At 44.5% G+C, this 57,671-nt stretch carries 50 protein-coding genes and 2 tRNA genes (1 of these 52 only partly in view); 38 read left to right on the forward strand and 14 right to left on the reverse strand.

All coding sequences use genetic code 11. The annotated features are described in order from the left end of the window. On the forward strand, positions 1 to 189 hold the final stretch of the coding sequence (locus JC606_RS01045) for an efflux RND transporter permease subunit (protein ID WP_198777621.1). 2,904 nt of this gene lie to the left of the window's left edge; only the last 189 of its 3,093 coding nucleotides appear in the window; its start codon lies off the left edge, out of view; the stop codon is at positions 187 to 189. 84 nt (positions 190 to 273) lie between these two features. Here the strand turns inward: JC606_RS01045 and JC606_RS01050 are convergent, their stop codons facing one another. Beyond that, complete coding sequence (locus tag JC606_RS01050) at positions 274 to 1,563, reverse strand: peptidoglycan DD-metalloendopeptidase family protein (protein ID WP_198777622.1); 1,290 nt, start codon at positions 1,561 to 1,563, stop codon at positions 274 to 276. A gap of 129 nt (positions 1,564 to 1,692) precedes the next feature. Between JC606_RS01050 and tyrS the strand changes: the two genes are divergently transcribed. Together tyrS and JC606_RS01060 are read left to right on the forward strand one after the other, a co-directional pair. Continuing rightward, positions 1,693 to 2,880 (forward strand): tyrosine--tRNA ligase, encoded by a 1,188-nt coding sequence (tyrS, locus tag JC606_RS01055; protein ID WP_004738241.1) that lies wholly within the window; start codon positions 1,693 to 1,695, stop codon positions 2,878 to 2,880. 423 nt (positions 2,881 to 3,303) lie between these two features. Then, the gene (locus tag JC606_RS01060; protein ID WP_061032502.1) at positions 3,304 to 4,149 is read left to right on the forward strand and encodes a magnesium transporter; all 846 of its coding nucleotides are present in this window, start codon (positions 3,304 to 3,306) and stop codon (positions 4,147 to 4,149) included. 108 nt (positions 4,150 to 4,257) lie between these two features. Here the strand turns inward: JC606_RS01060 and dacB are convergent, their stop codons facing one another. Together dacB and JC606_RS01070 are read right to left on the reverse strand one after the other, a co-directional pair. Continuing rightward, the gene (gene dacB / locus JC606_RS01065) at positions 4,258 to 5,691 is read right to left on the reverse strand and encodes a serine-type D-Ala-D-Ala carboxypeptidase (protein WP_198777623.1); all 1,434 of its coding nucleotides are present in this window, start codon (positions 5,689 to 5,691) and stop codon (positions 4,258 to 4,260) included. 108 nt (positions 5,692 to 5,799) lie between these two features. Then, positions 5,800 to 6,810: a porin gene (locus tag JC606_RS01070; protein WP_017106933.1), complete on the reverse strand. Its 1,011-nt coding sequence runs from the start codon at positions 6,808 to 6,810 to the stop codon at positions 5,800 to 5,802. A gap of 515 nt (positions 6,811 to 7,325) precedes the next feature. Here JC606_RS01070 and greA point away from each other — a divergent pair. After that, positions 7,326 to 7,799, forward strand: coding sequence for a transcription elongation factor GreA (greA, locus tag JC606_RS01075; RefSeq protein ID WP_008222155.1), 474 nt, complete (start codon positions 7,326 to 7,328; stop codon positions 7,797 to 7,799). A gap of 126 nt (positions 7,800 to 7,925) precedes the next feature. On the opposite strand, the gene yhbY is transcribed toward greA, so the two are convergent. After that, a complete protein-coding gene (gene yhbY / locus JC606_RS01080; protein ID WP_004738252.1) occupies positions 7,926 to 8,222 on the reverse strand; it encodes a ribosome assembly RNA-binding protein YhbY in 297 nt (98 codons plus the stop codon). 115 nt (positions 8,223 to 8,337) lie between these two features. Between yhbY and rlmE the strand changes: the two genes are divergently transcribed. From rlmE to JC606_RS01165, 17 genes are all read left to right on the forward strand, one after another. Then, complete coding sequence (gene rlmE, locus JC606_RS01085) at positions 8,338 to 8,967, forward strand: 23S rRNA (uridine(2552)-2'-O)-methyltransferase RlmE (protein WP_137407263.1); 630 nt, start codon at positions 8,338 to 8,340, stop codon at positions 8,965 to 8,967. 107 nt (positions 8,968 to 9,074) lie between these two features. Then, positions 9,075 to 11,042 carry an ATP-dependent zinc metalloprotease FtsH gene (ftsH, locus tag JC606_RS01090; protein ID WP_137407264.1) on the forward strand — a complete coding sequence of 656 codons (1,968 nt, stop codon included), beginning with the start codon at positions 9,075 to 9,077 and terminating at the stop codon, positions 11,040 to 11,042. A gap of 88 nt (positions 11,043 to 11,130) precedes the next feature. Next, a complete protein-coding gene (folP, locus tag JC606_RS01095; protein ID WP_137407265.1) occupies positions 11,131 to 11,961 on the forward strand; it encodes a dihydropteroate synthase in 831 nt (276 codons plus the stop codon). Positions 11,962 to 11,982: 21 nt separating this feature from the next. Continuing rightward, positions 11,983 to 13,323: a phosphoglucosamine mutase gene (glmM, locus tag JC606_RS01100; RefSeq protein ID WP_004738259.1), complete on the forward strand. Its 1,341-nt coding sequence runs from the start codon at positions 11,983 to 11,985 to the stop codon at positions 13,321 to 13,323. Positions 13,324 to 13,602: 279 nt separating this feature from the next. Then, positions 13,603 to 13,935 (forward strand): preprotein translocase subunit SecG, encoded by a 333-nt coding sequence (secG, locus tag JC606_RS01105; RefSeq protein WP_061032508.1) that lies wholly within the window; start codon positions 13,603 to 13,605, stop codon positions 13,933 to 13,935. A 16-nt stretch (positions 13,936 to 13,951) separates the two neighbouring features. Beyond that, positions 13,952 to 14,036 (forward strand) — tRNA-Leu (locus JC606_RS01110). Positions 14,037 to 14,089: 53 nt separating this feature from the next. Beyond that, positions 14,090 to 14,166, forward strand: a tRNA-Met gene (locus JC606_RS01115). A gap of 234 nt (positions 14,167 to 14,400) precedes the next feature. Then, positions 14,401 to 14,856: a ribosome maturation factor RimP gene (gene rimP, locus JC606_RS01120; RefSeq protein ID WP_004738265.1), complete on the forward strand. Its 456-nt coding sequence runs from the start codon at positions 14,401 to 14,403 to the stop codon at positions 14,854 to 14,856. Between the two features lie 35 nt (positions 14,857 to 14,891). Next, positions 14,892 to 16,379: a transcription termination factor NusA gene (gene nusA, locus JC606_RS01125; RefSeq protein ID WP_008218818.1), complete on the forward strand. Its 1,488-nt coding sequence runs from the start codon at positions 14,892 to 14,894 to the stop codon at positions 16,377 to 16,379. A 22-nt stretch (positions 16,380 to 16,401) separates the two neighbouring features. Further along, on the forward strand, positions 16,402 to 19,092 hold the full coding sequence (gene infB, locus JC606_RS01130) for a translation initiation factor IF-2 (RefSeq protein WP_008218816.1): 2,691 nt from the start codon (positions 16,402 to 16,404) through the stop codon (positions 19,090 to 19,092). A gap of 133 nt (positions 19,093 to 19,225) precedes the next feature. After that, positions 19,226 to 19,639 carry a 30S ribosome-binding factor RbfA gene (gene rbfA, locus JC606_RS01135; RefSeq protein ID WP_004738271.1) on the forward strand — a complete coding sequence of 138 codons (414 nt, stop codon included), beginning with the start codon at positions 19,226 to 19,228 and terminating at the stop codon, positions 19,637 to 19,639. Then, positions 19,639 to 20,592: a tRNA pseudouridine(55) synthase TruB gene (gene truB / locus JC606_RS01140; RefSeq protein ID WP_137407267.1), complete on the forward strand. Its 954-nt coding sequence runs from the start codon at positions 19,639 to 19,641 to the stop codon at positions 20,590 to 20,592. The genes rbfA and truB overlap by 1 nt, the downstream gene beginning before the upstream one ends. Before the next feature lie 218 nt (positions 20,593 to 20,810). Beyond that, positions 20,811 to 21,080, forward strand: a complete 270-nt coding sequence (gene rpsO, locus JC606_RS01145; protein ID WP_004740633.1) for a 30S ribosomal protein S15 — start codon at positions 20,811 to 20,813, stop codon at positions 21,078 to 21,080. A gap of 356 nt (positions 21,081 to 21,436) precedes the next feature. Continuing rightward, the gene (gene pnp, locus JC606_RS01150; protein WP_008218809.1) at positions 21,437 to 23,557 is read left to right on the forward strand and encodes a polyribonucleotide nucleotidyltransferase; all 2,121 of its coding nucleotides are present in this window, start codon (positions 21,437 to 21,439) and stop codon (positions 23,555 to 23,557) included. 124 nt (positions 23,558 to 23,681) lie between these two features. Further along, on the forward strand, positions 23,682 to 24,605 hold the full coding sequence (gene nlpI / locus JC606_RS01155) for a lipoprotein NlpI (RefSeq protein WP_198777624.1): 924 nt from the start codon (positions 23,682 to 23,684) through the stop codon (positions 24,603 to 24,605). Positions 24,606 to 24,758: 153 nt separating this feature from the next. After that, positions 24,759 to 25,166, forward strand: coding sequence for a MarR family winged helix-turn-helix transcriptional regulator (locus tag JC606_RS01160; RefSeq protein WP_137407268.1), 408 nt, complete (start codon positions 24,759 to 24,761; stop codon positions 25,164 to 25,166). Positions 25,167 to 25,254: 88 nt separating this feature from the next. Then, positions 25,255 to 26,592 (forward strand): MATE family efflux transporter, encoded by a 1,338-nt coding sequence (locus tag JC606_RS01165; RefSeq protein WP_137407269.1) that lies wholly within the window; start codon positions 25,255 to 25,257, stop codon positions 26,590 to 26,592. A gap of 85 nt (positions 26,593 to 26,677) precedes the next feature. Here JC606_RS01165 and JC606_RS01170 read toward each other — a convergent pair whose 3' ends face one another. The 3 genes from JC606_RS01170 to JC606_RS01180 form a co-directional block, all read right to left on the reverse strand. Continuing rightward, positions 26,678 to 27,556: a U32 family peptidase gene (locus JC606_RS01170; protein WP_198777625.1), complete on the reverse strand. Its 879-nt coding sequence runs from the start codon at positions 27,554 to 27,556 to the stop codon at positions 26,678 to 26,680. A gap of 18 nt (positions 27,557 to 27,574) precedes the next feature. Further along, positions 27,575 to 28,588, reverse strand: a complete 1,014-nt coding sequence (ubiU, locus tag JC606_RS01175) for a ubiquinone anaerobic biosynthesis protein UbiU (RefSeq protein ID WP_105025489.1) — start codon at positions 28,586 to 28,588, stop codon at positions 27,575 to 27,577. Positions 28,589 to 28,765: 177 nt separating this feature from the next. Next, the gene (locus JC606_RS01180) at positions 28,766 to 30,805 is read right to left on the reverse strand and encodes a bifunctional diguanylate cyclase/phosphodiesterase (RefSeq protein ID WP_198777626.1); all 2,040 of its coding nucleotides are present in this window, start codon (positions 30,803 to 30,805) and stop codon (positions 28,766 to 28,768) included. A 257-nt stretch (positions 30,806 to 31,062) separates the two neighbouring features. Between JC606_RS01180 and ubiT the strand changes: the two genes are divergently transcribed. The 12 genes from ubiT (at position 31,063) to deoD (ending at position 42,128) form a co-directional block, all read left to right on the forward strand. Continuing rightward, positions 31,063 to 31,590 carry a ubiquinone anaerobic biosynthesis accessory factor UbiT gene (gene ubiT / locus JC606_RS01185; protein ID WP_170222434.1) on the forward strand — a complete coding sequence of 176 codons (528 nt, stop codon included), beginning with the start codon at positions 31,063 to 31,065 and terminating at the stop codon, positions 31,588 to 31,590. Further along, entirely contained in the window at positions 31,574 to 32,077 is a 504-nt protein-coding gene (locus tag JC606_RS01190) for a GNAT family N-acetyltransferase (protein WP_137407273.1), read from the forward strand. Before ubiT ends, JC606_RS01190 begins: the two co-directional genes overlap by 17 nt. Before the next feature lie 158 nt (positions 32,078 to 32,235). Continuing rightward, positions 32,236 to 32,634 carry a DNA polymerase III subunit psi gene (locus JC606_RS01195; protein ID WP_137407274.1) on the forward strand — a complete coding sequence of 133 codons (399 nt, stop codon included), beginning with the start codon at positions 32,236 to 32,238 and terminating at the stop codon, positions 32,632 to 32,634. Then, positions 32,627 to 33,082 carry a ribosomal protein S18-alanine N-acetyltransferase gene (rimI, locus tag JC606_RS01200; protein WP_137407275.1) on the forward strand — a complete coding sequence of 152 codons (456 nt, stop codon included), beginning with the start codon at positions 32,627 to 32,629 and terminating at the stop codon, positions 33,080 to 33,082. The genes JC606_RS01195 and rimI overlap by 8 nt, the downstream gene beginning before the upstream one ends. 159 nt (positions 33,083 to 33,241) lie before the next feature. Next, on the forward strand, positions 33,242 to 34,822 hold the full coding sequence (gene prfC / locus JC606_RS01205; RefSeq protein ID WP_004740621.1) for a peptide chain release factor 3: 1,581 nt from the start codon (positions 33,242 to 33,244) through the stop codon (positions 34,820 to 34,822). Between the two features lie 98 nt (positions 34,823 to 34,920). Next, positions 34,921 to 35,076: a DUF5363 family protein gene (locus tag JC606_RS01210; protein ID WP_157938832.1), complete on the forward strand. Its 156-nt coding sequence runs from the start codon at positions 34,921 to 34,923 to the stop codon at positions 35,074 to 35,076. After that, entirely contained in the window at positions 35,057 to 35,869 is an 813-nt protein-coding gene (locus JC606_RS01215) for a TatD family hydrolase (protein ID WP_198777627.1), read from the forward strand. Before JC606_RS01210 ends, JC606_RS01215 begins: the two co-directional genes overlap by 20 nt. A gap of 204 nt (positions 35,870 to 36,073) precedes the next feature. Beyond that, positions 36,074 to 37,336 carry a NupC/NupG family nucleoside CNT transporter gene (locus tag JC606_RS01220; RefSeq protein ID WP_008218780.1) on the forward strand — a complete coding sequence of 421 codons (1,263 nt, stop codon included), beginning with the start codon at positions 36,074 to 36,076 and terminating at the stop codon, positions 37,334 to 37,336. 507 nt (positions 37,337 to 37,843) lie between these two features. Next, a complete protein-coding gene (gene deoC / locus JC606_RS01225; RefSeq protein WP_008218778.1) occupies positions 37,844 to 38,620 on the forward strand; it encodes a deoxyribose-phosphate aldolase in 777 nt (258 codons plus the stop codon). A gap of 94 nt (positions 38,621 to 38,714) precedes the next feature. Beyond that, on the forward strand, positions 38,715 to 40,043 hold the full coding sequence (gene deoA / locus JC606_RS01230; protein WP_128159528.1) for a thymidine phosphorylase: 1,329 nt from the start codon (positions 38,715 to 38,717) through the stop codon (positions 40,041 to 40,043). A 77-nt stretch (positions 40,044 to 40,120) separates the two neighbouring features. Then, complete coding sequence (locus tag JC606_RS01235; protein ID WP_137407278.1) at positions 40,121 to 41,341, forward strand: phosphopentomutase; 1,221 nt, start codon at positions 40,121 to 40,123, stop codon at positions 41,339 to 41,341. Positions 41,342 to 41,408: 67 nt separating this feature from the next. Continuing rightward, positions 41,409 to 42,128 carry a purine-nucleoside phosphorylase gene (gene deoD, locus JC606_RS01240; RefSeq protein WP_198777628.1) on the forward strand — a complete coding sequence of 240 codons (720 nt, stop codon included), beginning with the start codon at positions 41,409 to 41,411 and terminating at the stop codon, positions 42,126 to 42,128. 97 nt (positions 42,129 to 42,225) lie between these two features. Here the strand turns inward: deoD and JC606_RS01245 are convergent, their stop codons facing one another. Then, a complete protein-coding gene (locus JC606_RS01245) occupies positions 42,226 to 42,837 on the reverse strand; it encodes a YtjB family periplasmic protein (protein ID WP_137407279.1) in 612 nt (203 codons plus the stop codon). Between the two features lie 109 nt (positions 42,838 to 42,946). Between JC606_RS01245 and serB the strand changes: the two genes are divergently transcribed. Next, on the forward strand, positions 42,947 to 43,927 hold the full coding sequence (gene serB, locus JC606_RS01250; RefSeq protein WP_198777629.1) for a phosphoserine phosphatase: 981 nt from the start codon (positions 42,947 to 42,949) through the stop codon (positions 43,925 to 43,927). A gap of 110 nt (positions 43,928 to 44,037) precedes the next feature. Here serB and JC606_RS01255 read toward each other — a convergent pair whose 3' ends face one another. Further along, a complete protein-coding gene (locus JC606_RS01255) occupies positions 44,038 to 46,386 on the reverse strand; it encodes a PilZ domain-containing protein (protein ID WP_198777630.1) in 2,349 nt (782 codons plus the stop codon). A 161-nt stretch (positions 46,387 to 46,547) separates the two neighbouring features. Between JC606_RS01255 and radA the strand changes: the two genes are divergently transcribed. Both radA and fusA read left to right on the forward strand, forming a co-directional pair. Then, on the forward strand, positions 46,548 to 47,927 hold the full coding sequence (radA, locus tag JC606_RS01260) for a DNA repair protein RadA (RefSeq protein WP_061032527.1): 1,380 nt from the start codon (positions 46,548 to 46,550) through the stop codon (positions 47,925 to 47,927). Between the two features lie 234 nt (positions 47,928 to 48,161). Next, entirely contained in the window at positions 48,162 to 50,252 is a 2,091-nt protein-coding gene (gene fusA / locus JC606_RS01265; RefSeq protein WP_008218763.1) for an elongation factor G, read from the forward strand. Between the two features lie 158 nt (positions 50,253 to 50,410). Here fusA and JC606_RS01270 read toward each other — a convergent pair whose 3' ends face one another. Together JC606_RS01270 and JC606_RS01275 are read right to left on the reverse strand one after the other, a co-directional pair. After that, positions 50,411 to 50,623, reverse strand: coding sequence for a VF530 family DNA-binding protein (locus JC606_RS01270; protein WP_004740608.1), 213 nt, complete (start codon positions 50,621 to 50,623; stop codon positions 50,411 to 50,413). Positions 50,624 to 50,662: 39 nt separating this feature from the next. Then, the gene (locus tag JC606_RS01275; RefSeq protein WP_198777631.1) at positions 50,663 to 51,619 is read right to left on the reverse strand and encodes a LysR substrate-binding domain-containing protein; all 957 of its coding nucleotides are present in this window, start codon (positions 51,617 to 51,619) and stop codon (positions 50,663 to 50,665) included. Between the two features lie 117 nt (positions 51,620 to 51,736). Here JC606_RS01275 and JC606_RS01280 point away from each other — a divergent pair, with 117 nt between their 5' ends. After that, on the forward strand, positions 51,737 to 51,943 hold the full coding sequence (locus JC606_RS01280; RefSeq protein WP_198777632.1) for a DUF1127 domain-containing protein: 207 nt from the start codon (positions 51,737 to 51,739) through the stop codon (positions 51,941 to 51,943). A 103-nt stretch (positions 51,944 to 52,046) separates the two neighbouring features. Here the strand turns inward: JC606_RS01280 and JC606_RS01285 are convergent, their stop codons facing one another. After that, positions 52,047 to 53,735 carry an AMP-binding protein gene (locus JC606_RS01285; RefSeq protein ID WP_198777633.1) on the reverse strand — a complete coding sequence of 563 codons (1,689 nt, stop codon included), beginning with the start codon at positions 53,733 to 53,735 and terminating at the stop codon, positions 52,047 to 52,049. Between the two features lie 432 nt (positions 53,736 to 54,167). Further along, positions 54,168 to 55,316, reverse strand: a complete 1,149-nt coding sequence (gene chrA, locus JC606_RS01290) for a chromate efflux transporter (RefSeq protein ID WP_198777634.1) — start codon at positions 55,314 to 55,316, stop codon at positions 54,168 to 54,170. A gap of 101 nt (positions 55,317 to 55,417) precedes the next feature. Between chrA and JC606_RS01295 the strand changes: the two genes are divergently transcribed. Next, the gene (locus JC606_RS01295; RefSeq protein ID WP_198777635.1) at positions 55,418 to 56,347 is read left to right on the forward strand and encodes a LysR family transcriptional regulator; all 930 of its coding nucleotides are present in this window, start codon (positions 55,418 to 55,420) and stop codon (positions 56,345 to 56,347) included. Here JC606_RS01295 and JC606_RS01300 read toward each other — a convergent pair. Next, positions 56,331 to 57,443 carry a phosphatase PAP2 family protein gene (locus JC606_RS01300; protein ID WP_233090021.1) on the reverse strand — a complete coding sequence of 371 codons (1,113 nt, stop codon included), beginning with the start codon at positions 57,441 to 57,443 and terminating at the stop codon, positions 56,331 to 56,333. The genes JC606_RS01295 and JC606_RS01300 overlap by 17 nt on opposite strands. Positions 57,444 to 57,671: the final 228 nt, after the last annotated feature.

Consider the following 57,671-nt stretch of genomic DNA (forward strand, 5'->3'; position numbering starts at 1 on the left):
CCGATGGTGTTAGAGATGAACATCGACCTGATTAATCAAAAGATAGAGTTTGGCGCGCCAAGTACACAATGGTGGTCACAGCTTGCGACCGCTATTGCTGGTGGTTTGGCGTTTGCCACGGTGCTGACTTTAGTATTAACCCCTTGTTTGTTAATGCTTGGACGGAACAACAAACCTGAAAAACAGTAGCTAGTTGTGGTATGTGAGCATAAAAAAGAGCGCCTTGATGGGCGCTCTTTGCATTTTTCTATTTTGCTGTGAAGCTACAAACGCCTAGTTAGTCGCTAGTAACTGACCGTATCGCTCAAGGTTCTTCAATCGAATCTCAGAGTTTGCAATAAAGGTTGCTTTTGCCTTACCCGTTAGCGACTTAGATTGAGGTAACTTCACGGTACGCGCATTCTTGTGAACGCCATTAACTAAGAACTCGTAGTGCAAGTGTGGGCCTGTTACACGGCCTGTGCCGCCCAGAGTACCAATAGTTTGACCTTGCTTAACACGTTGCCCTGTTTTCACCATGCGTTTCTTCATGTGCAGGTACTTAGTGATGTAAGTGTTGCTGTGTCGGATGAACACGTAGTTACCGTTGAACTGGTTGTAACCAGACTTCTGTACGATACCATCACCGGCGGCCCAGATAGGTGTGCCAACTGGGGCTGCATAGTCGGTACCTCGGTGAGCACGAACTTTACCTGTTACTGGGTGTTTTCGGCGAGGGTTGAAGTTTGATGTTACACGACGAAAATCAATAGGCGAGCGCAGGAAGGCTTTCTTCATCGCTCGGCCGTTTTCGTCGTAGTAGTTACCGCTTTTATCGTCTAATACCGCAGTAAATGAATCGCCTTGGTTGGTAAAAATGGCTGCCATGATCTTGCCACGGCCAATCACTTCACCTTCAACCACCTTCTCTTGATATAAGATTTTAAAGCTGTCGTTCTTACGAATATCCAATGCAAAGTCGATATCCCAACCAAAGATACCCGCAAGCTCCATGATTTGGTTGGCGGTTAAGCCTGCACTGACGCCTGCATTCCAGAAGTTAGAGGTAATATTGGCTTCGGCATAGTTGTATTGGTAAGCCACTTCTTTTTTATCAAAACTTGAAGTGAATGAATCGCCAGATTTGGTGATTTTGAAGCTTTCAAACGCGCTTAGTTGTCGTTTGAGCTGAATAAGGTCGTTGTTTTCATCAAATCCGAATTGCAATACGTCACTAGGTCTTAGGTTCGAGAGCTGCTTTTTAATATCGTTATTGGTATTGAGAAGGTTGAGCAGTAAGCGGTATGAAAGGCCAATACGCTCGAATAAAACAGAAGTGCTTTCGCCAGAGCGAACCGTGTATTTTTCCCAGTTAAGGACAGCCGTTGGTGGCGCGTCATTCGAGCTTACTAGCGCAGAAGCGTCGATGCTCAAAGGGTAGTGTTTTCCTACAACAAGCGCGCCCGTATCGTCACGTAAGCTGTTGACGTCGGGAAGTAAGAAGAGCGCTATGAAAATTATGGCACTAAAAAATGCGATAAAAGCCCGGTGCAATATAGGAAGGCGTGCAAAAATAGACAACATGTTCCGGTTCGTTCTGTAAATATTATGAAAATCGGCGACGGAATAGTGTAACTGGTTTCAAAATACATCGCTATTCAAGTAAGATGTCTAACTATTATATTTTTGCCAAATCTGTGGGAGTGAACAAGAATGGCGAGTATTGAAGCTGCACTAGCCGAGATCAAACGTGGCGTAGAAGAACTAATTCCAGAAGACGAGCTGATTGCTAAATTAAAAGAAGGTCGTCCTTTACGCATTAAACTGGGTGCCGATCCAACGGCTCCAGATATTCACCTAGGCCATACGGTTATCTTTAACAAGCTTCGTGCTTTCCAAGAGCTTGGTCATGAAGTGACATTCCTGATTGGTGATTTCACTGCAATGGTTGGTGACCCATCAGGTAAAAACTCAACGCGTCCACCACTAAGCCGTGAAGACGTACTGAAGAATGCTGAAACTTACAAAGAGCAAGTATTCAAAATTCTAGATCCTGCGAAAACACAAATTCGTTTCAACTCTGAGTGGCTATCTGACCTTGGCGCAGAAGGTATGATTCGTCTTGCTTCTAACCAAACTGTTGCTCGTATGCTTGAGCGTGATGACTTTAAAAAGCGTTACGCTGGTGGTCAACCAATCGCTATCCACGAATTCATGTACCCACTTCTACAAGGTCACGACTCTGTTGCACTAGAGAGCGATGTTGAGCTTGGCGGTACTGACCAGAAGTTTAACCTGCTAATGGGCCGTGAACTGCAAAAAGCAGCAGGTCAAAAACCACAAGCGGTACTGATGATGCCGCTACTTGTTGGTCTAGACGGCGTTAAGAAGATGTCTAAGTCTGCACACAACTACATCGGTATTAGCGAAGCACCAAGCGAAATGTTTGGTAAGATCATGTCTATCTCTGACGATCTAATGTGGAGCTACTACGAGCTACTTTCTTTCCGTCCACTTGAAGAAGTGGCAGAGCTGAAAGCTGGTGTTGAAGCGGGTAAAAACCCACGTGACGTGAAAGTACTTTTGGCTAAAGAGATCATTGCTCGTTTCCACAGTGAAGCGGATGCTGATGCTGCAGAGCAAGAGTTCGTTAACCGCTTTGCTAAAAACCAAGTGCCAGATGATATGCCTGAGTTCGAATTCGAAGCGGGCCTACCAATTGCTAACGTTCTAAAAGAAGCGGGCCTAGTAAACTCGACTTCTGATGCGATGCGTATGATCAAGCAGGGTGCTGCTAAGATCGAAGGCGAGAAAGTTGAAGACAACAAACTGGTACCAGAAGCTGGTACAGCTGTTTACCAAGTAGGTAAGCGTAAGTTTGCTCGTATTACTATCAAGTAATAACGTACATCAATGATTGAATAAAAGGCATCTACGGATGCCTTTTTTATTGACAGAAAGTTGACGAAGAATTTTTTACAGGATTGCTACACTATGCGCGCTGTCGAACTGACAGTAATTTTGGAGATTTTTATGAACAATACCGACCATCCTCCTAGTTTGAATGGAGAAGAATAACCTGTCTCGGTATTGATCTATTGTCCTGCCGTTCAGGTAGGGTATCTTTGTTTTCCCTTCATTCTTTTCCACACTCTAGATTCTAACAAGTAGACACATCAGTGCTTTAAGCTCTTGGTGCGCTCAGTTATATGCTTTATGTATCGAGTTATACGCTCTTGGTGTACACCGCTTTATGTTTGTGAAGTACTCACTGTAGGCTACTTGTTTTGATGGTCGTTACCTTTGCCAATCGGGAGATTCGCCATGACGGTAATGAACAACACTTTTTTATCTATTGAAGCTCTGTACTCAGAGCAAGACATCCAAGCTGTATCGAATGCATTTCAGCAATATGGGCGTGAACAGCAGGTCAGGCTTTTGAACTGTATGCCGCTTGAAGATGCAGTACTTGTATTAGGGCAATGCTCTCTAAGTACGATTCAAGCTCTACTTAGTGAGTTAGAGGAGCAAGGCTTTGAAAAGCGTTCGCGACATCTAGCTCACCAACTAGGGCTAATCTATTCAGAGGTTGAGCCTCAACAGGGTTACCTTTCTACAGGTGTATTAAGCCATGTTAGACAGCGTATCGGTTGGATTATTGCGCTGGCACTGCTGGGCATCGTTTCTGGGCTTATCATTGCTCAGTATGAAGATATCCTAAGCCAGTTGGTACTGCTGGCTATCTATATGCCAGTTATCGCTGCAGCGGGAGGTAACACGGGAACACAAGCCGCTACTTTGGTGATTAGAGCCTTAGCCACTGGTGAATTGAAAAAACGTCAGTGGGCCAATGTTCTATGGAAAGAGTTTAGAGTGGCTATTTGTTTAGCACTGGCGATTGCCGCGGTAATGATTGGACGTATCTTACTGTTCAGTGAGAACCAATCCACTGGTGGCTATGACATTAATATGATTGCCTTTGCAATCGCTGTTGCTCTGTTTATTCAGGTGACAATATCGACGGTTCTTGGCGGCGGGTTGCCTATCGTGGCTCGTTTGTTCAAGTTGGACCCTGCAGTGCTAGTGAGCCCAGTATTGGCCTCAATAGTAGACATCTCGGGGATGTGGATCTATTTCACTGTCGTGAATGCGTTTTTAGGCATCGCCTAGCGCTTATTAAATAGTAACAGCACTTCGAAAATAAAAAATGGCGCTGAAGATCTTAGATCTTCAGCGCCATTTTTATTGCGTCATAAACCGCTTACAACAAACGGTTTGCTATTTGGACTGGCTCTGTGTTTGGCTGTATTCAATCACATCTTTATAAAAAGCACGTTCAAACTGCGTAATCGGTGCTTCCACTGGTTTGTCTGGATCTTGCTCTTCAGGGAAGTAATCACGAACAAATTGCACAAACAGAGAGTTTGGCTTCCCAGACTCATCCAAACCATATCCCGCCATATTGTAGGTTCCGTACAAAGAACCACTCTTCGCTATGATATTGCTTTGAATCGGCGCTTTCCTCATGCTTTGTCGGTACTTAAGCGTTCCATTTATACCTGATATTGGCATGGCATTGATTAGGTTGAGCTGTGAGTCGTTTTCCCAGATATAACGAAGCACTTTAGCCATGGTCTGCGATCTCATTCGGTTGTTTCTAGATAACCCAGAACCATCAACGAGCTGCGCTTTGCTGAGGTCGATATTCGCTTTGGTCAGCAGTATCTGTTTTATTGCTTCAGTGCCGTTATTGAAACTCCCCGATTGCACATAAAACTTTGCTCCCAAGGTTTTGGTTAGGTTGTCTGCGATCAGGTTATCGGATTTCTTGAGCATAGTATCGAGCAGGTCTGGAAGTTTCGCTGAGTGATGGCTAGCCACTAACGTCGTGTTGTTTGTGCTTTCCTTAGTTCCAATGATCACATCACCCTTTACTTGTATTTTCAGCTCGTTAAGTAGTGAGTTCACCACTTGAGAGGTGTAAAGCTCAGGATTTTGAATGGCGAACTTTAGTGGTAATGGCTTCTTACGTTCCACTAAGCAACCAGAGAGCGTGTACGAGTTATCTGGCGTGGTGATGAGCTCTAAGTCGCACTGGGTGGCTTTTTGTCCAGAGCGCGTAACAGTGGCTGCATTGGTTGTCACGTCTATTGGATAATGGGCTGGAATATAGACGCGAGTGCTGCCGTTATCCTTTGTGTAAATAGAGGCTTGTACACAGTTGCTGTCTAAGGTCATTGCACTAGAAGGCGCGCTGTAACAAACGCCTAGAATGTCCCAAGGCCAACCAACCGCCCGTTGATAGCCGGTATAAGCCGTGTTATCTAGGTATAAGTTGCCTTTGATGGTTCTGGATTGAGACTTAGCGTACTGAGCTAACAGGCTTTTTAGCTGTTCACGTTGCAAGGTTGGGTCGCCGCTAAATGAAATGATTGAATCATTGCCAGAACGAACAATGCTGGTGGTGTAATGAAAGTTGTCGCCCAGCTCTAATTTAGCCGCTAAAGCCGTCACCAGTTTTAACGTACTAGCAGGAGGATAAAACTCATCGCTATTGGAATTAAGCTCGCTCGAATCATCGCTTAACGATTGGAGGAGCAAACTCGTACTACTACCATCGGGCAGTGTATCTAGAGGGGCGTATGCGAAAGCGTCAATAGAGAAAGCGCTAATGGAAAAACTACATAGCAGTAGTGTGGATAGAAGGCGCATAGAAGATTGTCTTGGATGGCTGATGTTTTCAGTATACAGATATAAAAAACGCCCGCTAGAGAGCGGGCGTTTTGATTCTTAATTAACTAATCAATTAGATAATCAGAGTTAGAAGTCGTAACGTAGACCTAGAGCTAGCTCGTCTTCAGAATCTAATTTACCAACTTCTTTCTTGTCTAGTAGGTTGAAGTTGTATGATACGTAGCCACGGAAGTTCGGCTTGAAGTAGTAAGTTGCATCAACCGCTAGGTTGTCAGCAGTATCATTTTTGTTACCAGATGTTTCTTTTTCAAGTTTGTTGTAAGTTGTGCTGAATACAGTTTGGTCTAGTGTATAAGCAGCCGCTAACTCGTAACCTGTTTTGTCAGTCTTGTTAGAACCATCTTTGTCTGTGCCCATTACAACAGTCGCAGCAAAGTATAACTCATTTAACTCGTATGAACCCGCAACCATGTACTCGTCTTCAGATGCATTTTTGCCTTTGTTTTGGTCAGCATAGCCAGCACCTAGTTTGAAGCCAGATGTACCGAAAGCATACACACCAGATAGAGAGTAGCCATCAAACTCTGTTTCAGAGATAGTGCCGTCTTTGTTTTCAATGCGGTCAGAAAAACGGTAGCTCGCTTTTACGCCTAGATCTTGGAATTGGCCTTTGTAAGATAGCATGTTGTCTGCGCGGTCAGCTGTTTCTACTTTGTAAGCAGCACTGTTACCGTGGTAAGCCATGATATCCGTGAAGTCTGTGATTACACCTAGTGCACCGTCGTTCTTACCGTAAGTCACTTCGCCGAATGTACCGCCAAGACCAGCGTATGTGTAACGGTTGTCAATGTCTGAACCGTTATCACCTGTATCTTCATTTGCATCTGCATCTGCAGTAGTGAACTCACCTTCGTAGAAACCAACACCGTATAGGCCGTCTTGGATATCAACTTTACCTAGGAAGTTTAGACGTACACGAGATAAATCGTCAGCTTTTCCATCTTTCATAGATAGACGAGCTTCAGCGCGGCCACCCATATCTAGAGACGTACCGTCTTGGTTGTATAGTTCTGCCGCGTTAGCGCCAGTAGCAAGAGCTGCAGCAGATACAGCAAGCGCGATCATAGTCTTGTTCATGTTATTAATTCCTAATTACTGTCCATAGAAGTTTTTATTAAGGATTTGACCCCTTTTGTGTATTGCCCGTATTAATCAGGCTTCATAACCATGATTAGAACAGAAGTCTGAAAAATGCCAGTGCAATCCATGGGTTACTTTTTACCTCTAAAGTTCCATTGCCAGTTAGTAAAATGATATAAAACTAAAAAATGAACACTGTTTTATTATATTTGTTGTTATTTAAATTTTTGTTTTATAGTGATTTTTACAAAAGTGTGATCTGTGTTTATTTTGTTTGTTTTTTGTTTTTTTAGATGTTTGTTTTTCAGGTTATTGATGGGGAGGTTATTATTCATTTTTGTGATGGCAGTAATTTAGACCTAGATACAGCTTTTAAAACGCAAAGTGGAATAAAGATGATTTAGCCATAAAGTTTGTTTACACTAAGCCAAATTGTTTTGTTTCTACTACCCAATAAAATACGTTGGGTGGATTTATGTTGGCCAAAGAAAGCTTTGGCATAGAGGTAAAAAATGGAAAAGGTTCCAATGACAGTACGTGGCGCTCAGCAGCTACGTGACGAATTAGATCGCCTACTTAAGCTACGCCCTGTTATCTCAGCAGCTATTGGTGAAGCACGTGAACTAGGTGACTTAAAAGAGAATGCTGAATACCACGCCGCTCGTGAAGAGCAAGGTATCTGTGAAGCTCAAATCCGTGATATCGAATACAAGCTATCTCTAGCTCAGATCATCGATGTAACCCAAATGGAAAACACGGGTAAGATTATCTTTGGTACAACAGTAACTCTGATTGATGTTGATACAGACGAAGAGTACCGTTACCAAATCGTTTCTGAAGACGAAGCCGATATCAAAACTGGCCGTATCTCAGTGAAGTCACCAATTGCTCGTGGTCTTATCGGTAAGATGGAAGGCGACGAAGTGATGATTTCGACTCCTGGTGGTGATAAAGATTACGAAATTGACAAAGTAGAATATATCTAATTGAATTTTCTTTGTTTCTGATAAGTAAAAAGGTCGCTAAATGCGACCTTTTTCGTTTCTCACGCTACACTAAAAGATAAGCGCACTGGCTATCCCTTTGTGAAGCTAGCTTATTATATGGCTAACTTATTTACGTGGAATCTCGATTTTACGTGCTTCTGATTGACGGAACAGTACTAGAACTTTACCGATAGTCTGTACTTTCTCAGCTTTAGTTTCACGTACAATTGCATCGATAATCAGCTGCTTAGTTTCACGGTCTTCTGATGCAACTTTAATTTTGATCAGTTCGTGGTGGTCTAGAGCTAATTCGATTTCCGCTAGAACAGCTTCAGTAAGTCCATTTGCGCCCATTAGCACTACAGGTTTTAAACTGTGAGCTAGGCCCTTTAGATGCTGCTTTTGTTTGGTACTTAGGTTCATTACGCGGCCAATTTTCTTTACTATTAGGGTTGAAAAAAACCTATTTTAACGCCATCTAATGCTGAAGACTATAATTTATTCGGCAATTAGTACTTTCCTCCACTTTAGGTATCCAATGAGCAAACAGAAACACTCGGCCAGTTCAGGCCGTTGGTTGAAGGAACACTTCGACGACAAGTACGCAAACGAAGCAAGAAAGAAAGGCTATCGCTCACGTGCTTATTTCAAAATGGAAGAGATTCAAACGAAAGATAAATTGCTGTCTCCAGGGATGACCGTTGTGGATTTAGGTGCAGCGCCTGGTGGTTGGTCTCAATATGCTGCTAAGATTGTTGGAGACAACGGACAAATCATTGCGTGTGACTTGTTACCAATGGATCCGATTGCTGGCGTTAGCTTCTTACAAGGCGATTTTCGCGAAGACGCTGTTCTTGAAGCCTTATTGGAACGTATACAACCAAACATGGTTGATGTCGTGATGTCAGATATGGCACCTAATATAGCGGGCAACAACTCTGTAGATCAGCCTAGAGCTATGTATTTAGTTGAATTAGCTTTGGATATGTGTCGACAAGTTCTAGCTACCGATGGTAGTTTTATTGTAAAAGTATTCCAAGGCGAAGGGTTTGATCAATACGTTAAAGACGTCCGTGAGATGTTTAAAACGGTGAAAGTCAGAAAACCCGACTCTTCTCGAGCTCGTTCTCGTGAAGTGTTTATCGTAGCCACTGGTTACAAAGGTTAACGATTCTCTTCCAAGAGTGAGAGTTAACAATATGGCTACAGGTTACAAACTGTAGTACCCTACCTTTAATTACAATTAGTTATCGAGAGGCTGACACCTTGAGTGACATGGCAAAAAATTTAATTCTGTGGCTTGTTATCGCAGTAGTGTTGATGTCGGTATTCCAGAGCTTCGGCCCTGGGGAAAGTAACGGCAGAGCAGTAGATTACACCACGTTTGTACAGGAAGTTGGCCAAGGCCAGATTCAAGACGCACAGTTCAATAACAGCGAAATCACTTTCACACGTCGTGGCGGTGGTGCTAAGTATGTAACTTACATGCCTGTTTATGATCAAAAGCTACTTGATGACTTAATTAATCAAAACGTAAAAGTTCAGGGCACCCCACCTGAAGAGCAGAGCCTACTTGGCACTATCTTCATCTCATGGTTCCCAATGATCTTACTGATTGGTGTGTGGATTTTCTTCATGCGTCAAATGCAAGGCGGTGGCGGCGGTAAAGGCGCGATGTCTTTCGGTAAGAGCAAAGCTCGTATGATGAGCGAAGAACAGATCAAAACGTTGTTTGCGGATGTTGCTGGTTGTGACGAAGCAAAAGAAGACGTGAAAGAATTGGTTGATTACCTTCGTGACCCAAGTCGTTTCCAAAAGCTGGGTGGTAAGATCCCTACAGGTATCCTGTTGGTTGGTCCTCCTGGTACAGGTAAAACGTTGCTTGCAAAAGCGATTGCTGGTGAAGCGAAAGTACCATTCTTTACTATTTCAGGTTCTGACTTCGTTGAAATGTTTGTGGGTGTTGGTGCATCTCGTGTACGTGACATGTTTGAACAAGCTAAGAAAGCAGCACCTTGTATCATCTTTATCGATGAGATCGATGCAGTAGGTCGTCAACGTGGCGCTGGTGTTGGTGGTGGTCACGATGAGCGTGAGCAAACACTGAACCAAATGCTGGTTGAGATGGATGGTTTCGAAGGTAACGAAGGTATTATCGTTATCGCAGCGACTAACCGTCCAGACGTACTAGACCCAGCACTACTTCGTCCTGGTCGTTTTGACCGTCAGGTTGTGGTTGGTCTACCAGACGTACGTGGCCGTGAGCAGATCCTTAAAGTACACATGCGTAAGGTTCCACTAGCAGGCGATGTTGAACCATCTCTTATTGCTCGTGGTACACCAGGCTTCTCAGGTGCAGACCTTGCGAACCTTGTGAACGAAGCAGCTCTATTTGCTGCTCGTGGTAACAAGCGCAATGTTTCTATGGTTGAGTTTGAACTTGCTAAAGACAAAATCATGATGGGTGCAGAGCGCCGTTCAATGGTAATGTCGGAAGAAGTGAAAGAGTCAACGGCTTACCACGAAGCGGGTCACGCGATTGTTGGTCGCCTAGTGCCAGAGCATGATCCAGTGTACAAAGTGTCAATCATTCCACGTGGTCGAGCGCTAGGTGTGACGATGTACCTACCAGAGCAAGATCGTGTGAGCATGTCTCGCCAACACCTAGAGTCTATGATTTCTAGCTTGTACGGTGGTCGTCTTGCTGAAGAACTTATTTACGGTAAAGACAAAGTGTCAACTGGTGCGTCTAACGATATCGAACGTGCAACTGATATTGCTCGTAAGATGGTTACGCAGTGGGGCTTCTCTGAGAAATTGGGTCCTCTTCTTTACGCAGAAGAAGAAGGCGAAGTTTTCCTAGGTCGCGGCATGAGCCAAGCTAAGCACGTTTCTGATGACACGACTAAGCTTATCGATGAAGAGATTCGTATCCTTATCGACCGTAACTACGATAGAGCTAAGAAGATTCTTGAAGATAACATGGATATCATGCATTCGATGAAAGACGCTCTAATGAAGTTCGAAACGATCGATGCAGGTCAAATTGATGACTTGATGGAGCGCAAGCAAGAGATTCGTGATCCAGCTGGTTGGGGTGATCAGGTAAAAGCTGAACCTACAAAGGAAGAAGCAAAACCTGAAGCTAAGGCAGAAGAAGCTAAAGCGGAACCTAAAGCTGAAGAGTCAAAAGTTGAAGAAGTTAAATCTGAATCAGATGATGCTCAAAACAAAGATTCTTAATCGCTAAACTATCAATTAAAACCCTGAGTACGCTCAGGGTTTTTCTGTTTATAGCCTATGGTGTTTTTCCCTTTAAGATCGGCCTTCCATGATATTAAAAGCAAATAATAAAATTCTCGTGTTAGATCGCCCACATGTGATGGGTATCCTCAATGTCACCCCAGATTCTTTCTCTGATGGTGGGAAATTTAACTCACTCGATAATGCCCTGCAGCAAGCTGAACGCATGATTCAAGCGGGCGTCAGCATTATCGATATTGGTGGTGAGTCAACTCGACCTGGCGCTCCTGATGTTTCATTAGAAGAAGAACTTGCGCGTGTCATCCCTGCTATTAAAGCCATTCGTGCCAAGTTTGATGTGTGGATCTCGATAGATACCAGTAAAGCGGAAGTGATGCGCCAAGCTGTTGAAGCGGGTGCTGATTTGATCAATGATGTGCGCGCTTTGCAAGAACCTGGAGCATTACAAGTCGCTGCTGATGCCAATGTTCCGATTTGTCTGATGCACATGAAAGGCCAGCCAAGAACCATGCAAGCTAACCCAAGTTATGATGATGTTCTTCAGGATGTAGAAGCATTCTTGCAAGAAAGGGTAGAAGCTTGTGAGGCGGTGGGTATTTCAAAAGAGCAGTTGATTCTTGATCCAGGCTTCGGTTTTGGTAAAACCATCGAACACAATTACCACCTATTAGTGCATCTTGAAAAGTTTCATTCGTTAGGCTTACCTGTTTTAGCGGGGATGTCGAGAAAGTCGATGATCTTTAAATTGCTAGATAAGGTTCCAGCCGACTGCATGGTCGCAAGCGTCACTTGCGCGACGATTGCGGCGATGAAAGGCGCACAAATTATTCGCGTTCATGATGTCGAGGAGACACTGGAAGCGATGAAAATAATCGAAGTGATGAATAACAATCACTAAATATAATTAAGGAAATTCACTATGTCTGATAAAAGACGTTATTTCGGCACAGATGGTGTGCGTGGCAAAGTAGGCCAGTACCCGATCACACCTGATTTTGTTCTGAAGCTTGGCTGGGCTGCTGGTCGTGTACTTGCAAAGCAAGGTACAAAGAAAGTTATTATCGGTAAAGATACGCGTATCTCTGGTTACATGTTGGAGTCTGCGTTAGAGGCAGGTCTTGCTGCTGCTGGTTTACAAGCGACGTTCACTGGTCCTATGCCAACACCTGCTGTTGCTTACCTAACACAAACATTCCGTGCTGAAGCGGGCATCGTAATCTCGGCTTCACACAACCCTTACTACGATAACGGTATTAAATTCTTCTCTTCTGAGGGCACTAAACTTCCAGATGATATCGAGTTGGCGATTGAAGCTGAACTTGATAAAGACATTGAGTGTGTTGACTCTTCTGAGCTTGGTAAAGCGGTTCGTCTAAACGATGCGGCAGGTCGTTACATTGAATTCTGTAAGAGCACGTTCCCGAATCAAATGACGCTTGCTGGCATGAAGATTGTTGTCGACTGTGCTCATGGCGCGACTTACCACATTGCTCCTGCAGTATTTAAAGAGCTAGGTGCTGAGGTTGTAGCTATTGGCGTTGAACCAAACGGTACCAACATTAACCACGAAGTGGGTGCGACTGATGTTCGTGCTCTACAAGCGAAAGTGCTAGAAGAAAAAGCCGCACTAGGCCTTGGCTTTGATGGTGACGGTGACCGTATCATCATGGTTGATGAGCTAGGTAATAAGGTAGATGGTGACCAAATTGCTTACATCATTGCTCGCGATGCGTTGCGTCGTGGTGAGTTGAAAGGTGGCGTTGTTGGTACACTGATGACCAACCTAGGTATGGAAAACGGCCTTAAGCAATTAGGTATTCCATTTGTGCGCGCTGCAGTTGGTGACCGTTACGTAATGGAACAACTGTTAGCAAAAGGCTGGAAGATCGGTGCTGAAAACTCAGGTCACGTTATCCTGCTAGATAAAGTGACTACTGGTGATGCTATCGTTGCAGCACTGCAAGTGCTTGCTTCAGTGGTTGGCAGTGAAATGACATTGAACGAGCTTTCTCAAGGCATGACGCTATACCCGCAAGTCTTAGAAAACGTTCGTTTCAGTGGTGATTCAAACCCACTGGAAGCTGAAGCTGTGAAAGCGGCAGTTGTCGAAGTAGAAGCTGAGCTTGGCGAGAAGGGTCGTGTGCTACTTCGTAAGTCTGGTACAGAGCCACTATTGCGCGTAATGGTTGAAGGTGAAGATGCTGATTTAGTTCAAGCTTCAGCACTTAAGATCGCAGATGCAGTAAAAGCGAATTGCTAATTTAGCGCCTTACTCAGCGAGTGCTATCAAGTATATCTACGAGTAACAAGGGTTAAATAGTATAAAGGTCAAAAGGGACATAAATGGGTTTTGTGTCGCTTTTGGCCTTTTTTTAACCGTTCACTTGGTAAAGGCTTATTTTTTAGCAAATTCTCCTTGTCAGCCATCGCCGCATTCGCTAATATTGCTCGGCCTTCAGTTAGGAGGTCGCTAGCCTTGTTCTTGAAAATAACTTTTTTGAACGGCGCTGGCTCAACAATTAGGAACATAGGTGGAAAAATGTTTACAGTTCTACTTGTGATTTACCTGTTGGCAGCGCTTGGTGTAATTGGCCTAGTGTTGATTCAACAAGGTAAAGGCGCAGATATGGGAGCCTCTTTCGGTGCTGGCGCTTCAAACACTGTGTTTGGTGCTAGTGGCTCAGGAAATTTCCTAACCCGAATGACTGCAATTTTTGCAACTACATTTTTTGTCCTTAGCTTAGTGCTTGGTAATATGTCTACACATAAAACTGAGTCACAGTGGATGGACCCGACTCAAGGTCAGGTTATCCAGCAAGCTGAAGACGCAGTGAGTGAAGTTCCGGCGCAAGGCGACGAGATTCCACAATAATCTGTAAAGATTTGATGCCGAGATGGTGAAATTGGTAGACACGCTAGCATGAGGTGCTAGTGCCTTAGGGTGTGAGGGTTCGAGTCCCTCTCTCGGCACCATGTTTACAAACTTGTAAAACATCTTGTTGGGCGTATAATGCTCGCAAGTCGGACGCGGGATGGAGCAGCTTGGTAGCTCGTCGGGCTCATAACCCGAAGGTCGTCGGTTCAAATCCGGCTCCCGCAACCAATTTTAAGTGCTATATTTAGTCTTGATTGGTAGCAAGTTTGCACAGTGTGAACCTCACTGTGAGTTAAGTGTGATATCAAATTTGATGGCACTTAGCATATAAGGGTCCAGCAACAAAAACCCCGGCTTATACGGGGTTTTTTGTTATCTAAGCATTTGTAAATGCGTTTAGATAATGTTTGCTTGGAATTTAAATTGGGCTTTGAGCCCTTTTTTTGTTTCTGGAGTGGTTAAATGACTGGTTTAGAAAGACAACTTACTGAAATGCTTGACGCTCCAGTAGCAGCATCAGGTTATGAGTTAGTTGGATTAGAATTTATTCGTGCTGGTGAGCACTCAACGCTACGTATTTACATCGATTCTCCAAACGGCATCAATGTAGACGACTGCGCTGAAGTTAGTCACCAAGTAAGTGCCGTAATGGATGTTGAAGATCCAATTTCAGTGGCTTATAACCTTGAAGTGTCTTCACCAGGTTTAGAGAGACCACTGTTCAAAGCAGAGCATTACCAACAATTTATTGGTCACGAGGTAAGCATCGTTTTGAAAATGGCTGTCGGCAACCGTCGTAAATGGAAAGGTGATATCCAATCTATTGAAGGCGAGACAGTAAAAGTATTGGTTGAAGGACAAGAAGAAGAATTCGTCCTAAGCAATATTGCGAAAGCGAACCTGATCCCTAAATTTTAGTTCTCCTAGAGAGAAGAGCTTAAGAGGCTAGATTAATGAACAAAGAAATTTTGGCGGTAGTAGAAGCTGTTTCTAATGAGAAAGCAGTTCCTCGTGAGCGTATTTTTGAAGCGCTTGAAATCGCGCTTGCAACGGCAACAAAAAAGAAAAGCGAACTAGAAATCGAAGTTCGTGTTGAAATCGACCGTAAAACAGGTGATTTCGAAACTTTCCGTCGCTGGGAAGCTGTTGAAGTTGTTGAAAACCCAACAAAAGAGATTTCTCTTGAAGCTGCTAAGTACGACGATCCAGAGATCGAACTTGGCGGTTTCATTGAAGATGACATCGAGTCAGTAACGTTTGACCGTATTACGACTCAAACTGCGAAGCAAGTTATCGTACAAAAAGTACGTGAAGCAGAGCGTGCTCAAATCGTTGAGCAGTTCATCGACAACGAAGGTGAGCTAGTAACTGGTGTGGTTAAGAAAGTTAACCGTGACACGATCATCCTAGACCTAGGTAACAACGCTGAAGCGGTAATCCTACGTGATGACCAACTTCCTCGTGAAAACTTCCGTCCAGGCGACCGTGTACGTGGTCTTCTATACGCAGTTAAACCTGAAGCTCGTGGCTTCCAGCTATTCATTACTCGCTCTAAGCCTGAAATGCTAGCTGAGCTATTCCGTGTTGAAGTACCTGAGATTGGTGAAGAGCTAATTGAACTTAAAGGTGCTGCACGTGACGCAGGTTCTCGTGCTAAAATCGCTGTGAAAACAAACGACAAGCGCATTGACCCAGTGGGCGCGTGTGTTGGTATGCGTGGTGCACGTGTACAAGCTGTATCTGGCGAGCTTGGCGGCGAGCGTATCGATATCGTTCTTTGGGACGATAACCCAGCTCAGTTCGTAATCAATGCAATGGCTCCAGCTGATGTTGCTTCTATCATCGTTGATGAAGATGCACACTCAATGGACATCGCTGTTGAAGCGGACAACCTAGCGCAAGCTATCGGCCGTAGCGGTCAAAACGTACGTCTAGCATCTCAACTGACTGGTTGGGAACTGAACGTAATGACGGTTGAAGACCTTCAGAAGAAACACCAAGAAGAAGCGGTTGCTTCGATTGAAAACTTCATGAAGCACCTAGACATCGAAGAAGACTTTGCTCAGCTACTTGTTGAAGAAGGTTTCTCTACGCTAGAAGAAGTGGCTTACGTACCAGTAAACGAACTTCTTGAAGTTGATGGCCTAGACGAAGGTATCGTTGAAGAACTACGTAACCGTGCAAAAGATGCACTAACGACTCTAGCACTTGCGAAAGAAGAGACGTTTGACGGTGTTGAACCTGCTGAAGACTTGCTAGCACTTGAAGGCCTAGAGCGTGAAATGGCTTACAAACTTGCAGCAAAAGGCGTGGCAACATTGGAAGACCTAGCTGACCAAGGCGTTGATGAACTAGAAGGCATTGAAGACCTAACTGCAGAACGTGCGGGTGAGCTAATTATGGCTGCACGTAACATCTGTTGGTTCGGCGACGAAGAATAATTCAGCAAGGAGAGAAAGCGGTATGACACAATTAACAGTTAAAGCACTGAGTGAAGAGATTGGTACGCCAGTTGACCGCTTAATTGAACAACTTGCTGATGCAGGCATGAAGAAATCAGGGTCGGATCAAGTAACTGATTCAGAGAAGCAAACATTGCTAACGCACCTTAAAAAGGAGCATGGCGATACTTCTGGTGAAGCAGAGCCGACTCGTTTAACTCTTCAACGCAAGACCCGCAGCACGCTAAGTGTTGCCGCTGGAGGCGGTAAGAGTAAGGATGTTCAAGTAGAGGTACGTAAAAAGCGTACTTACGTGAAGCGCAGCGCTATTGAAGATGAAGCGAAACGTGAAGCTGAGGAAGCAGCTAAGCGTGAAGCGGAAGAGAAAGCACGTCAAGAAGCTGAAGAGCTTGCGAAACGTGAAGCTGCAGAGAAAGCACAGCGCGAAGCTGATGAGAAAGCAAAACGTGAAGCGGATGCAAAACGTGATGCTGAAGAAAAAGCTCAACGCGCCCAAGCTGAAAAGGCTAAAAAAGACATGAATTCAAAAAATGCAGACGCTAACGCACAAGCGAAAAAAGAAGCGGATGAACTAAAAGCTCGTCAAGAGCAAGAAGCACAGCGTAAAGCTGAAGCTGAAGCGGCGAAGCTAGTTGAAGAAGCTCGTAAGCTAGCTGAAGAGAACGAAGCGCGCTGGTCTGAAGAAGAGCAGAAGAAGAAAGAACAAGAGAAGTCTGCGGACTACCACGTGACAACTTCTACTTACGCTCGTGAAGCTGAAGATGCAGCTGACCAGAAAGAAGAAAAAGCGCCTCGTCGTCGTAAGAAGAAAGCAGCTCCAGCTAACCAACCTGGCAACAACCGTGGTGGTCGTAACCAACGTGGTCGTGGTGCTAAAGGTAAGCTTGCTAAACCAACTTCAATGCAGCAAGGCTTCGATAAGTCAGCAACTGTTGCTAAGTCTGACGTTGCTATCGGCGAAACTATCGTTGTATCTGAACTGGCTAGCAAAATGTCAGTTAAAGCAACTGAAGTTATCAAAGTAATGATGAAGATGGGCGCTATGGCGACTATCAACCAAGTGATTGACCAAGAAACAGCACAACTTGTTGCTGAAGAAATGGGTCACAAGGTAATCCTACGTAAAGAAAACGAACTTGAAGAAGCAGTACTAGCAGACCGTGATAACGATGCTATCGCTGAAGGTCGTGCTCCAGTTGTTACTATCATGGGTCACGTTGACCACGGTAAAACATCGACACTTGACTACATTCGTAAAGCACACGTTGCTTCTGGCGAAGCTGGCGGTATCACGCAGCACATCGGTGCTTACCACGTAGATACTGACAACGGCATGATCACTTTCCTTGATACTCCTGGACACGCGGCGTTTACTGCTATGCGTGCACGTGGTGCTCAAGCGACAGATATCGTTGTACTAGTAGTGGCAGCAGACGATGGCGTAATGCCACAAACAATCGAAGCGATCCAGCACGCGAAAGCGGCAGGCGTTCCTCTGATTGTTGCTGTGAACAAGATCGATAAAGAGGGTGCAAACCCAGACAACGTTAAGAATGAGCTAGCTCAATACGACGTAATCCCTGAGGAATGGGGCGGTGAGAACATGTTCGTTCACATCTCTGCTAAACAGGGTACAAACATCGATGGTCTTCTAGAAGCAATCCTTCTTCAATCTGAAGTTCTTGAACTGACTGCAGTTAAAGAAGGCATGGCATCTGGCGTTGTTGTTGAATCTCGTCTTGATAAAGGTCGTGGTCCAGTTGCAACAGTCCTAGTTCAGTCTGGTACTCTAAACAAAGGCGACATCGTTCTTTGTGGTCAAGAGTACGGCCGAGTTCGTGCAATGCGCGATGAAAACGGTAAAGAAGTAGTGACAGCAGGTCCTTCTATCCCAGTAGAGATCCTAGGTCTTTCTGGTGTACCAGCTTCAGGTGATGAAGCAACAGTAGTACGTGATGAGCGTAAAGCTCGTGAAGTTGCGAACTACCGTCAAGGTAAATTCCGTGAAGTGAAACTAGCTCGTCAACAGAAAGCGAAACTAGAGAACATGTTCTCTAACATGGCTGCTGGTGAAGTTGCTGAACTGAACGTAGTACTTAAAGCTGACGTTCAAGGTTCTGTAGAAGCAATTGCTGACTCTCTACTGAAACTATCAACTGACGAAGTTAAAGTGAACATCGTAGGTTCTGGTGTTGGTGGTATTACTGAAACTGATGCAACACTTGCAGCAGCTTCTAACGCTATCATCCTTGGTTTCAACGTTCGTGCTGATGCAACTGCGCGTAACACGGTTCAGAACGAAAACCTAGATCTACGTTACTACTCAATCATTTACCAACTGATCGACGAAGTGAAACAGGCAATGGGCGGTATGCTTGCTCCTGAATTCAAACAAGAGATCATTGGTCTTGCTGAAGTACGTGACGTATTTAAGTCACCTAAACTTGGCGCGATCGCTGGTTCTATGGTTACTGAAGGCGTAATTAAGCGTAACAACCCAATCCGCGTACTACGCGACAACGTTGTTATCTACGAAGGTGAACTTGAGTCACTTCGTCGCTTCAAAGACGACGTTCAAGAAGTTAAGAATGGTTACGAGTGTGGTATCGGTGTTAAGAACTACAACGACGTACGCGTTGGTGACCAGATCGAAGTATTCGAAATCGTTGAGGTTAAACGTACTCTAGACTAATCGTCTGTACGACTCGACATATTGACTAAGGTTACTAACATTACTAGTAAAGGTAAGAAGTAATCGGTTGTTGAATACACCATGGGGGGCTGGTAATTACCAAGCCCCCCATCTTTCTAAGTGAGAAAAGAAAATGTCAAAAGAATTTAGCCGCACACAACGTGTGTCTCAGCAGCTTCAAAAAGAGCTTGCTCTTATCCTACAACGTGAAGTTCGTGACTCACGTATCGGTATGGTAACGATCTCAGACGTAGAAGTGTCTCGTGACCTTGCGTACGCAAAAGTTTTCGTTACTTTCCTATGTATTGGTGAGCAAACACCTGAATCATGCCTTGCTGCTCTTAAAGAGCACGAAGTGCCAATCCGTATGGCGCTAGGCAAGCGTATTCGTCACCGTCTAACACCTGAAGTACGTTTTACTTACGACAACACACTAGTAGAAGGCATGCGTATGTCTAACCTAGTAAGTGAAGTTCTGAATGACGACAAGCGTAAGCAAGAAGCAGCAGGCCGCACTGACGAAACTCAGTCTAAGGGCGAAGAGTAATGGCTCGCCGTCGTAAAGGTCGCCCTATTAATGGGGTAATTCTGTTAGATAAGCCAACTGGCATTTCATCTAATGATGCACTGCAAAAAGTAAAGCGTATTTACTTTGCAGAGAAGGCGGGGCACACAGGTGCACTGGATCCTCTTGCGACTGGCATGCTGCCAATCTGTCTTGGTGAAGCAACAAAATTCTCTCAGTTTCTTCTAGATTCTGATAAGCGCTACGTTGTGATTGCTAAGCTTGGTGAGCGTACCAATACTTCAGACTCTGATGGTGAAGTGGTTGAAACTCGTGAAGTGAATGTGACTCAAGAGCAACTTGAGCGTTGCATTGAAAGCTTCAAAGGTGAAACTGACCAAGTTCCGTCAATGTTCTCTGCATTGAAGTACCAAGGCAAGCCACTGTACGAGTACGCTCGTGCTGGTATCGAAGTGCCACGTGAATCACGTAAGATCACGGTCTACTCGATTGATCTGCTTCGCTTTGAAGGTGATGAAGTTGAGATGGAAGTGCACTGTTCGAAAGGTACTTACATCCGTACGATCACGGATGACCTTGGCGAAATGCTAGGTTGTGGTGCTCACGTCACTATGCTTCGTCGTACTGGTGTTGCGAAATACCCTTACGAGCGCATGGTAACATTAGAGCAGCTTAACGAGATCTTAGATCAAGCACAGGAGCAAGATATTGCACCTAAAGAGCTGCTTGACCCGCTATTGATGCCAATGGATACTGCCGTTGAAGATCTACCCGAAGTTAATTTGAATGCGGAACTGACTGACCTAGTTCAGCACGGTATGCCTGTTCAAGTTGCTGGTGCGCCAACAGAAGGTACGGTTCGCATGACAAGCGGTGAAGAAAAGCTGTTTGTTGGTGTTGCTCAGATTGCTGACGATGGTCGAGTTGCACCGAAACGTTTGGTTGTTTTCAGAGATGAAGAGCCACAAGCGTAACGCTGATACCGAGTTAGGTATTGGTGTTTAGCCTTGAAAAGCGAATCAATAAAGTAGAAAGCGAACGCTTAATTTAAGCGCTTCGCTTTTTTCGTTTCTAAGGCCATCGATTGTTATTGCACCAAATGACAAACTTCCCTATAATCCTCGGCTCGCGTAGCGGCTGAATCAGAGATTGGCTGCTACAAATATTAAACTACTCTTATCAGGAGAGAATTATGTCTCTGAATGCAGAAACTAAAGCAGCAATCGTTGCAGAATACGCGCGCTCTGAAGGCGACACAGGTTCACCAGAAGTACAAGTAGCACTACTTACTGCTTCTATCAACCACCTACAAGGTCACTTCAAAGCTCACAAAGGCGATCACCACAGCCGTCGTGGTCTTCTACGTATGGTTTCTAGCCGTCGTAAGCTTCTTGACTACCTGAAAGGTAAAGACCTTTCTCGTTACCAAGACCTAATCAAGCGCCTAGGCCTACGTCGCTAATAGCGATGTCTGCAAAGACTGTTTGAAGAAAAAGGAGCATTTATTGCTCCTTTTTTTGTACCTGAAAGACAGAGTTTGAGCTATTTCACGGAGCTTTTTCAGTACGAAAATATCCCTGTATATAAAAATAGTTTATACTATGCCTCGCTTGTACAGCTAACTGTATAGGTATTATACGACCCAGAAGTTACAGTCACAGATGTCGGCCAATAGGTCGCGACTATTCAAAGTGGATGTACGCTGTATTTTTTTCAATACAGCGAATCAATTCCGTCTGCTTCGACTAGTCGCGATTGGTGATTTTTGGGTTTCAACTTACTGACTCTAAAGAACAATCTTTAGATAAAGGAAATACAATGTTTGAGAAACCAGTTGTAAAAACGTTTCAGTACGGTAACCACACAGTTACTCTAGAAACTGGCGTTATTGCTCGTCAAGCTACTGCAGCAGTTATGGTAACAATGGACGATACTTCAGTATTCGTATCTGTTGTTGGTAAAAAAGAAGCGGTACAAGGTCAAGACTTTTTCCCTCTAACGGTTAACTACCAAGAGCGTACATACGCTGCTGGTAAAATCCCAGGTGGCTTCTTCAAGCGTGAAGGTCGTCCATCAGAAGGCGAAACACTAACGGCTCGTCTAATCGACCGTCCAATTCGTCCTCTTTTCCCAGATGCATTCAAGAACGAAGTTCAAGTTATCGCTACAGTAATGTCTGTAAACCCAGACGTTCAGCCTGACATGGTAACAATGATCGGTACTTCTGCAGCACTTGCTATCTCTGGTATCCCGTTCAACGGTCCTATCGGTGCAGCACGTGTTGGTCACATCGACGGTCAACTAGTACTTAACCCAAGCAACACTGAGCTAGAAACGTCTAAGCTTGACCTTGTTGTTTCTGGTACTGCTGGTGCGGTTCTAATGGTTGAGTCTGAAGCAGACAACCTTACAGAAGAAGAGATGCTATCAGCGGTAGTATTTGGTCACGATCAACAACAAGTTGTTATCAACGCGATCAACGAATTCGCAGCTGAAGTTGCTACTCCTGCATGGGATTGGGTTGCTCCAGAAGAGAACACTGCGCTTAACACTCGCATCGCTGAGCTTGCAGAAGCTAAGCTAGTTGAAGCTTACCAAATCACAGAGAAAATGACTCGTTACGACCGTATCCACGAGATCGCGGCTGAAGTTAACGAAGTACTAGTATCTGAAGACGAAGAAGTAAACCTAAAAGAAGTTCACTCTATCTTCCACGACCTAGAGAAAACAGTGGTACGTCGCAGCATCATCGCTGGTAACCCACGTATCGATGGCCGTGAAAAAGACATGGTTCGTGCACTAGACGTTCGTACTGGCGTTCTTCCACGTACTCACGGTTCTTCTCTATTCACTCGTGGTGAAACTCAAGCTATCGTTACTGCTACGCTTGGTACACAGCGTGACGCTCAAATCATCGATGAGCTAACAGGCGAGCGTAAAGATAACTTCCTACTACACTACAACTTCCCTCCATACTGTGTTGGCGAAACTGGTTTTGTAGGTTCTCCTAAGCGTCGTGAAATCGGCCACGGTAAACTAGCTAAGCGTGGTATCGCTGCAGTAATGCCTTCCGTTGATGAGTTCCCATACACAGTTCGTGTTGTATCGGAAATCACTGAATCTAACGGTTCTTCTTCAATGGCTTCTGTATGTGGTACATCTCTAGCACTTATGGACGCTGGTGTTCCAATCAAGTCTTCTGTTGCGGGTATCGCAATGGGCCTTGTTAAAGAAGGCGATGACTTCGTAGTTCTTTCTGACATCCTTGGTGACGAAGACCACCTAGGTGACATGGACTTTAAAGTAGCAGGTACTAACGACGGTATCACTGCACTTCAAATGGACATCAAGATCGAAGGTATCACTAAAGAGATCATGCAAATTGCTCTTAACCAAGCGCAAGGTGCACGTAAGCACATCCTTTCTGTAATGGATGAAGCTATCTCTGGTGCTCGTGAAGATATCTCTGAGTTCGCTCCACGTATCCACACAATGAAAATCAGCTCTGATAAGATCAAAGATGTTATCGGTAAAGGCGGTGCAGTTATCCGTGCTCTTTGTGAAGAAACAGGTACTACGATCGAAATCGAAGACGACGGCACAATCAAGATTGCTGCTACTGAAGGCGCTGCTGCTAAAGAAGCTATCCGTCGTATCGAAGAGATCACAGCTGAAGTTGAAGTTGGCCGCATTTACCAAGGTAAAGTTGCTCGCCTAGCTGACTTCGGTGCATTCGTAACTATCCTTCCAGGTAAAGATGGTCTAGTACACATCTCTCAAATCGCTGACAAGCGCGTTGAGAAAGTGTCTGACTACCTAACTGAAGGTCAAGAAGTTCCTGTTAAGGTTCTTGAGATTGACCGTCAAGGCCGTGTACGTCTAAGCATGAAAGAAGCAGTTGAAACGCCGGCTGAAGGCGAAGCACCTGCTGCTGAGTAATTCTCAGTGTGTCGATAGTAATATCGCTTTTTAGTGATTTTTAACCTATCGTCAACAAAGCATGTTATAAAGGGGAGCATATCGCTCCCCTTTTTAATTGCGGTCATAACAGGAGTAATTATTTGTGAAATGGTTTCAAACCGCGAGTATGTGTGTACTGCTTGTACTAACTGGTTGTGCAACAACATCAGATAACGCCTCAAGTTGGGTTTACCCGCCAATGGCTGTGCCTTTACAACCGAGCGTCCAGCAAGAAGTTCAGATTGCACGTTTGAGTCAGCTACTACAGCGCCCAGATCTGAATGATGAAGTTAGAGCTAAGATGCTGTTTGAACGTGGTAACTACTACGACAGTGTCGGCCTAAGGGATTTAGCGCGTTTAGACTTTAATCAATCTCTTTCATTGAACCCAGCTCAGCCTGATATCTTCAACCTTTTGGGTGTCTACTTTACGCAAGTGGGGGAGTTTGATGCGGCTTATGAATCTTTCGACTCTACGCTCGAGCTTGATCCTGCGAATTCATATGCAGAGAGAAACCGCGCTATCGCACTCTACTATGGGGAGCGTTACGACTTAGCCAATGAAGAAATGATGAAGCATTACGCCGATGATCCGAGTGATCCATTCCGCGCGCTTTGGTTATACATCATTCAGCATGAGCTAACGCCTGAACAAGCTAAGCTTGACCTGCAAAAACGTTATGAGAATCATGACGAGCAGTGGGGCTGGGTATTGGTCGCTATCATGCTCGATGACATCACTGAAGAGCAGGCATTCAAAGCGATCTTAACGGGTACTCGTGACAATACGTTGCTGGCACAGCGCTTAACCGAGACATACTTCTATCTGGCTAAGCGTTACCACATGAACGGTGACTACGCGAATGCGATCTCTTTGTATAAGTTGTCGGTCTCTTTTAACGTATTTGAATACGTAGAGCATCGTTACTCTTTCCTAGAGTTAAGCCGTATTTTCACTACGCTAAAAGCAGAGCACCTCGCTCAAGTTAAGCTGGCTGAGGCAGAGCAAGAAGCTGATGCCCGCTAAATAGATTATTTCTACTATCAAAGCCACTGCCAGTCAGCGGCTTTTTTGTGCCTAATTTTTATGATCTTTGTCTCGTTTTGGATTGCTTTTTATTTAAACAGGATTAAAATAGTTAGCCTTGCTAACTAAATGCCATTCTTTGATTGGGTGAGTATGCTAAACCAGAATTTAGAGAAGATAGAACGCTTCGCCTCGAAAGTATGGCGAACACAGGTAAATGAAGATCCTATCTGTCAGTTGAGCTTCAACGAATATGATTACTTGAAGGTGATTCAAGCGTCTCCTGAGCCGATTCGATTGACCGACCTTGCTATTGAAATGCAGGTGACCAAGCCTTCAGCGACGACTATGGTACAAAGGCTCGAGAGAAAAGGCCTTGTGGAGCGTAAGGCGTCACTGGAAGACGCGAGATCTAAACTCGTGGTACTGACACATAAAGCAGAACTAGGTTTAGAAGAAGAGAGCAAGATCTATCAGATGATGGCACAAATACTGGAAAGCCGTTTGTCTGATCAAGAGTCTACGCAACTGAATCAGTTATTAGACAAAGCGTTGAAATAATTAATTTAGATATTTAGTTAGTCTTATTAACTAACTTATCGAGTCATATCCCACTGATATGTGACTTACAATGAAAGTAGAGTAAGAAATGAGTAACTCAATTAGTCGTCAATTTTGGCGATACACAATCCCAACGGTTGCGGCGATGCTAGTTAATGGCCTCTACCAAGTTGTGGATGGCATCTTTATCGGTCGTTATGTCGGCGCTGATGGACTTGCAGGCATCAACGTCGCTTGGCCGGTGATCGGTTCGATTCTTGGCCTAGGTATGTTGGTGGGTGTCGGTACTGGTGCTCTGGTATCGATTCGCCAAGGTGAAAAAGATACTCAAGGTGCTAAGCAGATCTTAGCTACGGGTTTGACTTTGTTGTTAGCTATAACCCCTATTGTTTCAGTCTTGCTGTATCTGTTTGCTGATAACTTTTTGCTTTGGCAAGGCGCAGAAGGGCGAGTGTATGAGCTTGGTTTGCAGTACTTACACATCTTGATTGGCGCCAGCGTGTTTACCTTGGGTTCTATCGCGATGCCGTTTCTACTGCGTAACGACGATAGCCCGAACTTAGCGACTATCCTGATGATTATTGGTGCGGTCATTAATATTGTTCTGGATTACTTGCTTATTGCTCTATTTGGATGGGAGTTGATGGGCGCCGCATTGGCTACAGCGGTTGCTCAGTTTGTGGTAACGGCTTTGGGTCTCGCTTACTTCTTTTCACGCCGTGCAAACCTACGTTTACGTTGGAGCGAGTTGAGATTGAAGCTTGCAGTAATCCCACAGATTTTCGCGATTGGTACATCAAGCTTTTTTATGTACGCTTATGGCTCAATGATGGTGGCATTGCACAACGCTTTGTTCTCTCAATATGGCGACCAGTTGATGATTGGTGCTTACGCTATTTTGGGCTACATCGTGACGGTTTATTACCTCACTGCGGAAGGTATCGCTAACGGTATGCAGCCATTGGTGAGCTACAACCATGGTGCACGTAACCAAGCGAATATTCGCAAGTTGCTTAAGATTGCGATGTCGAGTTCTGTGTTGATTGGTATCGCGTTTGTGTTGTTATTGAACGTATTCCCACGTGAGTTTGTTTCAGTGTTTAACTCGGACGAACCTCAGCTCGTTGAGTACACCGTATTGGGTATTCGACTGCACATGTTCGCATTGGCGCTTGATGGCTTCTTAGTGGTTGCGGGGGCTTACTACCAGGCGGTGAACAAAGGTAGTAAGGCTATGTTCGTGACGGTAGGTAACATGCTGATTCAACTGCCGTTCCTGTACATTATGCCTAAGTTGTATGGTGTGCCGGGGATCTGGATTGCGTATCCACTGTCTAATATCGCGTTGAGCGCGGTGGTGATGGTGATGCTCTACAAAGATGTAAAGAAGCTCGGCGCCTCGCCGATGGAAACCGCAACGGCATAGGTCGATTTTCTTGAGACAAACTAAAAGGTCTAGCATGTGCTAGACCTTTTTCGTTTTGAAAATCGCTTCGTTTTGAAACTAGTATTTAGATGTTTTTAACGTCTAAACCTGCAAGCTGATGCCAGTAGCCATTACACTGGCGGCTCTCAATCTTCATTGGTTTTTGGCCCTGTTCGTTGGCTCTGAAGTTATTGATTTCAGAGAAGGTATCAACACCAAGTGGGCTTAAACGAACCACATCCACTAAGTCATGCATGTTTGGTAAGTCATTCACCAAGTTGTAGCAGTAGCCAGATTGAGTCTGAATGCCGTTAAGGTTGAAGACAGACTGACCCTCTTGGCTCTCAACTTGAAGGCCTGTTGGGTATTTGATACAGCAGGTTTCACAATCGTCTTTGGCTTTGTTTTCTGCACGAGCTGTAAAGCAGCGAGCTGAATATGCTAGTGGTAAGTAGCCGTGGCTAAATACTTCGACTTCAAACTTGTTGCGGATGTTGAGCTCGTCACACTGTGCCATCACATTACTTAGCCATTCACGAGAAAGTTCAACCGGCATACACCAGCGTGTCATACCTTGCTTTAAGAATAAGTTCAGCGTGCGTGCGTTGTAGGTGTTTACTGCTGGGCCAACTACGAATGGTACTTTGCTTTCGCTTGCCAGTTGAATGGCAGACACATCGTTCGCTTCAATCGCAAAGTCACCGTTATCAATGTACTTCTTCATGATGTTGACTTCGCTAGGCGCTTCGAGCAGTGCCATGGTCGACAGTACCACTTGCTTACCTGATGCAGACAGCTCTTTAGCGATGTCCATCCAGTGTTTTGCTTTCATCTCGCGACGCTTTGAACATACGGCTTCACCTAGGTAGATGATGTCTGCTGAGCTTGATTTTGCTTGCTCATAGAAGCTTTCAACGTCTTGTTTTGGCCAAAAATAAAGTAGAGGGCCTAATGCGTATTTCATTGAGTTCTCCAGTTGGCTCTATTGCCATTTACGGTGATAAGCGCCAAGCGTGGTTTGTGTACCTTCAGATACATTCGCTAGTGTCGCATTCCAAGCTTGTTCTACTTGGTACTGTTCAGGGTTTGCTAAGTAGCGGTCGATGGCAGCACGCCAAGTACGAGTCACTTGTTCTACATAAGCGGGGCTGCGTTGACGACCTTCAATCTTCACTGAAGCGACCTTAGCTGCGAACAATTCAGGCAGCATGGATAGCGTGTTAAGGCTCGTTGGCTCTTCGAGTGCATGATAACGCTTACGTTCACCATCGATATCGGCTTCAAAACGGCCTTTACATAACGTTGGGTATCCTGCGTTTTCACCTGCCACGTACTTATCGATAAGGATCTCATTCAAACGAGATTCTAGGCCGGTTTCTGTCTCTTGCCAGCGAACGTATTTCGCTGGAGAACAAGCACCAACCGTGTTCGGTGACTCACCCGTCATGTATGAAGATAGGTAGCAACGGCCTTCAGCCATGATACATAAACTACCGAAAGCGAATACTTCGAGGTCAACGTCAGAAGTGATGTTGCGAGAAAGCTGTTTGACCTGATGAATCGACAATACGCGCGGCAGTACGACACGTTTTACGTTGAAGTTCTTATGGTAGAAGTCGATCGCAGCGGCATTGGTTGCAGAAGCTTGAACTGATAGGTGCAGTTCTAGATCTGGATATTTGTTTGCAGCGTACTCAAGTACAGCAATGTCAGCGATGATCAGTGCATCAACCCCGAGAGCTGCTGCGTTGTCCACGGCGTTAGTCCAACGTTCGAAGCCATTTGGGTGAGCAAACGTATTTAAAGCAACATGAATTTTCTTGTTGTGGTCATGTACATACTGCACAGCACGATCGAGCTTTTTACCCGCAAAGTTAAGGCCTGCAAAGTGTCGGGCATTGGTATCGTCTTTGAATCCGATATAAACAGCATCCGCACCGCAATCAATGGCGGTTTTCAAAGCAGGTAAGTTACCCGCTGGGCATAAGAGTTCCATTTGCTCACTACCAGTAGAATTAAGTTGAAGCGGGCATTTTATGAAGAATTATGAATGACAGAATTGATGTAAGGCAGGTTTAGATGGATAAATCTGCTTTTACTCCGTTTGAGGTACTGACGAGTGTTGATTTGTGTGTCGTTTTTCTGAAAAGAGGAGAGGGCTTGAATCGTGTAATTAGTTCTTATGACGACGGTTTTGTGCGAACAACTCTTCGACATCTTGTTTTGGTTGTGGACGATAGAAGTGGAAACCTTGAATCGAGCTGCAGTTGAGGTTCGACAATAGCGTCGCTTGCTCACTGGTCTCGACACCTTCTGCAACCACGGTTAAATCGAGGGATTTGCCGAGGTTGATGATGTTTTCAATCACAGTGATCTGTTTTGGAAGGATATCGATATCTGAGATGAAAGCACGGTCTATTTTCAGCTCATCAATTGGGAAGCGAGCTAGGTAAGACAGAGAAGAGTAACCAGTACCAAAATCATCGATGGAGAGAGCAAAACCGAGCTTTTTAATCGCGTTAAGCATTTGTACAGTGTGTTCACTGTCACTCATTACTGCACTTTCAGTGAGCTCAAAGGTAATCGCACTTGGGTCTAGCTCAGTCGAGCGTAGTAACTTCTCCATGTAATCAATCAGTTTAGGGTTGCCAAACTGTTCTGGAGAAAGGTTGATTGCCACACGACCAGGTAGAATCCCTTGCATCTTCCAACGCTTAACGGTCGCAAAGACTTCGCGCATGACTACACGGCCAAGTTGTTCAATAAGACCAGCTCGCTCTGCTACTGGGATAAACGCGGCTGGGCTGATATAGCCTTCAACAGGGTGTTTCCAACGAACTAGAGCTTCTGCACCATTGATGGTGAAGTCACGGGCGTTTACTTTTGGTTGATACCAAACCTCGAGCCCGTTTTGTTGCAGCGCCTTCTGAAGCTCTATCTCAAGCCACAGTCGCATGCGTGCTTCTTTGTTCATCTGCTCGTTGAACTTAATTAAGCGGTTACGACCACGATCTTTGGCTTCATACATCGCGGTATCGGCATTTTGCAGCAAGATACGCGCATCGGTGCCGTCTTGAGGAAAGCGTACGCTACCAATCGAGCAAGCTAGGCGCTTACTAAAATGGTGAAGGTCAAAAGGCTGATTGATCAGTGAAATGATCTTTTCTGCTAGTGTTTCTGCGGTTCTAGGGTGTTCCGGTTCTGGCAGAATGATACCAAATTCATCGCCGCCTAAATGGCCGACCACCGCTTGACGAGGCAGTAATCGTTTAAGGCGTGAAGCCACTTCTTTGATCACTTTATCGCCAATGTGGTGCCCTAACGAGTCATTGATATTCTTAAAGTTATCAATATCCAAGTACATCATGACAACCGGTGTATCGTTGTGAATGAATTGCTCTAGGCGCTTGGTAAAACCGACTCGATTGTAGAGTTTAGTCAGCGCGTCTATGTAGGCATCTTCACTATTGGCTGGTGTGTATTGTTTGGTTGCCTCTTGAGCGTCTTGAATGAGTACCAGTTGGGTGCTGCTTCCAAGAATAGCGGTTGAGTCTATGTGCAGTTGAACTTTACGTTCGAAGCCGCATCGGGCACCCGTTAAGCAAATCAAACCAGACTCAGAAATAATAGAGCTGAGGCTGTTATTGAAGACTGTTTTGGTTTGTTCATCGATAAATAAGCGTCCTAACTCTTCACCAATCAATTCGGTGGTGGAGTTAAAACCAAGCAGGCGTGCAGCTGCTGGGTTAGACGACAAAATGTAGTCGTTTTCAACCAGCAGTAGCCCGTCGGGTAGCAGTTGAGAGAGCTTATGGAATTTTGCTTCGGATTCTTCTAAAGAACGAACCAGTACTTGATTTTCTGACGTATCGAAGGCGTGGAAGACGATGTAATCCGTATTCTTACTATTGGTCAGTGGAGACAAGCTAAAGTGGAGGCTAGTATCAAGGTCTGTTTCGTTGAGGGTGACTTCGGCTTCAATGGTTTCGCCGTTGAATGCGCGTTCGTAGTAAGGCTTTAGGTGTTGATAGAATTGTTCGCCTAAGGTTTGGCGGTCGTTCATGCCTGCAAGTTCAGCTTGGCTCAAACCAGCAATATCGCAATAACGCTCATTCACCATAAAGTAGTTATGTTGAGCATCAAGCACTGCAAAAAAGAAAGGGCTGTTTGCAGTTAGCTGGGTAAACCAATGTTGTAGTTGCTGGGGAGGCATCAAAGTACTACCAATTCTCCAAGTGCTTGATTATTCACAATCGATAAATGGTTATTACTTTTGTGTGGTTATCGATATTTACCTGTGAGTGCAGCGAGCCGCTGTAATTCTCATTACCTGAATTACTATAACTGTGATTTTCAGGATATTAAAGGTCGGGCATCAAACAGAAGTTAATTTGATACATAACAGTAACTGAGATCTTAACATCATCTATGATGCATTCCATATTATTGACAAAGTTACGGATAAGTCACGTGATAAACAAGATTCACACTCAACTAGTTCAAAATGCCGCATCAATTTTGCGATCTCCAGTCCAGTTATTGCCTAAAACAGTACAAAAAAGAGCCTTATTAGAGGGGCTTAAGAACGTATTCAAAGAGGCGCTAGAAGACGGTGACTTTGAGTTCCTAGAAGATAAATGGCTTAAAGTCTCGATAAAGGATATGGGGTTAAGTTGGTGTATTAGCTACCAAAATGAGCAACTGGTTGTAGCAGATAAAGAGGTTGCTGAAGATGTAAGCTTTAGCGGGAATCTCAATGATCTTGTACTGATTGCGGGGCGTAAAGAAGACCCAGATACGCTTTTCTTCCAGCGTAGACTGTCTATTGAAGGCGATACCGAGCTCGGTTTAGAAGTCAAAAACTTGATGGACAGCGTAGATTTAGACTTATTGCCAACTCCCTTGAAAACTTTGTTAAATCAATTAGCTGATTTTGTGCAGAAGGGAGTACAATCCCCGGATACACAAAGTGAGGTAATGAATGCTTATTCGAACTGAAGCACCGGCAGATATACTTGTCATTGATCGTTTATTGAAATCTGTTTTTGAAACGGATGCAGAAGCCAACCTGGTTATGAGCTTGCGTGAGAATAGTCATTTAACGCTGTCGCTGGTGGCTTGTTCTGATGAAGGCAAGGTTGTTGGGCACCTGATGTTTAGCCCGATCACGCTACATGGTGACGATCATAACTGGCAAGGGCTTGCTCCGCTTGCAGTGAAAGAAGAGTTTCGCAATCAAGGTATTGCCAAAGCACTGGTTGAAGATGCTTTCTCTACTTTGGTTGATTTTGGTTACCCAGCCTGTGTCGTGCTTGGCGATCCTACGTACTACGGTCGTTTTGGTTTCAAAGCCGCGAGCGAATTTGGTTTGAGTTGCGCTTGGGATGTACCTGAAGGTGCTTTTCAAGCCATTGAGTTGGTTGAAGGTGCACTTACTGGGCATGCTGGTGAAGTGGCTTACAGCCAAGAATTCAATGAGTTATAAGGCTACTTCTCACGCAATATGATGCAAACTGATTTAGTCTAAATAAAGGAGCTTGATGCTCCTTTATTTTTTGTTAGTATCAGCCCAACTCTCATAAGCGGTTTTGAAGTTCGTTCAAACAAACCGCCGACCACCAACCTAAGGTTATAACCCTAGATATGTCACAAACACACGCACAGTACCTGCAAGAGATGGGCATAAGCCAATGGGAGCTTAGTCATCCAGAACGTTTGGCGGGTTATGAATCAAAACTGACTCCGCTAGCGAGCGATTGCAAGTTACTGTTGGTTTCGCCTGAAAAACCTCAGGGCGAGCTCGCAGTGATGTTTGAGCGTGTGCTGAAAAGTATCAAGCTTGATTTATCTCAGGCACTACATATTCAGCCTCAACACCTAACCTCTATCGAACTTGGTGATGTTGAATGGGTGTGGTTTGCAGGTTGTGAATCGACTCAAGAGATTAAAGCTAAAACACTGCAATCCCCATTGTTGTCCGACATCAATGGCAATAACCAACATCGCCGAGACTTATGGCAACAAATTTGTGCATATGACTAATCAATTTTTACCGACTTCATCACATCATCTAGACGCTATTTGGCAGATAGAACAGGATGCGCACTCTCATCCATGGTCAGAAAATATGATCCGAGATCTCGATAGCCGAGGCGCTTGTCATCATGTTCTTGAAGTCGATGGGCGAGTCGTCGGCTATTTCTTCGCGCAGAATATCGTTGGTGAAGTAACGCTATTAAATATTGCTGTGGATCCAAGCCAACAAGGCAAAGGCTACGGTAAAGCGCTGACTGAGCACTTCCTAGATATGTGTGAACAGGCTGACGCGGAAAGTGCTTGGCTGGAAGTTCGCGAAAGTAATGTGAACGCGTTTAATCTTTACGAAAAGGTTGGCTTTAATGAGGTGGACCGCCGTCGTAACTATTACCCAACCAAGCAAGGACAAGAAGACGCCATCATTATGAGCTATCTTTTTATGTCTTTTAACTAGTCATCTTGTCGCTTTTCGCTAAGCAGAGAATAAGTGACAAATAGGGTGCAAACTGACCCTTTAGAAAGTGACACGCTTTCTGTATAATCCGCACACAGAATTCAAGGGCAAGTATTATCTACTTGCCCTTTTTACGCTTTAGATCAGCAAAGGGCGACTATGTCTTTCCAACAAGAAGTGAGCAAACGTAGAACGTTTGCAATTATCTCTCACCCGGATGCGGGTAAAACCACGATTACTGAAAAAGTTCTTTTATTCGGAAACGCGATTCAGAAAGCGGGTACCGTAAAAGGCCGTGGCTCTAACCAGCACGCTAAATCTGACTGGATGGAGATGGAAAAAGAACGTGGTATCTCGGTAACTACGTCGGTAATGCAATTCCCATACAATGATTGCCTAGTAAACCTACTCGATACTCCAGGACACGAAGATTTCTCGGAAGATACATACCGTACATTAACGGCGGTTGACTCTTGTTTGATGGTTATCGATGCTGCGAAAGGTGTCGAGGATCGTACTCGTAAACTGATGGAAGTAACGCGTCTACGTGATACACCAATCGTAACGTTTATGAACAAACTTGACCGTGACGTTCGTGACCCTATGGAAGTGCTTGATGAAGTAGAAAGCGAGCTAGGTATGGCTTGTGCTCCAATTTCATGGCCAATCGGTTGTGGTAAAGAGTTTAAAGGTGTTTACCACATTCACCGTGACGAAACGATCTTGTACGAATCTGGCCACGGCCACGAGATCCAAGAAGTTCGTATCATCAAAGGTTTAGATAATCCTGATCTAGATGAAGCGGTAGGCGCTGATCTAGCGGAAAGCGTACGTGAAGAGCTAGAGCTTGTTATCGGTGCTTGTCCTGAGTTTGATCACGATCTGTTCCTTGCTGGTGAGCTAACACCTGTTTACTTCGGTACCGCACTGGGTAACTTTGGTGTTGACCATATGCTTGATGGCTTAACGAAGTGGGCTCCGGCACCGCAAACTCGTCAAGCTAACGAGCGTGATGTTGTTGCGACAGAAGAGAAGTTCTCTGGTTTCGTATTTAAGATTCAAGCAAACATGGACCCTAAACACCGTGACCGTATCGCTTTCATGCGTATCGTATCTGGTACTTACAGCCAAGGTATGAAGATGAACCATGTTCGTACCGGTAAGAACGTTAGTATTTCTGATGCGGTAACTTTCATGGCGGGTGACCGTGCACGTGCTGAAAAAGCGTATGCAGGTGACATTATCGGTCTACACAACCACGGCACAATTCAGATTGGTGATACCTTTACTCAAGGTGAGAACCTGAAGTTCTCTGGTATTCCAAACTTTGCGCCTGAGCTATTCCGCCGTATTCGTCTACGTGATCCTCTGAAGCAGAAGCAACTTCTAAAAGGCTTGGTTCAGCTTTCAGAAGAGGGCGCAGTGCAAGTATTCCGCCCTATGCAGAACAACGACCTGATCGTTGGTGCGGTTGGTGTACTTCAGTTCGACGTGGTTGTAGCGCGCTTGAAAGCAGAATACAACGTAGAAGCTATCTACGAAGGTGTTAACGTTGCAACAGCTCGTTGGGTTGAGTGTGATGACGCTAAGAAACTGGAAGAGTTCAAACGTAAGAACCAATCTAACCTGGCGCTAGATGGTGGTGATAACCTGTCTTACATCGCACCAACGATGGTGAACCTGAACCTAGCTTCAGAACGTTTCCCTGACGTTAAGTTCCGAGCGACACGCGAGCACTAATTTCTTCAAGCTCTATTCGAGTTAAACAAAAACGTCTATTGTTCTGCAATAGGCGTTTTTTAATGCGTGTTATTTGAGACAGTAAGCTTGAGGTAAATATGTTGGGTTGGATAAAAGCTTGGGTTAGGAAATACGATAAGTGGTGTGAAGAACTTGGGCTAACGCCTGAAAACAAGCGCAGTTGTGTTCCTTATCGTCGAGATCCTCAAGGGCAGCAAGCTGAGAGTGGGAAAGATGACACAGCAAACAAGTGATTTTCCGCTATTTGATACGCATTGCCATGCAGACTTTGAGGCGTTTGAGCAAGGTTTTACCCATGAGCAGAGCATTGAGGGTTATATCAAAGAGGCAAAGCAAGCTCAAGTTGAGAAGTTACTCATTCCTTCTATCGGTCAAAATAACTGGCATAAGCTTGAGAAAATTGCGCAATCTTATCCCAATGTTTATTACGCATTAGGCTTCCATCCTTACTTTTTAGAGCAAGCGGATGAGGTGGAATTTGAAGAACTTCATCAATTACTCGCATCAAAAACACGTCAGTGTGTGGCCATTGGTGAGTGTGGGCTGGACTTTTTTGTGGATGTAGAGCAGGAGAAACAAGAGCGCTTTTTCATCCAACAAATGGAGCTTGCCAAGGCGTTTAATTTGCCTCTGATTATCCATGAAAGGAAGTCTTACAACCGTCTTATTCAGCTAATAAAGCAGCACAAGTTTACTTTAGGTGGGGTAATTCACGGTTTTTCTGGAAGTGAACAGCAAGCTTTGGCTTGGATTAAGCTCGGTTTCTATATTGGCGTTGGCGGAACGATAACTTACCCAAGAGCACAAAAAACACGCACAACTATCGCTAAATTGCCCCTTGAGAGCTTGGTGTTAGAGACCGATGCTCCGGATATGCCAACCTATGGAAACCAAGGAAATGTTAATCATTCCAAACATTTAGTTACGATATCAAATGAACTTTTTTTGCTTAGAAAAGAGCCAAAGCAATCGATTGCAACGCAAGTTTGGCAAAATAGCCATCGCGCATTCTGTATATGTGAATAAAATCTAATGTTTTTGTTTATCGTTTGCGTAAATTGCATCTACATTGTGATTTGGGTCACATTTGTGTGTGAATGGTACATGAATCTTCTACGAAAGTGTGAGGGCGGCATTACTTTATTAGTGGTCGCATGAGTATAATTGGCCCCGCTTTATAGCCCCATTTTGTAACACGCCAATAAATAACTAATAAGGAAGTCATAAACTATGAGCCTGTTTATGAGCCTAGTCGGTATGGTTGTACTGATTGCAATCGCAGTACTACTATCTGACAACCGCAAAGCTATTAACTTTAGAACGGTGGGTGGCGCATTCGCTATCCAATTCGCACTTGGTGCATTCGTACTTTACATCCCTTGGGGTCGTGATTTGCTTGCAGGTTTCTCTGCTGGTGTAGCAAACGTAATCGACTACGGTAAAGACGGTACTGGTTTCCTATTCGGCAGCCTAGTTAACTTCTCTGTTGACGGTATCGGTTTCATCTTTGCTTTCCAAGTTCTACCAACACTGATTTTCTTCTCTGCACTTATCTCTGTACTTTACTACATTGGTGTAATGCAGCTAGTAATCAGAGTTCTTGGTGGTGGCCTTCAGAAAGCTCTAGGTACTTCTCGCGCCGAGTCAATGTCTGCAGCAGCAAACATCTTCGTTGGCCAAACAGAAGCTCCTCTAGTTGTTCGTCCATTTGTTCCTAAGATGACTAACTCTGAACTATTCGCAGTAATGTGTGGTGGTCTAGCATCTGTAGCTGGTGGTGTACTAGCAGGTTACGCATCTATGGGTGTTCCTCTAGAGTACCTAGTTGCAGCGTCATTCATGGCAGCACCTGGTGGTCTACTATTTGCTAAAATCATCAAGCCTGAAACAGATACGCCAGACGACAACATCGCTGACGATATCGACGGCGGCGACGACAAGCCAGCTAACGTTATCGACGCAGCAGCAGGCGGCGCATCAGTTGGTCTACAACTAGCTCTAAACGTTGGTGCAATGCTACTAGCATTCATCGGTCTAATTGCTCTAATCAACGGTATCCTAGGCGGCATCGGTGGTTGGTTCGGTATGGAAAACCTAACTCTAGAGCTTCTTCTAGGTTGGATCTTCGCACCGCTAGCATTCATAATTGGTGTTCCATGGGAAGAAGCAACTATTGCTGGTTCTTTCATTGGTCAGAAGACAGTTGTTAACGAATTCGTTGCATACCTAAACTTCGTACCATACGTTGGTGAAAATGCTCAAGTTGTTGCAGCGACTGGTCAAGTGATGTCTGAGAAGACTCAAGCTATCATCGCATTCGCACTATGTGGTTTCGCAAACCTTTCTTCTATTGCGATTCTACTAGGTGGTCTAGGTGGTATTGCACCAAGCCGTCGCCAAGACATCGCACGTATGGGTGTTAAAGCGGTTATTGCTGGTACTCTATCTAACCTGATGGCAGCAACAATTGCTGGCTTCTTCCTATCTTTCTAATTAAGTAGATTAGATTATATAGACGCCACTTTAATATCGCCCCGTAGCAAGAAATTGCTGCGGGGCTTTTTGTTTTTAGGCCTGTTGAATCTGAATAGAAGTTTGATTCTAGGTGGACCTAGAATGTTTTTTTGAGATACAAACCGTTTGCGTTTTAAGGAGCACTACAATTTATTTATGGATACCTATAATGTATAGGCTCAAGGGATAGAATGTCTCTTGTTGGCAAGAAAGTAACCGCTTGGGTTCGTCCGCAGTTATTCTTCTGGGATTAAGCCAAACTTAGCGATACGCTATAGATGTTAGACACAACATGACTGATTTGTTGTGCCATAGACCAAACTGGTACTGTGCGGTGACAAGGATTGCAATTGGTAACGAAAGTTATCAAGTCTTCAGGGAACCAAGTCCGTTCATTTGTGACTACTGAGCATTACTAAAATATCCATCTATACTGGATGGAGGGCGAAGTAGTTAACTATTTGAATATATTGATCGGAGATAGAAATGAGCGATTTAAAAGCAGCAGCTCTACGTGCACTTAAACTTATGGACCTAACTACGCTAAATGACGACGACACAACTGAAAAAGTTGTAGCGCTTTGTCACGACGCGAAGACTGCAGTGGGCAACACAGCTGCAATCTGTATTTACCCTCGCTTTATCCCAGCAGCTAAGAAAGCGTTGCGTGAGCAAGGTACTCCAGAAGTACGTATTGCGACTGTAACTAACTTCCCTCATGGTAATGATGACATCGAAATCGCAGTTGCTGAAACAAAAGCAGCAGTAGCATACGGTGCAGACGAAGTAGACGTAGTATTCCCATACCGCGCTCTAATCGCTGGCAACGAAGAAGTAGGTTTCGAGCTAGTTAAACAGTGTAAAGAAGCATGTGGCGACATCACACTGAAAGTAATCATCGAAACTGGTGAGCTTAAAGAAGAAGCACTGATCAAGAAAGCATCTGAGATTTGTATCAAAGCAGGCGCTGACTTCATCAAAACTTCAACAGGTAAAGTGCCAGTAAACGCGACTCCAGAGTACGCGCGCATGATGCTAGAAGTTATCCGTGACATGGGCGTAGCTAAAACTGTAGGTTTCAAACCTGCAGGTGGCGTACGTACCGCTGAAGATGCAGCACAATACCTAGCAATGGCTGATGAGCTACTAGGCGCTGAGTGGGCAGACAACATGCACTACCGCTTTGGTGCTTCAAGCTTACTAACTAACCTTCTTAATACATTAGAAGTGACAGACGAAACTGCTGATCCAGCAGCATACTAATCCTTTAAAAGTCTGTTTGATGGAGTGACGTTAAGTCACTCCATATTACCTCTTTTCCCTACAAACCATACTCACTAGAGTTTGGGAGGCACTAATGTATCTACCTCAAGAAATTATTCGCAGAAAACGTGACGGTGAAGTCTTAACAGCCGAAGAAATTAACTTCTTCATTCAAGGCGTTGCTAAAAACACGGTTTCTGAAGGCCAAATTGCAGCATTCGCAATGGCTATCTTCTTCAACGAAATGACAATGCCAGAACGTATCGCACTAACGTGTGCAATGCGTGATTCAGGCATGGTGATCGACTGGAGCCACATGAACTTCGATGGCCCAATCGTTGATAAACACTCTACTGGTGGTGTTGGTGATGTAACTTCTCTGATGCTTGGTCCTATGGTTGCAGCATGTGGCGGTTTCGTTCCAATGATCTCTGGTCGTGGTCTTGGCCACACTGGCGGTACGCTAGACAAGCTTGAATCTATTCCTGGTTACAACATTACACCAACCAACGATGTGTTCGGTGAAGTAACTAAGGATGCGGGTGTTGCTATCATCGGTCAAACAGGTGACCTAGCGCCTGCTGATAAGCGTGTTTACGCGACTCGTGATATCACAGCAACTGTAGACAATATCTCGCTAATCACGGCTTCAATCCTATCTAAGAAACTGGCTGCTGGCCTAGATTCTCTAGTGATGGACGTAAAAGTAGGTTCAGGTGCATTTATGCCGACTTACGAAGCGTCTGAAGAGCTCGCGAAATCTATCGTTGCAGTAGCAAACGGTGCTGGCACTAAAACTACTGCAATCCTAACGGATATGAACCAAGTTCTTGCTTCTTCTGCGGGTAATGCAGTAGAAGTTCGCGAAGCGGTTCAATTCCTAACGGGTGAATACCGTAACCCACGTTTGCTAGAAATTACGATGGCATCGTGTGCTGAAATGCTAGTACTTGGCAACCTTGCAAAAGATTCAGAAGAAGCGCGCGAAAAACTGATGGCAGTACTGGATAACGGTAAAGCAGCAGAGTGCTTCGGTAAAATGGTAGCGGGCCTTGGTGGTCCAGCAGACTTCGTAGAAAACTACGATAACTACCTAGAAAAAGCAGAAATTATTAAACCAGTGTACGCGCTAGAAAGCGGTGTGGTATCAGCAATGGATACTCGTGCAATTGGTATGGCTGTAGTTGGTATGGGCGGTGGTCGTCGCGTAGCAACGGACAGCATTGATTACGCAGTCGGTTTCGATAGCTTCATTCGTCTTGGCGAAGTGGCAAGCGATGAGAAACCATTAGCAATGATTCATGCTCGCAACGAACAACAGTGGCAAGAAGCTGCAACGGCATTACAAAATGCAATCACTGTGGGCGGAGAATATACAGCAACACCAGACGTTTACCGTCAGATTCGTTCTGAAGACGTGTAAATAACCGCTATCGGTATACCTCGCGTATACCGATAATCAAAAGCGCTGGTGCAAAGAGCAATAAGTTGGTGAAGAAAATGAAAAGAGCATTTATTTTAGTTTTAGATTCATTCGGTATTGGTGAGACAGCGGATGCAGACAAATTCGGTGATGTAGGTTCAGACACTATGGGTCACATCGCAGACCATTGTGATAAAGGTCTTGCTGACAATGCCGATCGTCAAGGTCCTCTGACGCTACCAAACCTGTCTAAACTAGGTTTAGCGATGGCTCACAAAGAGTCTACAGGTCGTTTTGCTCCGGGTATGGATGCAGACGCAGAAATCATTGGTGCTTACGGTCACGCTGCTGAGCTGTCTTCTGGTAAAGACACGCCATCAGGTCACTGGGAAATCGCAGGTGTACCGGTACTGTTTGACTGGGGCTACTTCACCGACAAAGAGAACAGCTTTCCTAAAGAGCTAACTGATCGCATTCTTGAGCGTGCAGGTTTGTCTGGTTTCCTAGGTAACTGCCACTCATCTGGTACTGAGATTCTAGATAACCTAGGTGAAGAGCACATGAAGACTGGCCTACCAATCTTCTACACTTCTGCGGACTCAGTATTCCAAATCGCGTGTCATGAAGAGACATTCGGTCTGCAAAACCTATTAGACCTTTGTCAGATTGCTCGTGAAGAGCTAGAAGAGTACAACATTGGTCGTGTTATCGCGCGTCCGTTTATTGGCCCAGGTAAAGGTCAATTTGAGCGCACTGGTAACCGTCGTGACCTTTCTGTTGAGCCACCGGCAGCAACGATTCTTCAGAAGCTTGTTGATGAGAAGGGCGGTAACGTTCACTCAATCGGTAAGATCTCTGATATTTACGCGGGTTGCGGTATTACTCAGAAAACAAAGGCAACGGGTATCCCTGCGCTATTTGAAGCAACCAAAGAAGCGATCAATGAAGCAGGTGATAACACCATCGTCTTCACTAACTTCGTTGATTTTGACTCAGCTTACGGTCACCGCCGTGATGTTGCGGGCTACGCTGCTGCACTTGAGTACTTCGATGGTCGTATCAATGAAATCATCGATATGATGAAAGAGGATGATGTACTTATCCTTACTGCTGACCACGGTTGTGATCCAACATGGCCAGGTACAGACCATACTCGTGAGCATATCCCTGTGATTGTTTACGGTAAAAATGTTCCAGCTGGTTCTTTAGGCCGCCGCGATACGTTTGCTGATATCGGCCAAAGCTTGGCGTCTTACTTTGGTACTTCGCCAATGGAATACGGTGAAAGCTTTTTATAATTGGTAATGAATAAAAGAGAGGGAGACCTCTCTTTTCTTTTTTGTTTTGATATTAAGGATATTTTCAATGGCTACTCCACATATTAATGCTGAAATGGGTGCGTTCGCTGATGTTGTTTTAATGCCTGGCGATCCGCTACGTGCTAAATACATCGCTGAAACCTTCTTAGAAGAGGTGGTTCAGGTGTGTGACGTGCGCAATATGTTTGGTTACACAGGTACTTATAAAGGTCGTAAGGTATCGGTAATGGGGCACGGTATGGGTATTCCATCTTGTTCGATTTACGCGACTGAGCTTATTAAAGACTTTGGTGTGAAAAAGATCATTCGTGTCGGCAGCTGTGGTGCAGTGAGCGAAGATATCAAAGTGCGCGATGTCGTGATTGGCATGGGGGCATGTACCGACTCTAAAGTGAACCGTATTCGCTTCAAAGGTCATGACTTTGCCGCTATTGCTGACTACAAAATGGTTCGTGCGGCAGAAGACGCGGCTAAAGTACGCGGTGTTGATGTAAAAGTCGGTAACTTGTTCTCTGCTGAGCTTTTCTACACGCCAGATCCTGAAATGTTTGAAGTGATGGATAAATACGGCATTGTTGGTGTAGAGATGGAAGCGGCTGGCATCTATGGTGTGTGTGCTGAATATGGCGCAAAAGCTCTGACTATCTGTACCGTGTCTGATCACATCAAAACAGGTGAGCAAACCACATCAGATGAGCGTCAAACAACCTTCAACGACATGATGGTTATTGCGTTAGACTCTGTACTTCTTGGTGACCAAGAGTAATTGTTCTTCACTGTAGCTTGATAAAGTAACAGATAACAAAAAGCCCCGTTGCTGCCTGAGCGTCGGGGCTTTTTATTGGATAACGTAATTGCGCTATTTATGAATTTACGTTCTTCAGAAGTAAGTTCTCGCCTGACTTGGTTGGTCTTCTACGAATCAACATAATAAACAGCACACCACTGACGAAGCCCATTAATACCATACCGATCATGTAGCGATCACTTTTGCGGTAGTGGTGATCCGATATCGCTGTCATTTTACCTGTCTCAAAGGTGACGCGGATAAAACCGATGATGTTGTTTTCTTTCGAGTAAATGGGCTCAACGAGTTGTTGCCTACCGATACTCGCGGTTGAAAGTGGTGTATCTAAGCCGAGTACCTCACGTACTGACAGCGCCTTTTCGCTCGAAGCCAGTCGAATGCCTTCTGCATCATAGATGGTGGTATCGAACACCAGTCGATCTTGAGATAGCTGATTGGTCAGGTCAAGCAGTCGCTCTTGGTCTTGTTGTGCGATCATTTTGCTGGCTGAAAGGGAAGCTTGAGAGATAAGCAGCTTGGTAAGTGTCTCGAGCTGTTTCGCTTGGATCTTCTCGTTACCCTTACTGATCACGACCGTATTTTTAATCGTAACGACGAACATAGTAGCCAACAAAATGAGGGCTAACATTCGCAAAGCGTTACGTATTGAGAACAATGATTCATTCATGTTTCACGGGGCCTGAAATAAACAAATGTTATGATTAAGACATATTGAGACTTGCGTTTTCAAATTGCAATAGGTTAACGTTTAGCATAGTTAATTAGGAATCATACACATGGACGCTCAGAAATATCTGCCGATAAAAAGGCATACTACATTATTAACTCGACTCCCCGAGACTCGTTTCGCTTCTCAACTCGCTAAAGCCAAAGCTAACTGGATTGTATTTGGCGAGTACCTATCACCGCAATCTTTCGATGACATCGACTTTTTCACTGGCATTTACAACATCGTTTTAGATACGTGGAAAGTTGGCCATTACGAAGTGGCATTAATGTCTGGCAACCTAACGCCAGCACATGAAGAAATCCTACAGGCTTTGAAGCTTGATTATGCTTGCCTTAGCGAAGTTCCAGACTTATCTAAGCCGGGTTTGATCGTGATGGATATGGATTCCACTGCGATTCAGATCGAGTGTATCGATGAAATAGCCAAGCTCGCTGGAGTAGGAGAGTTGGTCTCTGAAATTACAGAGCGTGCTATGCAAGGAGAGTTAGATTTCGAACAAAGCCTGCGTCAACGAGTTGGAGCACTGAAAGGTGCGGATGAGTCGATTCTAGAGCAAGTGCGCCAATCACTGCCTTTTATGCCTGACTTAGTTGGACTGGTGAATACGCTTAACAAACTGGGTTGGAAAACCGCTATCGCATCGGGTGGCTTTACTTACTTCTCTGATTACTTAAAAGACACGCTAGACCTAGATCATGCCCAGTCGAATACTTTAGAAATCGTTAAGGGTAAATTGACAGGGGAAGTGTTGGGTGATGTAGTTTCGGCGCAAACCAAAGCCGATATCTTAGTCGAACTGGCTGAAGAGTATGAGTTGGAGCTACATAACACGGTTGCTGTTGGTGATGGCGCGAATGACTTGGTGATGATGGGCGCTGCTGGTTTAGGTATTGCCTTCCATGCAAAACCAAAAGTCGAGCAACAAGCTCAAACTGCTGTGCGTTATGCTGGCTTAGGTGGGGTATTGTGTATCCTGTCTGGCGCGTTGGCTAAGCAACAAAAAATCAGCTGGCAGGCGAAACCGTAAAGGTTCACAACAGCATGATTATTTAATCGTGTGATATTACAAAGACACAAAAGCAGGCTCTGAGCCTGCTTTTCTTTTTTATTGTACCTGGAGATGATGGAGTATTATGACTAACGCGTTAGCTCCAATCGGATCAACACTTCATCGGTAATATCTTCTATCTCACCATAACCGATAAACGCGGTGATCTCGTTTTCTAGCTTCTTCGCTTGGTGCATGCTGATACGAGCAAGCTCTTCTAAATCCGATTGGAATAAGGTGGTCAATGGATTGAAGATTGGCGCGGTCGTAACGCGAAGTACATACACATCACCTAAGTGCTGCGCTTTCTTAATGAATAAGATTCTTTCTTTTGCCGAGGCAAAGTCTTTCACCAACTTAGTATGTACTGATTGGATCTTGTCGCCGAGCTTCACCGCAGCGATATAGACGTCGTGGTGTTTAGGCTCTGCACCCTCGATTCTCTTTAGGGGCTCAGCCAGCAGCGAATTGGTGTGGCCTTTAAATATAGGCTCCAGTGAGAACTTTTGGTTGTGTCCAAGTTTCGCCAATAAAGTCAGGTGTTTATTGAGTGGGAAATTCACACCAATGATCTTACAACGCAGTGTTGAACTTGGTTTATCAATAAAGATAGGGCTACTGACCATCTTGCTTAACAAAATATTGTGCAGCGACTCAAGTAAGGAGTTCGTTGGCAGTATTTCTCTCTTCTTAATCAGCTTGCTTTGGTTTTGATCGATAAGCCCATTCAGGAACGCGATAGTACGCATTGTCTTAGCGTTCTCAGCAATTACTAATTGGACATTTCGGCCATTGGGGCTCACACGAATCACGTGATAAGGTACTGTGCTTAATGGCAGATTCTTATCGTAAAGCTGTAGCTCATTAAAGGTCACGATCACCGGAACATTGATCTTGAGGACCATTGGCTGTTCAAGAGTAATGCTCAACCCACGTTTCGAGATATCTAAGGTGTGGCCGTTTGCCGCTGCGCCATCTTGTGAGGTAAGTTGCAACGGTGACTTAAACTGGTATCTCGGTTCTTTACGACGGGTCTGAGAGTCAAAATAGATGCTTTGAATGTTCCCAACCACAGTTCGTGGGTGACGGAAGCGGTTCAGTTCACTGCTTGGAATGCGTGGCTTTTCACTCAATAAGTAATCCGCAGCACTCTCGTGATCGCCAATCTCTTGCAATATACCGCAATGCGTCAGTTGTGCTGAGCTTTGCGCTAGCGTGTCTGAATGTTTGGCTAAAGCTTGTCGCTCCGTTTCTGATAATTCGAATACAGATAATTTGAACGCCTTCCAGCTTTTACGCTTACCACCAATGTGCCAGAACAGTTGTCTTTGTTCACGAGTCGCTTCAGGTAACATCATCGAATAGAACAGCGTCTTATTTTGATGTTCATGAGTAAATGAATAGATGACGTTGCTGGTGCCTTTCACACCGGGCTTCGCCAGTAAGTTCATGCGCTGTTCGTTGAACAGAGTTCCTAGTGCCTGTTGGTTTCGCTCGTCGTGCCAGTATTGCCATAGCGGATGGTTGTTATCCGTAAGCAGTGCAAGCTTGAGTTCACTGCCACTAAAGAACAGCGGAAGGTTACAAGTGTGTTTTAGATAGGTGTGCTCGATACCTCGAGTGCGGGTTCGAATAACTCTATCTTGATTTTCGTGGCTGGTTTTCTTGCTTGTGCTATTTAAAGACTCATCAAGTAAACGCGCCACAATATTGTTGTCGCTTACCTTGATGGTTCTTAGGAATTTAACCGCGTCATTTTCATAGGACTCATCAATCCCAAGCACACGAAATTCTACTGCTTGGTTTACATCGGTTTCGAGTGACTTCTCAACTAGCTCGGTAAACTTAACGCTGATGATTTCACCTAGATTATAGCGAAAGACGCTTGGTACTTTGAATTTTGCACCTGAAGGAGAGATATCGACCGTGACACCGTGTAGGCTTTGTCCTTTTGAAGTGGTGACCTCAACTTGTGAGCTTATCTTGAGTCGGTTCTCTTGACGCTTTAAGTCATAACCTAGGTTAATGGCTTCAGCTTCATAAGGGCTGTTGGCACTGGTGATCTCTTGAGTATTTTGAGAGGCACTATTAACCACACTACGCAGAGGCTGAATTCTTGGCGCCATAACTAGCTCCCAAGCCCCTTCGGTGTAGCCTTTGAATTTTTTTGTACCACGTTGATAGGCATTTAAAGCGATGTCGTCGAGCCAGTGTTTTCGGCCATCGAGTGTGAATTGACGACACTCATTATCGATGCGTCCGCGTAAATCAATGCTCTTTGTACACGGAGCCATGATACGATTCAGTTCCATTTTAACGAGTAGTTTCAGAGACGGCGATTCACCTTCTGTCATTTGAGAAAGAAGGAACTCGAAATCTTCGGCGTGATAAGCCGGGATAAGACGCTCTGCTACAGATAGAATTTCAGATTGCTGCATACTTTTCTTGTTAGAATGGACGGTACATTTATGTTATCGACTAGTTTAAATCGATCTTTAAATATAAGTGGTATGACTGCAACGTTTATTTGCACCCGTACGGTCAAATAAGTCACAAATTGACAACATCATTGTGTAACTGGGTAAATTATTGAGGTTTTATGGCTAAGGCAAAGCGAGCTTATGTGTGTAATGACTGTGGGGCTGACTTCCCACGTTGGCAAGGACAGTGCAATGCGTGTGGTGCTTGGAACACAATTACAGAAGTTAGGTTAGCCGCTTCACCTCAGGTAGCGCGCAATGAACGATTGAGTGGTTATGCTGGTGGCGCAACAGAGTCTTCGGTTCAAACACTGTCAGAAATCGACCTGCAGGAAGTGCCACGTTTTAGTAGTGGCTTTAAAGAGCTCGACCGCGTGCTTGGTGGCGGTGTCGTACCTGGCGCTGCGATCCTGATTGGTGGTAACCCGGGTGCAGGTAAATCGACACTATTGTTACAAACTATGTGTTTGCTCTCTTCGCAACTTCCGACCCTTTATGTCACGGGTGAGGAATCTTTGCAGCAGGTCGCGATGCGTGCGTCTCGACTTGGATTGCCAAAAGAGCATCTAAAGATGCTCTCAGAAACGAACGTGGATAAGATTTGTCAGGTTGCCGAAAAAGAACAACCTAAGATCATGGTTATCGACTCGATCCAAGTAATGCATGTCGCTGATGTTCAATCTTCACCAGGAAGTGTAGCTCAGGTTCGTGAGTCAGCCACTGCACTGACTCGTTTTGCTAAGCAGAATAATGTAGCAATCTTTCTCGTTGGACACGTAACTAAAGATGGTACGCTGGCGGGCCCTAAAGTGCTTGAGCATATTATTGACTGTTCAGTGTTGTTAGATGGCGGAACAGACAGCCGTTTCAGAACGCTGCGCAGCCACAAAAACCGTTTTGGTGCAGTGAATGAGCTGGGTGTGTTTGCGATGACTGGTCAAGGGCTAAAAGAAGTCAGCAACCCATCGGCTATATTCTTGTCTCGTGGTGAAGAAGAGACATCAGGCAGTTCAGTGATGGTGGTATGGGAAGGGACCCGCCCATTGCTTGTTGAGATCCAAGCGCTTGTGGATTATTCCCAGTTGGCGAACCCTCGTCGTGTCGCGGTTGGTCTTGAGCAGAACCGTCTTTCTTTGTTACTCGCGGTGCTGCATAAACACGGCGGTTTACAAATGGCTGACCAAGATGTGTTTGTGAATGTCGTCGGTGGTGTTAAAGTAACCGAAACTAGTGCTGACCTTGCATTAGTCATGGCATTACTTTCTAGTTTCAGAGACCGTGCATTACCTAAAGATGTGGTGGTTTTTGGTGAAGTAGGCCTAGCGGGTGAGATTCGTCCTGTACCTAGTGGGCAAGAACGCTTGAATGAAGCATTTAAACACGGCTTTAAGAAAGCAATTGTTCCTGCAGCTAATATGCCGAAAGGTGGTATCCCAGGAATGCAAATCCACGGAGTGAAAAAACTATCAGAGGCAATTAATGCTTTTGATGAGTTGTAATTGAACTCACTTCAGCTAATCTATACAGCAGCAATTCAGTCTAACTTGAACGCCGATTGGGCTTGAGGTTAGCACTATAATTAACAATCATTTAGATTGTTTCTACAGCGTGCCTTTTTCTACATGTTAGGAAAAGGCAAAGTTTTTTAGTCCCAAATGCATGCAAAGCTATCAGTCTTCACAGATTGTGATATACTCTGCGCGCATTTTATATCCTATTAACAGAGTAAGACAATGGCAGATTTATCGAAATACAGAAACATTGGTATTTTCGCGCACGTTGATGCGGGTAAAACAACTACCACTGAGCGTATCCTTAAGCTAACTGGTCAAATCCACAAGACCGGTGAAGTACATGATGGCGAATCAACGACTGACTTCATGGAACAGGAAGCTGAGCGCGGTATTACTATCCAATCAGCAGCTGTAAGCTGTTTCTGGAATGATCACCGTCTAAACGTTATCGATACTCCTGGACACGTTGACTTCACAGTTGAAGTATACCGTTCTCTTAAAGTACTTGATGGCGGTATCGGTGTATTCTGTGGTTCTGGTGGTGTTGAACCTCAATCAGAAACTAACTGGCGCTACGCTAACGAATCAGAAGTATCTCGTCTGATCTTCGTTAACAAACTAGACCGTATGGGTGCTGACTTCTACCGCGTTGTTGACCAAGTTAAGAACGTTCTAGGCGCTACTCCGCTAGTAATGGTTCTACCAATCGGCCGCGAAGATGAATTCGTTGGTGTTGTAGACCTACTAAGCCGTAAAGCATACGTTTGGGATGACACTGGTCTTCCTGAAAACTACGAAATCAAAGATGTTCCTGCGGACATGGTTGATGACGTTGAGCAATACCGTGAAGAGCTAATCGAAACTGCTGTAGAGCAAGACGATGACCTAATGGAAGCTTACATGGAAGGTGAAGAGCCTTCTATCGAAGACATCAAGCGTTGTATCCGTAAAGGTACTCGTGATATCGCATTCTTCCCTACGTTCTGTGGTTCTGCATTCAAGAACAAAGGTATGCAACTTATCCTTGACGCTGTAGTAGATTACCTACCAGCTCCAACTGAAGTTGATCCTCAGCCTCTAACTGATAAAGAGACTGGCGAACCAACTGGTGAAGTTGCAACAGTATCTGTAGATGAGCCTCTACGTGCTCTAGCATTTAAGATCATGGACGACCGTTTCGGTGCTCTAACGTTCATCCGTATCTACTCTGGTGTAATGAAGAAGGGTGATACAATTCTTAACTCAGCAACAGGTAAAACTGAGCGTATCGGCCGTATGGTTGAGATGCAAGCTGATGAGCGTAACGAACTTACATCTGCACAAGCTGGTGACATCATCGCTGTTGTAGGTATGAAGAACGTTCAAACTGGTCACACTCTATGTGATCAGAAGCACGAGTGTACTCTTGAGCCAATGATCTTCCCAACTCCAGTAATCTCTATCGCTGTATCTCCAAAAGATAAAGGCGGTTCTGAGAAAATGGGTATCGCGATCGGTAAAATGGTTGCAGAAGATCCATCTTTCCAAGTTGAGACTGACGAAGAAACTGGCGAAACTATCCTGAAAGGTATGGGTGAACTTCACCTAGACATCAAGGTAGATATCCTTAAGCGTACATACGGCGTTGACCTTGTAGTAGGTGCTCCTCAAGTAGCTTACCGTGAAACAATCACGAAAGCTGTTGAAGATAGCTACACGCACAAGAAGCAATCTGGTGGTTCTGGTCAATTCGGTAAGATCGATTACCGTATCAAACCAGGCGAAGCAGGTTCTGGCTTCACGTTCTCTTCTTCAGTTGTTGGCGGTAACGTTCCTAAGGAATTCTGGCCTGCAGTTGAGAAAGGTTTCGCATCTATGATGGAAAACGGTGTTCTTGCTGGCTTCCCAACTCTAGATGTTGAAGTAGAACTATTCGACGGTGGCTTCCACGCAGTTGACTCATCTGCAATCGCATTTGAAATCGCAGCGAAAGGCGCATTCCGTCAATCTATGCCTAAAGCGGGTGCACAACTTCTTGAGCCAATCATGAACGTTGACGTATTTACTCCAGAAGATCACGTTGGTGATGTAATCGGTGACCTTAACCGTCGTCGTGGCATGATCAAAGATCAACAAGCTGGCGCTACTGGCGTACGTATCAAAGCTGACGTACCACTATCAGAAATGTTTGGTTACATCGGTCACCTACGTACTATTACTTCAGGCCGTGGTCAATTCTCTATGGAATTCCTACAGTACTCTCCATGTCCAACAAACGTGGCAGACGAAGTAATCGCTAAAGTTAAAGCAGACAAAGAAGCTGGTAAGTAATTAGCTCTTTTCTAAATTAACTAGAAAGCCCCGCAAGTGAAAGCTTGCGGGGCTTTTGTTTTATGGGAATCATAATACGAGATTGATGCGGCCCCTTAAAAGTAGACACAGGGGGAATCCCGTATTCAGCAATACGGGACTGATACAACTGGGGGAGGCTAACGCTTTAAATCAATGTAGATTTGCTCTACTTTAGTTCGTGCCCATTCTGTTTTGCGCAGAAACTTTAAGCTCGATTTGATGCTTGGATCTTTTTTGAAGCAGTTGATATTTACCATGTAGCTCAACTCTTCCCAACCGTAATGTTCAACCAATTCTGTTAGTAGTTTTTGCAGTGTGATGCCGTGAAGTGGGTTATTTGCTTGTGTCATGAGATTTACTCGTCATTTATTTGCTCTCAGTATATCAGTTTAGCCATCGGAGTTTCCCGACCATTTCAATGAGAAGTCGGTATCGACGATATTGAGCACTTCCCTTCCTTTGTTACCAAACTCACTGACCTGCGTTTCTATCCATTTGGAGAAGCGTTGAATCTTGTCGCGATGAAAGTATCCCGGCGGCGCACATAAGAAATAGTTGTATTTTGGTCTTAGCGCTGTATTACCAATTCTAACTAGCTTCCCTTCTTGCAGGTATCGATACACTAAGCTGTGTTTGACTAAGGCGACTCCTTGAACAGAGAGTGCACCTTCTAGTACAAAGTGAGAGCCATCAAACTGCAACGTGGTGTGACCGCCTTCAACGCCTACTTCATTAAGCCATATTGACCAATCCATGTCGGGCCATCGGTCTTCAATTAGCTCGGCTTTGTGCAGGTCCTCGACACTGTATATTCCATACTTCTCCTGATAGAGCGGATGACAAACAGGATATAACACCTCATCCATTAGCCAGCGCGACTCTAAGTTTAGGTAGTTACCGTGCCCGTAGCGTATACAGATATCAATACTTGAATCCTCAAAGGTGATCAGCTTGTTGGTCGGCTCAATCAACATAGAAAGGTCTGGATGTCGCTCTCTGAAATCCCCAATCCTTGGCACTAACCAATGCTGGGCAAAAGATGGAACGGTCGAAATTGACAACTGATTAGGGTTAGGGTCTTGGTTGATTCTTCTTACGCCATCTTGAAGGTGAGCAAAGCCTTTCTTCGCTTGAAGATACAGAACTTCCCCCTCATGAGTGAGCACAATTTTTCGGTGTTGTCTGATGAAGAGTTCTGCACCTAGCCAGTCCTCAAGTTGCCTGATCTGTTGGCTTACCGCTGCTGCAGTAACAAACAGGGTTTCTGCAGCGAGCTTAAAGCTACCTTTGTCGGCTGCGATATAGAAGTAGTAGATCCCTTGGAATGGTGGGGTACGCTCTCTCACATTAGTTTTCCTTAACTGAATGCCAGTATCTATCGTTTGTCGGTTGACTGTCTTTGGTTGAATATTAGCCATGTAAGCAGATAAACATAGAGAATAAAAGTATAGAAGGGGTAAGTTATGAATTCAGGCACAGTTAAAGTCGAACTTGATAAGCGCTCAAATGATCTTTCCTTGATTAAGAAATTCTATTTCAAAGTTCAGAAGTTTAGACAAAATGCAAAAACAAGACAGCATTTGGCTGATTTACCTGAGCATCTGTTAAACGATATTGGGTTAACGCAAGCACAAGTACAGAAAGAGATGAGGAAAGCGTTTTGGGAATAGGAGAAGCTACACTTAAATAAAAAGCGTAACTCAGTTATTACCCGAGTTACGCCTATTTATTCAAAAGCACTTTTTACGAATAAAAGCCCAGCTTAAGAAAGGGTTACTCCTCCCAAACCACCAATTTATCTTTCGGCCAGTTGTGGCCCACTTCGTGATACTTCTGCTCTAACACATGGCGTTTGATCTTGAGCGTTGGTGTTAACACGCCATTCTCAATACTCCATGGTTCTTTGATCATCAGTACGCCCTTGATCTTCTCATGAGACGCGAGCTTCTCATTCATTCTCTCGATCACTCGTTTAGTGGTTCTCTCGTAGCGAGAGCGATCAAAGTTAGGGAAGTCATGTGGTACAACAAGCAGAATTGGACCAGGTAAGCCAAGGCCAATCAGACACATCATCTCTACGCGGCTGTACTCAAAGAGTTTGTTCTCGATTGGCACTGGCGCGACAAACTTACCTTTGGCAGTTTTAAAGGTGTCTTTTTTACGCCCTCGAATGGTGAGGTAGCCTTCGCTATCAATATCCCCAATATCTCCGGTGTGCAGCCAGCCTTCAGAATTAAACGATTCTTGCGTCGCAATATCATTTTTGTAGTAACCAGAGAATAGGCCTTTACCACGAACTAAAATCTCTTCATCTTCGGCAATCTTAAGCTCAATGCCTGGGCCAGCGTTACCAACCGTACCAATTTTATCCGCTCTGAACGGATAATTTAATGTGCTGTAAGCGAAAGACTCTGTCATCCCCCACGCTTCGGTAATGTGTAAACCAACGCTTTCGTACCATGCTAGTAGCGCTGGTGATACTGGTGCGGAGCCACAGCCTAGAACGCGAGCTTGATCCAGGCCTAAGCCATCAGCAAGCTTCTTCTTAATGATGTTATTAATGAACGGGATCTTCAGCAGAATATTCAGTTTTTTCTGTGGCAGCTTATCTTGGATGCGCTGTTGGAACAGGGTCCATAAACGAGGGACAGAAATAAACAGAGTAGGACGCTGCATCTTCACATCATCAATGAAGGTGTCTAAAGATTCTGGGAACGCCGTTACCACCCCGCCCATGACTGAAGAACCAAAGATGTAGACTCGTTCTGTAATATGAGCCAGTGGTAGGTAAGAGAACAGACGGTCATCTTTTTGGATACCGATATGATCGATCAGTCTCTGAACTGACCACGTAAAGGCACCGTATGTGAGCATTGCGCCTTTTGGTAGGCCAGAAGTCCCCGATGTGTAAACAAGAGACATAAGCTTGTCATCGTGATGCTGAGGACGTTTGGTGGTTGGTTCATGTGCTTCGATGAGCTGTTCAAATGTATGTTGGCACTGTGGCGCGGTATCGTAGGGTAGCGAGATACTAATCAAACTTGTGTTGTCATCTAGTACTTGTTGTGTTGCCTTAGGGTCATCCAGTTTACCTGCAATCACAATTTTACTTTCACTGTGCTCGATACAGTATTGGATGGTATCTGCACCTGCGGTAGGAAAAATTGGGACGCTGACAAAATCTCCTAACATCATGGCAAGATCACAGATAAACCATTCCGCACAGTTTTTAGAAATAAGCGCGACTCGATCGCCAGGCTCGGCACCGAGTGCCTCTAGTGCAGACGCCAGTTTTAGTGCTTTATCAGCCACTTCTTTGTACGTGAACTCGACAAACTGGCGGTTAATAATTTGTTTTAAATAGACCTCATTTGGACGTTCTTCTGCCCATTTAAGAATCATATCATTAGGTGTAGGGAGAGCTGTTGCTTGTTCTTGGCTAAACTCGTTAGGCTGAATCATTGTCTAACTCCATGTTTTTCGCTAAGTTATTTTTGTTAAAATCATGTTAAATGTACCATGATTTTTTCTTTTAGGGAGTAAAATTAGCGTTTTCTGTTATCCATGTAGGCTCTTGTTTAGCTTATAGAGTCAACCCCTGTTTTAATATTTGAAAAATATGATATGTCTCGTGGGCATCATTAATCATAAATCACTGCTATTTTTGATCGGTTTTTTACTTCGTAGAGTTGTTGTATAACCAAATTAGATGGTTATACGTGGAACTATGAAAGCTCTTTTCAGAGTGTAGTTGAAACCTAAATGGGAGTAGCTATCTGTAAAGCGTCCATCTCTTCAATCTTGGCTTTGTTCCTCAAGCTACGTTTATTCACTGACCGTAACTCGTCCTCTAATTTTCATTGAACCAAGCTTATAGGCTAAGTTTCGTTATTTTTAACTCAATAAACCTATAAATGAGCCAAATAACATGAATGCACCGACAAGCCCTACGATTGGCATCTTGACCGTTTTCAATAGCCACACACCTACGATGATCAGAGCGAAGTCTAAACCGTCACTCACTGCACTTGTGAAGATTGGCTGATACAGAGCCGCAAGTAGTAACCCGACTACCGCTGCATTCACACCGGTAAGTGCACCAGCAACTAATGGTTTACTTGCAATTGCCTGCCAGTTTTTCAAAACACCCAGGAGTAATAAGAAGCCCGGTAAGAACACGGCGATTGTCGCTAACAATGCACCAGTAATTGGTGCCGATGGCATTAATACATAGCCTAAGTATGTCGCTAAGGTAAACATAGGACCAGGTACAGCCTGTGCTGCAGCATAGCCCGTTAGGAAAGCATCTTGGGATAGTTGGTCACCAATACCATTCTGCAACAATGGAAGTACCACATGACCGCCACCGAATACTAAGCTGCCAGCTTGATAGAACAGCCCAAATACCTCAATACCTTGAGAGTATGCACTGAACAGAGGAAGGCCAACCAAGAGCACAACGAAAATAACGAGCGGTGTTATGGAGATCTTGTGTGTTGATGGAAGGGTTTTAATTTCTTGTGAGGTCAAAAACTTGCTGCCAATGATTGCGGCAAATAGAAGTACCAAGATTTGCGGCCAGATCCCCGGAAGTAACAGGAGAACTACGGCTGCCATGACGCATAAAGCGGTCGCGACTTTCGATTGGCAAAAGTTTTTGTACATGCCAAATGTGGCATCAGCAACCACTACAACTGCAAGCAACTTCAAACCGTGAATGATTGAATTGAATAAAGGCGCTTCCAATAGCTGATTGCTCACCAAAGCTAATATCAACATTAAGATGACAGATGGGGAAGTAAAGCCGATAAACGCAGCAATCGCACCCGTTAAGCCACCTCTTTTGTAGCCAACCGCAAAGCCAACTTGGCTTGAACCTGGACCAGGTAGAAATTGACTAAGCGCGACAATTTGCCCGTACTCTTCATCAGATAGCCAGTTAAGCTTCTCAACAAAGGTTTTACGGAAGTAGCCAATGTGTGCAGCTGGTCCACCAAAGCTAATCCAGCCAAGCCAGAAAAAGGTTTTAAAAATTGAAAGCATGATCGATTCCAGATAAATGTTTAGCGTAATTTATGGTGACTTACACTATGATTCAAATTAATTGTTTTAATTATAACTATTAATGAAATGGGTTTTGTTGAATGGCTGATTTTAACTGGAAAGGAATCGACCTTAACTTATTGATAGCGTTACAAGCGTTGTACAAAACGAACAGTGTAAGTAAAGCTGCTGAGCGTTGTTATGTCAGTCAGTCTGCGATGAGCCATAGCCTTCAGCGACTTAGAAAGTTGTTTGATGATCCTCTGTTTGAGCGAGTTGGGAGCAAGATGGAGGCGACGGAGAGAGCGAGAGAGTTATCTAGCACTGTCGATGCTTTGCTTAATACGATCCAATCTGAAGTACTACTTTCTAAATCGTTTGATGTAGCCACTTATAAAGGCACTTGGAGAATAGGCCTGACGGATTACGCAGAGCAGATGTTTGGTCCAATGATCTTCGACTTTATTAAGCAGTCTTCTCTAAGCTCTCAGGTGGCGTTTTTTAATGTCAATCGAACCAATTATCAAAATGTCTTTGAAGAGGCGAAGTTAGACATCGTCATTGGCAGTTTCGGAGAGGTGCCAAAACTGTATCGTACGAAACATCTCTATACCGAGCAGCATGTGTGTTTGCTAGATGAATCCGTTTTAAATATTGAACTACCTATATCATTGCAATCCTTTGTTTCTGTAGAGCATGCGTTAGTCTCGCCAAGTGGTGAGTTAAAAACTGCAGTTGACGCAAAACTTGCTGTTCTGGGTTATTCGCGAAAGGTTGCGATTGCATCGAGTAACTTTTTAACCGTTAAACGTCTGATTAGTGGTAGAAAGTTGTTATGTATAGTCCCTAAGTTGGTCGCGAGAAATGGTGCAAATACAGAGGGCTCATTGGTCGCTGTTGCTCCGCCGATAGACGTTCCCGATTTCGACATACAGCTTGTTTATCGCAAGGGGAAGCATTTAGACGATAAGAATAGTCACTTGAGAGATGTGATTTCGCAAGCGGTGGAGATTGTTATTGATGCTGGGTAACTGATTGGTGGTTCCGTCTAAGCTGGTATCCGATTAAGTGCCTGAGAATGACGACACATAAGGCTCCCACATAACCATCAACGGCGTAATGCCAGGCCAAATGTACCGAACCTATCTGAATGATGAAGGTGTACACCCAGGCCACATATCCGAGTTTTTTGTTGAGTTTGTATGCAGTCATAGCCATCAACACTGCGATCGTGACATGTAAGCTAGGCATAGCAGAGATTCCCGAGCCTTTAATGATAACGCCATCAATGTAGTTTTCCCAGAGCATGTCTTGTGTTGAAAGCATCCAAAGCGGCAGCAAGCCCTGTTCGGAAAGGTATTCGCTTTGTGATTCTAACCTCTGCATCAGCTGAGCATAAGCATCAAGGCTTTCGAAGTGATGAAAGAAAGCTGGACCAGCAGAAGAGAGTAGTGTGGCCACCACGTTGCCTATCACTAACCATGAGCTCAAGAAAGTTAGTAGAAATTGGTTGCGGAGTAGTTCGTTTTTCCTATCAATGACAAAGAACAAAAGCATGCCCCACATAAGGAAAAACCATAAATTATATAGCGCGCTGATCACCAATGAAGAGAGTGCTCCAGGGAACAAGTAGTGTGTGACTTCCCATGGAGAGAAGCCGAAGTGTAGCCATTTGTCTAAATAGTAGAAGTCTAGGTCAAATGCATAATGGTTAAAGTATGGGATGAGGGATTTTAAAAAAGTGTAGTTTGAAAAGGCCACGTTGAGCGAGACCATCAAAATGATGAAACTGATTGGCTTAGATATGGGACAAAGAAGTGTTTTGAATTTGTTTAAAAATTTTATTGTTGGCTTTTGTTCTCTGGTAAAAAGCATATGAAAGTAGAAGTAAGTCGCCCATAAGACAAAGGAGACGTAACTAATGATGGCTAATACCTCAAGGTAAGTGTAGACATCATACACGAGTTCACGGGGTACTAGCAGGCTGGTAAGTAAGGTGAGAGGTGTTGTTATTGCAATGAAATATAAGATTAATTTATTTCTCTTAAATTCAAAAAGTAACGACGATAACAAGTCTGAATGTTCTGTCTGAGAGGCGGTCTTAGAAGGCGTTGTCTCTGAACCCATATTGCCTCTCATCAAGGTTTTTATTCATGATTAAAGGTTAGTTCATCTGGGCTGCTTTTCTACTTGAGTTATTCGCAAGACATCAAAAATAAATGAAATAATTCCTTCCATTTTCTACAGTCCGACTATACTTAATTTACGACTAAAAGCAGTCGTAAAGAATAGGCTTTTTGATTTACCTAAGCAAAAAAATTGGTTATATCCATATGATATAGCTTAAAAAACTGC

It is taken from the genome of Vibrio sp. IB15 (assembly GCF_016406055.1).
Lineage (GTDB): Bacteria > Pseudomonadota > Gammaproteobacteria > Enterobacterales > Vibrionaceae > Vibrio > Vibrio chagasii.

Coding starts and splice junctions, on each gene's coding strand:
- JC606_RS01050 (WP_198777622.1), bottom strand. CDS start 1,563: ATGTTGTCTATTTTTGCACGCCTTCCTATATTGCACCGGGCTTTTATC.
- tyrS (WP_004738241.1), top strand. CDS start 1,693: ATGGCGAGTATTGAAGCTGCACTAGCCGAGATCAAACGTGGCGTAGAA.
- JC606_RS01060 (WP_061032502.1), top strand. CDS start 3,304: ATGACGGTAATGAACAACACTTTTTTATCTATTGAAGCTCTGTACTCA.
- dacB (WP_198777623.1), bottom strand. CDS start 5,691: ATGCGCCTTCTATCCACACTACTGCTATGTAGTTTTTCCATTAGCGCT.
- JC606_RS01070 (WP_017106933.1), bottom strand. CDS start 6,810: ATGAACAAGACTATGATCGCGCTTGCTGTATCTGCTGCAGCTCTTGCT.
- greA (WP_008222155.1), top strand. CDS start 7,326: ATGGAAAAGGTTCCAATGACAGTACGTGGCGCTCAGCAGCTACGTGAC.
- yhbY (WP_004738252.1), bottom strand. CDS start 8,222: ATGAACCTAAGTACCAAACAAAAGCAGCATCTAAAGGGCCTAGCTCAC.
- rlmE (WP_137407263.1), top strand. CDS start 8,338: ATGAGCAAACAGAAACACTCGGCCAGTTCAGGCCGTTGGTTGAAGGAA.
- ftsH (WP_137407264.1), top strand. CDS start 9,075: ATGGCAAAAAATTTAATTCTGTGGCTTGTTATCGCAGTAGTGTTGATG.
- folP (WP_137407265.1), top strand. CDS start 11,131: ATGATATTAAAAGCAAATAATAAAATTCTCGTGTTAGATCGCCCACAT.
- glmM (WP_004738259.1), top strand. CDS start 11,983: ATGTCTGATAAAAGACGTTATTTCGGCACAGATGGTGTGCGTGGCAAA.
- secG (WP_061032508.1), top strand. CDS start 13,603: ATGTTTACAGTTCTACTTGTGATTTACCTGTTGGCAGCGCTTGGTGTA.
- rimP (WP_004738265.1), top strand. CDS start 14,401: ATGACTGGTTTAGAAAGACAACTTACTGAAATGCTTGACGCTCCAGTA.
- nusA (WP_008218818.1), top strand. CDS start 14,892: ATGAACAAAGAAATTTTGGCGGTAGTAGAAGCTGTTTCTAATGAGAAA.
- infB (WP_008218816.1), top strand. CDS start 16,402: ATGACACAATTAACAGTTAAAGCACTGAGTGAAGAGATTGGTACGCCA.
- rbfA (WP_004738271.1), top strand. CDS start 19,226: ATGTCAAAAGAATTTAGCCGCACACAACGTGTGTCTCAGCAGCTTCAA.
- truB (WP_137407267.1), top strand. CDS start 19,639: ATGGCTCGCCGTCGTAAAGGTCGCCCTATTAATGGGGTAATTCTGTTA.
- rpsO (WP_004740633.1), top strand. CDS start 20,811: ATGTCTCTGAATGCAGAAACTAAAGCAGCAATCGTTGCAGAATACGCG.
- pnp (WP_008218809.1), top strand. CDS start 21,437: ATGTTTGAGAAACCAGTTGTAAAAACGTTTCAGTACGGTAACCACACA.
- JC606_RS01160 (WP_137407268.1), top strand. CDS start 24,759: ATGCTAAACCAGAATTTAGAGAAGATAGAACGCTTCGCCTCGAAAGTA.
- JC606_RS01165 (WP_137407269.1), top strand. CDS start 25,255: ATGAGTAACTCAATTAGTCGTCAATTTTGGCGATACACAATCCCAACG.
- JC606_RS01170 (WP_198777625.1), bottom strand. CDS start 27,556: ATGAAATACGCATTAGGCCCTCTACTTTATTTTTGGCCAAAACAAGAC.
- ubiU (WP_105025489.1), bottom strand. CDS start 28,588: ATGGAACTCTTATGCCCAGCGGGTAACTTACCTGCTTTGAAAACCGCC.
- JC606_RS01180 (WP_198777626.1), bottom strand. CDS start 30,805: ATGCCTCCCCAGCAACTACAACATTGGTTTACCCAGCTAACTGCAAAC.
- JC606_RS01190 (WP_137407273.1), top strand. CDS start 31,574: ATGCTTATTCGAACTGAAGCACCGGCAGATATACTTGTCATTGATCGT.
- JC606_RS01195 (WP_137407274.1), top strand. CDS start 32,236: ATGTCACAAACACACGCACAGTACCTGCAAGAGATGGGCATAAGCCAA.
- rimI (WP_137407275.1), top strand. CDS start 32,627: ATGACTAATCAATTTTTACCGACTTCATCACATCATCTAGACGCTATT.
- prfC (WP_004740621.1), top strand. CDS start 33,242: ATGTCTTTCCAACAAGAAGTGAGCAAACGTAGAACGTTTGCAATTATC.
- JC606_RS01210 (WP_157938832.1), top strand. CDS start 34,921: ATGTTGGGTTGGATAAAAGCTTGGGTTAGGAAATACGATAAGTGGTGT.
- JC606_RS01215 (WP_198777627.1), top strand. CDS start 35,057: ATGACACAGCAAACAAGTGATTTTCCGCTATTTGATACGCATTGCCAT.
- JC606_RS01220 (WP_008218780.1), top strand. CDS start 36,074: ATGAGCCTGTTTATGAGCCTAGTCGGTATGGTTGTACTGATTGCAATC.
- deoC (WP_008218778.1), top strand. CDS start 37,844: ATGAGCGATTTAAAAGCAGCAGCTCTACGTGCACTTAAACTTATGGAC.
- deoA (WP_128159528.1), top strand. CDS start 38,715: ATGTATCTACCTCAAGAAATTATTCGCAGAAAACGTGACGGTGAAGTC.
- JC606_RS01235 (WP_137407278.1), top strand. CDS start 40,121: ATGAAAAGAGCATTTATTTTAGTTTTAGATTCATTCGGTATTGGTGAG.
- deoD (WP_198777628.1), top strand. CDS start 41,409: ATGGCTACTCCACATATTAATGCTGAAATGGGTGCGTTCGCTGATGTT.
- JC606_RS01245 (WP_137407279.1), bottom strand. CDS start 42,837: ATGAATGAATCATTGTTCTCAATACGTAACGCTTTGCGAATGTTAGCC.
- serB (WP_198777629.1), top strand. CDS start 42,947: ATGGACGCTCAGAAATATCTGCCGATAAAAAGGCATACTACATTATTA.
- JC606_RS01255 (WP_198777630.1), bottom strand. CDS start 46,386: ATGCAGCAATCTGAAATTCTATCTGTAGCAGAGCGTCTTATCCCGGCT.
- radA (WP_061032527.1), top strand. CDS start 46,548: ATGGCTAAGGCAAAGCGAGCTTATGTGTGTAATGACTGTGGGGCTGAC.
- fusA (WP_008218763.1), top strand. CDS start 48,162: ATGGCAGATTTATCGAAATACAGAAACATTGGTATTTTCGCGCACGTT.
- JC606_RS01270 (WP_004740608.1), bottom strand. CDS start 50,623: ATGACACAAGCAAATAACCCACTTCACGGCATCACACTGCAAAAACTA.
- JC606_RS01280 (WP_198777632.1), top strand. CDS start 51,737: ATGAATTCAGGCACAGTTAAAGTCGAACTTGATAAGCGCTCAAATGAT.
- JC606_RS01285 (WP_198777633.1), bottom strand. CDS start 53,735: ATGATTCAGCCTAACGAGTTTAGCCAAGAACAAGCAACAGCTCTCCCT.
- chrA (WP_198777634.1), bottom strand. CDS start 55,316: ATGCTTTCAATTTTTAAAACCTTTTTCTGGCTTGGCTGGATTAGCTTT.
- JC606_RS01295 (WP_198777635.1), top strand. CDS start 55,418: ATGGCTGATTTTAACTGGAAAGGAATCGACCTTAACTTATTGATAGCG.
- JC606_RS01300 (WP_233090021.1), bottom strand. CDS start 57,443: ATGGGTTCAGAGACAACGCCTTCTAAGACCGCCTCTCAGACAGAACAT.